This is a genomic window from uncultured Shimia sp. (assembly GCF_947498095.1).
In the GTDB taxonomy this organism is placed as follows: domain Bacteria; phylum Pseudomonadota; class Alphaproteobacteria; order Rhodobacterales; family Rhodobacteraceae; genus Shimia.
In genome coordinates, this window is the sequence record NZ_CANMJE010000004.1 from 112,851 (window position 1) to 168,792 (window position 55,942).

General features: G+C 59.0%; 59 protein-coding genes and 1 riboswitch (2 of these 60 only partly in view). Of the genes, 25 read left to right on the forward strand and 34 right to left on the reverse strand.

Annotated elements, in window-relative coordinates; genetic code table 11:
* Window positions 1-616, reverse strand: the 5' portion of a protein-coding gene (locus Q0932_RS09355) for a LysR family transcriptional regulator (protein WP_299351686.1). The gene continues 242 nt to the left of window position 1, outside the view; 616 of the gene's 858 nt are visible here — the first part of the coding sequence; its start codon is at window positions 614-616; its stop codon lies off the left edge, out of view.
* 98 nt (window positions 617-714) lie between these two features.
* Here Q0932_RS09355 and Q0932_RS09360 point away from each other — a divergent pair, with 98 nt between their 5' ends.
* The 4 genes from Q0932_RS09360 (at window position 715) to Q0932_RS09375 (ending at window position 5,131) form a co-directional block, all read left to right on the forward strand.
* On the forward strand, window positions 715-1,842 hold the full coding sequence (locus Q0932_RS09360; RefSeq protein WP_299351687.1) for a TauD/TfdA family dioxygenase: 1,128 nt from the start codon (window positions 715-717) through the stop codon (window positions 1,840-1,842).
* On the forward strand, window positions 1,839-2,429 hold the full coding sequence (locus tag Q0932_RS09365) for an HD domain-containing protein (RefSeq protein ID WP_299351689.1): 591 nt from the start codon (window positions 1,839-1,841) through the stop codon (window positions 2,427-2,429). Before Q0932_RS09360 ends, Q0932_RS09365 begins: the two co-directional genes overlap by 4 nt.
* A gap of 113 nt (window positions 2,430-2,542) precedes the next feature.
* A complete protein-coding gene (locus tag Q0932_RS09370) occupies window positions 2,543-3,895 on the forward strand; it encodes an amidohydrolase family protein (RefSeq protein WP_299351691.1) in 1,353 nt (450 codons plus the stop codon).
* 6 nt (window positions 3,896-3,901) lie between these two features.
* Complete coding sequence (locus Q0932_RS09375) at window positions 3,902-5,131, forward strand: carbohydrate porin (RefSeq protein WP_299351693.1); 1,230 nt, start codon at window positions 3,902-3,904, stop codon at window positions 5,129-5,131.
* 14 nt (window positions 5,132-5,145) lie between these two features.
* Here the strand turns inward: Q0932_RS09375 and Q0932_RS09380 are convergent, their stop codons facing one another.
* Window positions 5,146-6,585, reverse strand: a complete 1,440-nt coding sequence (locus Q0932_RS09380; RefSeq protein ID WP_299351695.1) for a M20 family peptidase — start codon at window positions 6,583-6,585, stop codon at window positions 5,146-5,148.
* 175 nt (window positions 6,586-6,760) lie between these two features.
* On the opposite strand from Q0932_RS09380, the gene Q0932_RS09385 reads away from it, so the two are divergent.
* The 5 genes from Q0932_RS09385 to pdeM all read left to right on the forward strand — a co-directional run bounded on the left by Q0932_RS09385 (window position 6,761) and on the right by pdeM (window position 12,172).
* Window positions 6,761-7,993: a mandelate racemase/muconate lactonizing enzyme family protein gene (locus Q0932_RS09385; RefSeq protein ID WP_299351696.1), complete on the forward strand. Its 1,233-nt coding sequence runs from the start codon at window positions 6,761-6,763 to the stop codon at window positions 7,991-7,993.
* Window positions 7,994-8,009: 16 nt separating this feature from the next.
* Window positions 8,010-8,561, forward strand: coding sequence for a sugar O-acetyltransferase (locus tag Q0932_RS09390; protein WP_299351698.1), 552 nt, complete (start codon window positions 8,010-8,012; stop codon window positions 8,559-8,561).
* Between the two features lie 123 nt (window positions 8,562-8,684).
* On the forward strand, window positions 8,685-9,005 hold the full coding sequence (locus Q0932_RS09395; RefSeq protein WP_299351700.1) for a metalloregulator ArsR/SmtB family transcription factor: 321 nt from the start codon (window positions 8,685-8,687) through the stop codon (window positions 9,003-9,005).
* Window positions 9,006-9,008: 3 nt separating this feature from the next.
* Entirely contained in the window at window positions 9,009-11,423 is a 2,415-nt protein-coding gene (locus Q0932_RS09400; RefSeq protein ID WP_299351702.1) for a ligase-associated DNA damage response DEXH box helicase, read from the forward strand.
* A gap of 86 nt (window positions 11,424-11,509) precedes the next feature.
* On the forward strand, window positions 11,510-12,172 hold the full coding sequence (gene pdeM, locus Q0932_RS09405; RefSeq protein ID WP_299351704.1) for a ligase-associated DNA damage response endonuclease PdeM: 663 nt from the start codon (window positions 11,510-11,512) through the stop codon (window positions 12,170-12,172).
* On the opposite strand, the gene Q0932_RS09410 is transcribed toward pdeM, so the two are convergent.
* Window positions 12,169-12,975, reverse strand: coding sequence for a LytTR family DNA-binding domain-containing protein (locus tag Q0932_RS09410; RefSeq protein WP_299351706.1), 807 nt, complete (start codon window positions 12,973-12,975; stop codon window positions 12,169-12,171). The genes pdeM and Q0932_RS09410 overlap by 4 nt on opposite strands.
* A gap of 82 nt (window positions 12,976-13,057) precedes the next feature.
* On the opposite strand from Q0932_RS09410, the gene Q0932_RS09415 reads away from it, so the two are divergent.
* The 3 genes from Q0932_RS09415 (at window position 13,058) to Q0932_RS09425 (ending at window position 14,365) form a co-directional block, all read left to right on the forward strand.
* Window positions 13,058-13,489 carry a PaaI family thioesterase gene (locus Q0932_RS09415; protein ID WP_299351708.1) on the forward strand — a complete coding sequence of 144 codons (432 nt, stop codon included), beginning with the start codon at window positions 13,058-13,060 and terminating at the stop codon, window positions 13,487-13,489.
* 74 nt (window positions 13,490-13,563) lie between these two features.
* On the forward strand, window positions 13,564-13,890 hold the full coding sequence (locus Q0932_RS09420) for a metalloregulator ArsR/SmtB family transcription factor (protein ID WP_299351710.1): 327 nt from the start codon (window positions 13,564-13,566) through the stop codon (window positions 13,888-13,890).
* A 7-nt stretch (window positions 13,891-13,897) separates the two neighbouring features.
* A complete protein-coding gene (locus tag Q0932_RS09425; protein ID WP_299351712.1) occupies window positions 13,898-14,365 on the forward strand; it encodes an SRPBCC domain-containing protein in 468 nt (155 codons plus the stop codon).
* An 87-nt stretch (window positions 14,366-14,452) separates the two neighbouring features.
* Here Q0932_RS09425 and folD read toward each other — a convergent pair whose 3' ends face one another.
* From folD to ruvC, 20 genes are all read right to left on the reverse strand, one after another.
* Window positions 14,453-15,355, reverse strand: coding sequence for a bifunctional methylenetetrahydrofolate dehydrogenase/methenyltetrahydrofolate cyclohydrolase FolD (gene folD, locus Q0932_RS09430; protein ID WP_299351714.1), 903 nt, complete (start codon window positions 15,353-15,355; stop codon window positions 14,453-14,455).
* 13 nt (window positions 15,356-15,368) lie between these two features.
* Window positions 15,369-16,262, reverse strand: a complete 894-nt coding sequence (locus tag Q0932_RS09435) for a bifunctional 5,10-methylenetetrahydrofolate dehydrogenase/5,10-methenyltetrahydrofolate cyclohydrolase (protein ID WP_299351716.1) — start codon at window positions 16,260-16,262, stop codon at window positions 15,369-15,371.
* 11 nt (window positions 16,263-16,273) lie between these two features.
* A complete protein-coding gene (locus tag Q0932_RS09440) occupies window positions 16,274-16,579 on the reverse strand; it encodes a chorismate mutase (RefSeq protein ID WP_299351718.1) in 306 nt (101 codons plus the stop codon).
* Window positions 16,580-16,636: 57 nt separating this feature from the next.
* Window positions 16,637-18,313 (reverse strand): formate--tetrahydrofolate ligase, encoded by a 1,677-nt coding sequence (locus Q0932_RS09445; RefSeq protein WP_299351720.1) that lies wholly within the window; start codon window positions 18,311-18,313, stop codon window positions 16,637-16,639.
* Between the two features lie 158 nt (window positions 18,314-18,471).
* Window positions 18,472-19,080 (reverse strand): sulfurase, encoded by a 609-nt coding sequence (locus tag Q0932_RS09450; protein WP_299351722.1) that lies wholly within the window; start codon window positions 19,078-19,080, stop codon window positions 18,472-18,474.
* Between the two features lie 20 nt (window positions 19,081-19,100).
* Window positions 19,101-19,883, reverse strand: a complete 783-nt coding sequence (locus tag Q0932_RS09455) for a methyltransferase domain-containing protein (RefSeq protein WP_299351724.1) — start codon at window positions 19,881-19,883, stop codon at window positions 19,101-19,103.
* Window positions 19,880-21,799, reverse strand: coding sequence for an ATP-dependent zinc metalloprotease FtsH (gene ftsH / locus Q0932_RS09460; RefSeq protein ID WP_299351726.1), 1,920 nt, complete (start codon window positions 21,797-21,799; stop codon window positions 19,880-19,882). Before ftsH ends, Q0932_RS09455 begins: the two co-directional genes overlap by 4 nt.
* 100 nt (window positions 21,800-21,899) lie before the next feature.
* On the reverse strand, window positions 21,900-23,117 hold the full coding sequence (tilS, locus tag Q0932_RS09465; RefSeq protein ID WP_366141407.1) for a tRNA lysidine(34) synthetase TilS: 1,218 nt from the start codon (window positions 23,115-23,117) through the stop codon (window positions 21,900-21,902).
* 14 nt (window positions 23,118-23,131) lie between these two features.
* The gene (locus tag Q0932_RS09470; protein WP_299351728.1) at window positions 23,132-23,971 is read right to left on the reverse strand and encodes a tetratricopeptide repeat protein; all 840 of its coding nucleotides are present in this window, start codon (window positions 23,969-23,971) and stop codon (window positions 23,132-23,134) included.
* A gap of 13 nt (window positions 23,972-23,984) precedes the next feature.
* Entirely contained in the window at window positions 23,985-24,497 is a 513-nt protein-coding gene (gene pal / locus Q0932_RS09475) for a peptidoglycan-associated lipoprotein Pal (RefSeq protein WP_299351730.1), read from the reverse strand.
* A gap of 74 nt (window positions 24,498-24,571) precedes the next feature.
* Window positions 24,572-25,888, reverse strand: a complete 1,317-nt coding sequence (gene tolB, locus Q0932_RS09480) for a Tol-Pal system beta propeller repeat protein TolB (protein WP_299351732.1) — start codon at window positions 25,886-25,888, stop codon at window positions 24,572-24,574.
* On the reverse strand, window positions 25,885-26,970 hold the full coding sequence (locus Q0932_RS09485; RefSeq protein ID WP_299351734.1) for an energy transducer TonB: 1,086 nt from the start codon (window positions 26,968-26,970) through the stop codon (window positions 25,885-25,887). Before Q0932_RS09485 ends, tolB begins: the two co-directional genes overlap by 4 nt.
* Window positions 26,971-26,977: 7 nt before the next feature.
* Window positions 26,978-27,448 (reverse strand): protein TolR, encoded by a 471-nt coding sequence (tolR, locus tag Q0932_RS09490; protein ID WP_299351736.1) that lies wholly within the window; start codon window positions 27,446-27,448, stop codon window positions 26,978-26,980.
* Between the two features lie 3 nt (window positions 27,449-27,451).
* Window positions 27,452-28,120: a protein TolQ gene (tolQ, locus tag Q0932_RS09495; protein ID WP_299351738.1), complete on the reverse strand. Its 669-nt coding sequence runs from the start codon at window positions 28,118-28,120 to the stop codon at window positions 27,452-27,454.
* A 126-nt stretch (window positions 28,121-28,246) separates the two neighbouring features.
* Entirely contained in the window at window positions 28,247-28,633 is a 387-nt protein-coding gene (gene ybgC / locus Q0932_RS09500; protein WP_299351740.1) for a tol-pal system-associated acyl-CoA thioesterase, read from the reverse strand.
* Window positions 28,634-28,699: 66 nt separating this feature from the next.
* Window positions 28,700-29,245, reverse strand: coding sequence for an RNA 2',3'-cyclic phosphodiesterase (gene thpR, locus Q0932_RS09505; RefSeq protein ID WP_299351742.1), 546 nt, complete (start codon window positions 29,243-29,245; stop codon window positions 28,700-28,702).
* A complete protein-coding gene (locus Q0932_RS09510; RefSeq protein WP_299351744.1) occupies window positions 29,245-29,880 on the reverse strand; it encodes a hypothetical protein in 636 nt (211 codons plus the stop codon). Before Q0932_RS09510 ends, thpR begins: the two co-directional genes overlap by 1 nt.
* A gap of 125 nt (window positions 29,881-30,005) precedes the next feature.
* Entirely contained in the window at window positions 30,006-31,031 is a 1,026-nt protein-coding gene (ruvB, locus tag Q0932_RS09515; protein ID WP_299351746.1) for a Holliday junction branch migration DNA helicase RuvB, read from the reverse strand.
* Window positions 31,032-31,034: 3 nt separating this feature from the next.
* Window positions 31,035-31,724, reverse strand: coding sequence for a Holliday junction branch migration protein RuvA (gene ruvA, locus Q0932_RS09520; protein ID WP_299351748.1), 690 nt, complete (start codon window positions 31,722-31,724; stop codon window positions 31,035-31,037).
* A complete protein-coding gene (ruvC, locus tag Q0932_RS09525; RefSeq protein ID WP_299351750.1) occupies window positions 31,721-32,227 on the reverse strand; it encodes a crossover junction endodeoxyribonuclease RuvC in 507 nt (168 codons plus the stop codon). The genes ruvA and ruvC overlap by 4 nt, the downstream gene beginning before the upstream one ends.
* Before the next feature lie 331 nt (window positions 32,228-32,558).
* Here ruvC and Q0932_RS09530 point away from each other — a divergent pair, with 331 nt between their 5' ends.
* Window positions 32,559-32,759 (forward strand): DUF1127 domain-containing protein, encoded by a 201-nt coding sequence (locus tag Q0932_RS09530; protein ID WP_299351752.1) that lies wholly within the window; start codon window positions 32,559-32,561, stop codon window positions 32,757-32,759.
* A gap of 158 nt (window positions 32,760-32,917) precedes the next feature.
* Here Q0932_RS09530 and Q0932_RS09535 read toward each other — a convergent pair whose 3' ends face one another.
* The 5 genes from Q0932_RS09535 to Q0932_RS09555 all read right to left on the reverse strand — a co-directional run bounded on the left by Q0932_RS09535 (window position 32,918) and on the right by Q0932_RS09555 (window position 37,660).
* A complete protein-coding gene (locus Q0932_RS09535) occupies window positions 32,918-33,274 on the reverse strand; it encodes a hypothetical protein (protein WP_299351754.1) in 357 nt (118 codons plus the stop codon).
* Window positions 33,275-33,381: 107 nt separating this feature from the next.
* The gene (locus Q0932_RS09540) at window positions 33,382-34,251 is read right to left on the reverse strand and encodes a 50S ribosomal protein L11 methyltransferase (RefSeq protein WP_299351756.1); all 870 of its coding nucleotides are present in this window, start codon (window positions 34,249-34,251) and stop codon (window positions 33,382-33,384) included.
* 68 nt (window positions 34,252-34,319) lie between these two features.
* Window positions 34,320-35,087, reverse strand: a complete 768-nt coding sequence (locus Q0932_RS09545; RefSeq protein ID WP_299351757.1) for a sulfite exporter TauE/SafE family protein — start codon at window positions 35,085-35,087, stop codon at window positions 34,320-34,322.
* Window positions 35,084-36,427 (reverse strand): MATE family efflux transporter, encoded by a 1,344-nt coding sequence (locus Q0932_RS09550; protein ID WP_299351759.1) that lies wholly within the window; start codon window positions 36,425-36,427, stop codon window positions 35,084-35,086. The genes Q0932_RS09545 and Q0932_RS09550 overlap by 4 nt, the downstream gene beginning before the upstream one ends.
* Window positions 36,428-37,660, reverse strand: a complete 1,233-nt coding sequence (locus tag Q0932_RS09555) for an MFS transporter (RefSeq protein ID WP_299351762.1) — start codon at window positions 37,658-37,660, stop codon at window positions 36,428-36,430. It lies immediately after the preceding gene.
* A 126-nt stretch (window positions 37,661-37,786) separates the two neighbouring features.
* Between Q0932_RS09555 and Q0932_RS09560 the strand changes: the two genes are divergently transcribed.
* Window positions 37,787-38,851 carry a YeeE/YedE family protein gene (locus tag Q0932_RS09560; RefSeq protein ID WP_299351764.1) on the forward strand — a complete coding sequence of 355 codons (1,065 nt, stop codon included), beginning with the start codon at window positions 37,787-37,789 and terminating at the stop codon, window positions 38,849-38,851.
* A gap of 94 nt (window positions 38,852-38,945) precedes the next feature.
* On the opposite strand, the gene Q0932_RS09565 is transcribed toward Q0932_RS09560, so the two are convergent.
* Window positions 38,946-41,141, reverse strand: a complete 2,196-nt coding sequence (locus tag Q0932_RS09565) for a primosomal protein N' (protein WP_299351985.1) — start codon at window positions 41,139-41,141, stop codon at window positions 38,946-38,948.
* A 156-nt stretch (window positions 41,142-41,297) separates the two neighbouring features.
* Between Q0932_RS09565 and fsa the strand changes: the two genes are divergently transcribed.
* Window positions 41,298-41,951, forward strand: coding sequence for a fructose-6-phosphate aldolase (gene fsa / locus Q0932_RS09570; protein ID WP_299351766.1), 654 nt, complete (start codon window positions 41,298-41,300; stop codon window positions 41,949-41,951).
* 26 nt (window positions 41,952-41,977) lie between these two features.
* Here the strand turns inward: fsa and Q0932_RS09575 are convergent, their stop codons facing one another.
* Window positions 41,978-42,340 (reverse strand): response regulator, encoded by a 363-nt coding sequence (locus Q0932_RS09575; RefSeq protein WP_299351768.1) that lies wholly within the window; start codon window positions 42,338-42,340, stop codon window positions 41,978-41,980.
* A gap of 171 nt (window positions 42,341-42,511) precedes the next feature.
* Between Q0932_RS09575 and cobD the strand changes: the two genes are divergently transcribed.
* Genes cobD through Q0932_RS09590 form a run of 3 tightly spaced genes read left to right on the forward strand, consistent with a single transcriptional unit; the run spans window position 42,512 to window position 45,596 of the window.
* The gene (gene cobD / locus Q0932_RS09580; protein WP_299351770.1) at window positions 42,512-43,462 is read left to right on the forward strand and encodes a threonine-phosphate decarboxylase CobD; all 951 of its coding nucleotides are present in this window, start codon (window positions 42,512-42,514) and stop codon (window positions 43,460-43,462) included.
* Window positions 43,459-44,367 carry an adenosylcobinamide-phosphate synthase CbiB gene (gene cbiB / locus Q0932_RS09585; RefSeq protein WP_299351772.1) on the forward strand — a complete coding sequence of 303 codons (909 nt, stop codon included), beginning with the start codon at window positions 43,459-43,461 and terminating at the stop codon, window positions 44,365-44,367. The genes cobD and cbiB overlap by 4 nt, the downstream gene beginning before the upstream one ends.
* Before the next feature lie 59 nt (window positions 44,368-44,426).
* Window positions 44,427-45,596, forward strand: a complete 1,170-nt coding sequence (locus Q0932_RS09590) for a lytic murein transglycosylase (protein WP_299351774.1) — start codon at window positions 44,427-44,429, stop codon at window positions 45,594-45,596.
* Here Q0932_RS09590 and Q0932_RS09595 read toward each other — a convergent pair.
* Both Q0932_RS09595 and smc read right to left on the reverse strand, forming a co-directional pair.
* Window positions 45,593-45,940 carry a hypothetical protein gene (locus Q0932_RS09595; RefSeq protein ID WP_299351776.1) on the reverse strand — a complete coding sequence of 116 codons (348 nt, stop codon included), beginning with the start codon at window positions 45,938-45,940 and terminating at the stop codon, window positions 45,593-45,595. The genes Q0932_RS09590 and Q0932_RS09595 overlap by 4 nt on opposite strands.
* A 144-nt stretch (window positions 45,941-46,084) precedes the next feature.
* Complete coding sequence (gene smc / locus Q0932_RS09600) at window positions 46,085-49,540, reverse strand: chromosome segregation protein SMC (RefSeq protein WP_299351778.1); 3,456 nt, start codon at window positions 49,538-49,540, stop codon at window positions 46,085-46,087.
* Between the two features lie 204 nt (window positions 49,541-49,744).
* A riboswitch (cobalamin riboswitch) is annotated at window positions 49,745-49,948 on the forward strand.
* Window positions 49,949-49,986: 38 nt separating this feature from the next.
* Here smc and Q0932_RS09605 point away from each other — a divergent pair.
* A complete protein-coding gene (locus Q0932_RS09605; protein ID WP_299351780.1) occupies window positions 49,987-50,157 on the forward strand; it encodes a CbtB domain-containing protein in 171 nt (56 codons plus the stop codon).
* Between the two features lie 19 nt (window positions 50,158-50,176).
* Window positions 50,177-50,866: a CbtA family protein gene (locus Q0932_RS09610; RefSeq protein WP_299351782.1), complete on the forward strand. Its 690-nt coding sequence runs from the start codon at window positions 50,177-50,179 to the stop codon at window positions 50,864-50,866.
* Between the two features lie 103 nt (window positions 50,867-50,969).
* On the opposite strand, the gene Q0932_RS09615 is transcribed toward Q0932_RS09610, so the two are convergent.
* On the reverse strand, window positions 50,970-51,317 hold the full coding sequence (locus Q0932_RS09615; protein ID WP_299351784.1) for a DUF1636 family protein: 348 nt from the start codon (window positions 51,315-51,317) through the stop codon (window positions 50,970-50,972).
* Window positions 51,318-51,379: 62 nt separating this feature from the next.
* On the opposite strand from Q0932_RS09615, the gene Q0932_RS09620 reads away from it, so the two are divergent.
* The 3 genes from Q0932_RS09620 (at window position 51,380) to Q0932_RS09630 (ending at window position 53,559) form a co-directional block, all read left to right on the forward strand.
* Complete coding sequence (locus Q0932_RS09620) at window positions 51,380-51,847, forward strand: GNAT family N-acetyltransferase (protein WP_299351786.1); 468 nt, start codon at window positions 51,380-51,382, stop codon at window positions 51,845-51,847.
* Between the two features lie 93 nt (window positions 51,848-51,940).
* Window positions 51,941-52,648, forward strand: coding sequence for a DUF484 family protein (locus tag Q0932_RS09625; protein WP_299351788.1), 708 nt, complete (start codon window positions 51,941-51,943; stop codon window positions 52,646-52,648).
* Complete coding sequence (locus Q0932_RS09630; protein ID WP_299351790.1) at window positions 52,645-53,559, forward strand: tyrosine recombinase XerC; 915 nt, start codon at window positions 52,645-52,647, stop codon at window positions 53,557-53,559. Before Q0932_RS09625 ends, Q0932_RS09630 begins: the two co-directional genes overlap by 4 nt.
* 2 nt (window positions 53,560-53,561) lie before the next feature.
* Here the strand turns inward: Q0932_RS09630 and Q0932_RS09635 are convergent, their stop codons facing one another.
* Window positions 53,562-54,155, reverse strand: coding sequence for a hypothetical protein (locus tag Q0932_RS09635; RefSeq protein WP_299351792.1), 594 nt, complete (start codon window positions 54,153-54,155; stop codon window positions 53,562-53,564).
* A gap of 637 nt (window positions 54,156-54,792) precedes the next feature.
* On the opposite strand from Q0932_RS09635, the gene Q0932_RS09640 reads away from it, so the two are divergent.
* Window positions 54,793-55,917 (forward strand): AI-2E family transporter, encoded by a 1,125-nt coding sequence (locus Q0932_RS09640; RefSeq protein WP_299351794.1) that lies wholly within the window; start codon window positions 54,793-54,795, stop codon window positions 55,915-55,917.
* Window positions 55,889-55,942: the start of a hypothetical protein gene (locus tag Q0932_RS09645; RefSeq protein ID WP_299351796.1), read on the forward strand. The gene runs 288 nt beyond the window's last position; the window shows 54 of its 342 coding nt (coding positions 1-54); the start codon lies at window positions 55,889-55,891; the stop codon falls past the right edge of the window. The genes Q0932_RS09640 and Q0932_RS09645 overlap by 29 nt, the downstream gene beginning before the upstream one ends.

A 55,942-nucleotide genomic window follows, 5' to 3' on the forward strand; every position in this document is an offset into this window, starting at 1 on the left:
TGGGGGTTCCGAACCGTTCCGACCAGTGCCGCCACTCCGGGCGCGGTCCGGAAACAGAGATGCGCGGCAGGTCGGACCAGTGGCCTTGCTCGAGCAGTGCCGGGGTCGCAACGGGCGTGAGGCGTTCTTCGTACAGCGGCGCGCGGTAGGCAACGGGCCAGTCCCCTGCCCCGTAACGAATGCGGATGGCGTCATCCTCGCGCGCCTCGCCGGTGGTCACCACCATGGTACGCAACCGAATTTCGGCCCCGGTTTCTGTCGCCAGCCTTGCCAGACGCGGCACCAGCCAAAGCTCGGTGATTGAACTGGAGGCTGAGATCGTCAATCGGTTACGCGCGACACCAAACAGCGCCTCGGTACTGTCACGCAATCCTTCTAGCGCCAGTTGCACATGCGGCAACCACGCCTCACCCTCGGGTGTCAGACTGATCTGGCGCGCCTGCCGGAGAAAGAGCCGCGCGCCAAGGCGGGTTTCCAAATGCCCGATGCGCTGGCTGATGGCCGATTGCGTGAGGCCGGTTTCTGTGGCCGCCGCGGTAAAACTACCAAGACGTGCGGCGGTTTCATAAGCGCGGATCCACTCCAAGGGAAGTTGGTCAAAACTTGGCGTTTGCATTATGGAATCGACCTCTCAGGATCAGAAAGGATAATTTGCCATAATGAATTAACATGGGCAATTTGTGTGAGAAAACAGTTTTAAAAGGCGTTTCTATGATGACCGAGGTTTCTTTGTCCCAGGACGGTGATGTTTTGACGCTGCAGACCGCAAAGGGTCCGCTGCGATTTCACGCGATCTGGCTGCGCGACAATGCCATCGATGGCGCCACGCGGGATGCGTCGAACGGGCAACGACTGATCACGCTGGCGGACCTGTCGCCCGAGACAACACTCAGCGCCGCCGAGGTCACAGGAGATCAGCTGACCCTGACCTTTCAGCCCGACGGACACTGCGTGACGTATGATGTGCGGTGGCTTGCCGAGAACGCCTATGACCGACCGCAACCGCGCGATGCCGGACAGTTGGCGGATGGGGTTGAAGCCTGGGATGGCGCCCTGAACGCGGCGGTTCCGACCGGGCAGTATCCGGCCCTTGTGGCGGATGGGACTGCGCGTCGCGACTGGCTGAGCGCACTCCGGCGCTATGGCTTTGCCAAGTTGACGGACCTGCCAGTGGAAGAAGGCAATCTCTACAAGATCGTCGATCTGTTTGGGTATGTCCGCGAGACCAATTATGGGCGGCATTTTGAAGTGCGCACCGAGGTGAACCCAGTCAATCTCGCCTTTACCGGGCTGGGGTTGCAGGCACATACCGACAATCCCTACCGCGATCCGGTGCCATCTATTCAGGTGCTCTCGTGCCTCGATAACTCTGCTGCGGGTGGGGAAAACATGGTGGTTGATGGCTTTGCCTGTGCCTTGCGGCTAAAGGCCGAAAACCCCGAGGGTTTTGATCTGTTGGCAAAGTACACCGCGCGATTTTCTTACACAGGCAGCGCAGGCGTTAAACTGCAATCGCGCCGCCCCATGATCGAACTCGACCCGGATGGCACGCTGCGCGGGGTGCGCTTCAATTCGCGCTCGATTGCACCGCTGACGGATATCCCATTTGACGACATGCAAGCCTATTACGCCGCCTATCGCCAGCTCTCGGACATCATAGATGACACCGCGATGGAGGTCATTTTCAAGCTGGAACCGGGCGAGGCTTTTGTCGTGGATAACACGCGCGTTCTGCACGCCCGCAAAGGCTATTCAGGCGAAGGCAGCCGCTGGTTGCAAGGCTGTTACGCGGACAAAGATGGTGTCTTGTCGACACTGGCAGCCTTGGAGGAAACCGCATGACCAATCCGGAGTTCAGCCCCCTGACCAAAGACAATATCGTGGCCTTTCTTGGCGACATTTTCGATCGACGTGGCGGAGAGGAATACCTTGGCGAAGCGGTGACAATGGCCGAACACATGCTGCAGGGGGCCACGATTGCCGAACAGAATGGCATGCCCGAGGATGTGATCGTCGGTGCATTGCTGCATGACATCGGGCATTTCACATCCGAGTTCGGTACTTACGCACCAACCGATACCGAAGATCGCCACCACGAGGATGCAGGCGCCGAGGTTCTGGCGCCGTTCTTTCCGTCAGTCATCACCGATTGCGTTTTGTACCACGTCGCCGCGAAACGCTACCTCTGTGCGACGAAACCGGAGTACTTCAAGCGTCTGTCGCCCGCCTCGGTACACACGCTGGATCTGCAAGGTGGGCCAATGAATGCCGAAGAAGTGGCCGCTTTTGAGAAGAACCCGAACCTCGAAAAGATCATCCAGGTGCGGTACTTGGACGAAGCTGGCAAACGCGCGGATATGGAGACGCCCGATTTTCAGCACTTTGCCCCGATGGTGCAAAGATTGGTGGACGCACATCTCGCAGATTAACACCCAAATGCAAAAACGCGAGTGCCAGCTAAGATGAGTTGACCTTTACCTGGATCGAACTACCCTTTCAAAAAAATTTGGAGGGAAAGACGGTTCGGCTTTGGACAGTAATTTTGTGGGCGCTTGTTGCGACTGGAACAGCCTACGCACAAGAAGACGTAGAGCGCACACTTATCACCAACGTGCACATCTTTGACGGTGTGAATGAAGCTCGGATAGAAAACGCAAACGTCCTGATCGAAGGGAACTTGATCGCGGAGGTGTCGACCGATCCGATTGAGGCTGCTGGCGCAACGGTTATTGATGCTGGCGGGCGAACCATGACTCCCGGGTTCATCGACAACCACGTGCACTTGGCTCTACCCGGACCAACGATTCCTTTGATGGAGACCGACAAGACCTGGATGGATCTTGGAATTCACGCTGCAGCACAGGCGGAAATGTACCTGATGCAGGGCTTTACGACTGTCCGGGACGCAGGTGGCGCAGATGCAGGTATTCGCCGTGCGATCGACAGCGGCGTAATTGACGGGCCGCGCGTTTACATCTCGGCCGCCTTTATCGGAGGACGGGGCGGACACGCAGATTTCGCATCCTTCACCAGCCCGCCCAATGCAGAATCCAACATGAACCGGTTGAACATTGGCGTGGACGCGGATGGCGTGGATGCGGTTCTGAAGGCCGCGCGAAACAATTTTCGCATGGGCGCCAACCAGCTCAAGGTGATGCAATCTGGCGGCGTCGTATCGTCGTTCGACCCTTGGCAGATGGAAGGCCGTACCGTATCCGAAATCGAAGCGGCGGTGGAAATCGCTGAACAGTATGGCAGCTATGCCATGGCCCATTCCTATCGCAAAGACTCGATTATTCGCGCGTTGAATGCCGGAGTGAGGTCGATTGAACACGGGTTCATGTATGACTGCGAAATCGGTGCACTGATGGAGGAAAAGGGCGCCTTTATCACGACCAATTTGACAGCGTTTGATCCCGGCCTGACCACGATCCCGGCGATTGCCAGCAATCCGTCGAGCCTGTCCAAGGCGATGTCTGCTTCGGCTGCCTTTACGAACTATCTGGATAATATGCGGGAATGCCCGGCCAAGCGTGGGCATCACACAGACTGCGTTGGCACGGTTGATGCCTGTAACATCCAGGTTGCTTACGAAAAGCACCTCGCGCATGAGTTTTTTGGAGCTTACACATCCTTGGTAGCCTTGACCTCGGTTGGCGGGGAGATCGCGGCGATGAGCGGTGAGTTCATGAACCCCTACCCGGCTGGAAAACTGGGAGTGATTGAGCCTGGCGCCTATGCGGATCTGTTGATCCTTGACGGCAACCCACTGGAAGATTTCAGCGTGGTGGGCACCGGCGACAAATGGTTTGATGCGGAACCGCGCTCTGATAGCCCGGAAACCATTCGCATCATCATGAAGGACGGTGTGATCTATAAGAACACGCTTCAGTAAGCAAAAATGAGTTTGAAAACACAGCCAATTCCCGGACCGTCAAAGGTCTGGGGTTTTGCACGCGGGATTTGTTTGGGCGCGGTGCTTGCTTGTACAGCCACCGCATCAGCCGCGCAGGGCCTTTCTGGCCCGTCTTCGGTCGAGGCAGATCTTGCACCGGGTGACGGGCTGACGGACCCGATGTTCCGGTCGGATTTTCCGCGCAATATCGCGCCCGAATGGTTTCAATGGAAGGACGCGCTGGCAAAGAGCGGGTTTCGGTTCAACCTCGATTACCTGTCGTTGGGCCAATGGTCGAACGCCACGTTTGGCGAAGGTGAGGCCGGGGGCGGCATAGCGCGGTTTTATGGCAGTTGGCAGGCGACAGATCTCGGGTCGCTGACCTTCAAGCTGGAAAACAGGCACGCATATGGGGCAGTGGCGCCGCAGTTCCTGGGACTGGACGGCGGTGCATTGTCGATCACCGGCACGGCGTTCAATGACAATGGGACTATGCTGACCAATCTGTTCTGGACGCAACGGGCAGAAAACGGATCCTGGACACTGCAATTCGGTCAGCTTGACGTCACCGATTTCCTCGACCTTTACGGCGCTGTAAGTCCCTATAGCGGCTTTCAAAACCTGGCGTTCAACACCAACCCAACCATCAATGCCCCCAATCCGGGGTTAGGGATCGCCGGCGGCTTGAAGTTAAACGATAATTTCTATCTTGTCGGCAGTATTGCTGACGCCAATGCGGACCCGACAAGCCCCGATCTGGATGTTTTCAGCGAAGGCGATCTCTTCAAGAGTCTGGAGATCGGCTATACCAGCGGCTTTGACCGTATCTATTTTGACAATGTTCACCTGACGCTCTGGCACGCAGATGCTGCGGACAATGGCACGCGGCCCGAAGATTATGGCGCTGCAGTCTCGGCGGCATGGTTCGTGGACAACAAATGGATGCCCTTTTTTCGCGCGGGCCGCTCCAAGGCCACAGCTGCTTTGTACGAGACCTCGGTGTCCGCAGGTGTGGCCTATTACGGGCGCAACACTGATGCGGCGGGGCTTGGCCTGAACTGGGCCGAGGCGCGCGGTTTGCCGGGCAGCCAGTTCACGGCAGAGGCCTTCTATCGGTTCTCGATCTCTCCAGGCCTCTACATCACCCCTTCGATTCAATACATCAACAACCCGCTCTTGGACCCGTCACAGGACGACATGGTGATCTTTGGGTTAAGAACGCGGATTGTTTTCTGACAGCAGGTTGCACCTTACTGCCGCCCAATCAGCGCTGCGTAGAAGTTGATGCCCGCCTGCAGGTTCTCGATCGACAGGCGCTCGTCGATGCCGTGAAACCGGGTGAGGTCGTCACCGGTGATCTGGAACGGGTTGATGCGATAGGCGGCATCCGCGGCCTTGGCGTAATGGCGCGCGTCTGTGGCGGCGATGGTCAGGCCCGGCACGGTGGTGATCGGTCCAAAGGCGGCGCGGATCGAGGCTTCGATATCGAGGTAGCCGGGGCCGGATGAATCCGACACGGGCGAGGCCGGCGAAGTAAAGTCACGGTTCACCACAATCTCGATGCTGTCATCGTCGATGGCAGAGCGTACATGTTCGATGATGCTGTCCACTGTGTCACGCGGGTGGATACGAAAGTTGATGGTGGCCACGGCGCGGGTCGGCAGGACGTTTTCCTTGGGCGAGCCTTCGAGCATGGTGGGCGCCGTGGTGGTGCGCAGCATGGCGTCGGTCGAAGCGGACCCGGAGAGGATGCTCTCCAGAACCGGATCAAACAGCCAGCGGTTGGCAAAAATTGCCCGTTTGTCGAGGCTAAAGTGGCGGCCCAGAGCGTCGAAGAACTCGGCCGAGACTCCGGTCAATCCACCCGGCACAGGGTTTTGTTGCAGCCGGTGCACGGCCCCTGCCAGTTTGCCCACGGCGGTGTCACGCGGTGGCATAGAGGAATGGCCACCCCCGGATGTGGCAACCAGTTGCAGCGTCACATAACCCTTTTCAGAGAGGTTGATGCTGGCCACAGGCACATCAAGACCCGGGATGATGTCATCCAGCACAAAAGAGCCTTCGTCCAGCGCCCATGCGAGTTGTACGCCTGCGTCATTCAGGTGTTTGGCCACGGCCACCGCTCCGCGCCCGCCGGTTTCTTCGTCTCCGCCAAAGCTGAGATAGATGGTGCGTTCGGGTGTGAAGCCATTTTCAAGCAGTTGTTCGACCACAGTCAGGATGGTGATCATCGCGCCCTTGTTATCCAGTGTGCCGCGCCCCCAGACAAAGGTGTCGTCCACTGTGCCGCCATAGGGGTCGGTGGTCCACTGATCGGGCGAGGCAATCGGCACCACGTCATAATGCGCGGCCAACAGTACAGGTTGCAGATCAGGGTTTTTGCCTTGCCATTTGAACAGCGGCGTGACGGGCCGCAGCTCAGTCATGTCCAGTTCGGCATGTGTGCGGGGATAGGCCTCGGACAACCAATCGAGGTAAGCGCGAAAGTCGGGGCGGAACATGTCGGTCGAATCCGTTTCGAACTGAACCGCGCGTGACAGGTTGGTCACGGCCTTGGTGAGGTCAGTCTCAAAGATAAATGGCTCGGTCTCGGCCACCGGGGCGGGCTTGTAGCGCAGGGTGTTGACCCCGATCACCGCAACCAGCGCCACGATCACCAGCAAAACCCCAAACAGAATACGCTTTAACATCTGAAAATCCTCCCGTTACCGGGAAACTTGCCCAAGGCGCCCGGCCGAGTCACGATTTACTTCGCGTCAAAAAAGGCGCCTTATTCGTCAAATCCGACACTTGACCGCCGCAAACAACCTTGCAAGCAGAGAGGACGCACCGCAGGTTGTTGGAAACCCTGCAAGGAACCCTGACATGCGCCTGCAAGACTTAGACGTCATCATCACCGCCCCTCCGGCCCCCGGCTGGGGTGGACGCTATTGGATCTTTGTGAAAGTCACCAGCGACACCGGGATCACAGGTTGGGGCGAATGCTATGCCTCCTCGGTTGCGCCCGAGGCAATGGTGCCGGTGATCCGCGACGTGTTTGAGCGCTATTTCTTTGGGGAAAACCCGGAAAACATCGAACGCATCTTCCGGCGCACTTATTCCTCGGGGTTCACGCAACGCCCCGACCTCACCGTCATGGGTGCCTATTCCGGGCTTGAGATGGCCTGTTGGGACATTGTTGGCAAGGATCGCGACCGCCCGGTTTATCAACTGATCGGCGGCAAGGTGAACGACCGTCTGCGCGCCTATACTTATCTTTACCCGCTGGCCCATCAGAACATTAACGAGTTCTGGTCTTCGCCTGAGATGGCGGCGGAAAGTGCCGCGGCGGCGGTCGATAAGGGCTATACGGCTGTGAAATTTGACCCGGCAGGCCCTTACACCATGCGCGGCGGACATATGCCTGCGATGAATGACATCACCAAGTCTGTCGCCTTTTGCAAAGCCATCCGCGAGGCGGTGGGCGACAAGGCCGATTTGCTGTTTGGCACGCATGGGCAATTCTCGACCGCAGGTGCCATTCGATTGGGCACGGCGTTGGAACCCTATTCGCCCTTGTGGTTCGAGGAACCGATCCCGCCAGACAACTACGCCGAGATGGCCAAGGTGGCCCGCGCAGTCACAACCCCTGTGGCCACCGGTGAGCGGCTGACCACCAAGGCTGAGTTTGCCGAAGTGTTGCGTCAGGGTGCCGCGACGATCCTGCAACCCGCACTGGGGCGCGCGGGCGGTATCTGGGAAATGAAAAAGGTCGCGGCGATTGCCGAGGTCTACAACGCGCAGATGGCGCCGCATCTTTATGCCGGGCCGATTGAGTGGGCAGCCAACATTCAACTGGGCGTGTCGATCCCGAACTGCCTGTTGGCGGAAAGCATCGAAACCGATTTCCATTATAATTTGGTCAAGCACAGCTTCCGGGTTGAGGATGGCTTTATCGAAGCCCCAGAGGCACCGGGACTGGGTATTGAGGTCGACGAAGACCTCGCCCGCGCACATCCCTGGACCGGTACTGGCCTGCATCTGGAAATGCAGGACGCGCCCTGCGACTATGCAGGCGGCAACAATTTCGTCGGCGGGGCTCCTCCGATTGAGGAGTGACGGCTAAGAGGGTGACATGAAAACCGAGCGCGAGAAGATGGAGGCCGGTGCGTGGTACACTTGTCTTGACGACGAGTTGGAAGCGATGCGCCAAACGGCTCGGTCTGCGGTTCATCAGCACAATTCGCTGGCACCAGACCAGCGTGGTGCGATGGGACCAGCACTCGCACAGTTACTGACAGTCGGCGATGCCTATATCGAGGCGCCTTTTCACTGTGCCTATGGCGTAAACACTACGCTTGGACATCAGGTCTACCTGAACGCGGGCTGCACAATCCTTGATTGTGCCCTTGTGACGGTTGGAAACCAGTGCCAATTCGGACCGAACGTGCAGATTTACTGTGCTGAACACCACAAAGATCCCGTTAAGCGCAACGAAGAAGGTCTGGAAAAGGCCCTGCCCGTTCGGATCGGCAACCGTGTCTGGATTGGCGGCGGGGCGATCATTCTGGCCGGGGTCACGATTGGCGATGGCGCGGTGGTCGGGGCTGGCAGCGTCATCACCAAGGATGTGGCCGCGGGCGCGGTCGTGGTGGGCAACCCCGCGCGGATCGTCGAGCAACACTAAGAGCGCGCAGTTCCCAAGCTGTAACAAGTGGACTTTCCGCCAACACTGACATCCCGATCTCGCCACATCCAAAATCCCGTGTTATATCTTGGTAAAGACCACGAGAAAGACGCGCACGTGAACATGCAGACACCCCCGGCCCCGCCATCAGAAATGGCGCGCAGTGCAGCTGCCGCCGCTGCCTATTTGAAAACGCTGGCCCATGAAGGACGGCTGATGATCCTGTGTCATCTCGGTTCGGGCGAGAAATCGGTGGGCGAGCTGGAGAGCCTTTTGGAGATCCGTCAGGCCGCGGTCAGCCAGATGCTGGCGCGCCTGCGCGAAGAGGGTCTGGTGGCAACTCGGCGCGACGGCAAGACGATCTATTACAGCCTTGCGGACAACAATACCTCTGAGGTGATCGGTATGCTCTATCGGTTGTTCTGCGGACCGGCCGAGGACTAGGTCTTGGCCCCGCGCGGCCTGCCCCCACTTTTTGAGAATTGGTTTGCCAGCCGTGGCTGGCAGGCGCACCCGCATCAATTGGACATGCTGGCGCGCGCCGATGCCCCATGCCAATTGCTGATCGCGCCCACGGGCGGCGGCAAGACCATGGCGGGGTTCCTGCCCTCGTTGGTCGATCTGGCAGAAAACGGCCATGAGGGCCTGCACACGCTCTATATCTCGCCGTTAAAGGCGCTGGCGGCGGACATCAAACGCAACCTGCGCACCCCCGTCGATGAGATGGGTCTATCGATCCGCATTGAGGACCGCACCGGGGACACCTCGCAAACCCGCAAGAAAGCACAGCGGGTGGACCCGCCACATATCTTGCTGACCACACCCGAAAGCCTTGCGCTGCTTACGTCTTACGAAGACGCGCCGCGCATGTTCAAGGGGCTGAAACGAGTCATTGTCGACGAGATTCACGCGTTGGCAGAAAGCAAACGTGGGGATCAGCTGATGCTGGCACTGGCGCGGCTGCAGACCCTTTGCCCGAACCTGCGCCGGGTTGGCCTCTCGGCGACGGTCGACAAGCCCGATCAGATCGCAGGTCTTCTGGCACGCCACCCAGACCCTTGCGACGTTCTGGTGGCCGATCCGGGGCCGGACCCCGACATCGCGATGCTGAAGACCGAAGAACACCCGCCGTGGTCTGGGGGTGGCGCGGCCTATGCGATCCCTGCGGTGATGCAGGAAATCCGCAAACACAACACCACGCTGATCTTTCACAACACCCGCGCGCAGGCCGAGATATTCTTTCACAATCTCTGGCTGGCCAATGACGAGAGCCTGCCCATTGGCATTCACCACGGCAGCCTGGACCGCCAACAGCGCGAACGGGTCGAGGCCGCGATGGTGCGCGGCGACCTGCGGGCGATTGTCTGTACCGGCAGTCTGGATCTCGGCATCGACTGGGGTGATGTGGAACTGGTGATCCAAGTAGGCGCGCCAAAGAACGTCAAGCGGCTGGTGCAACGGATCGGGCGCGCCAATCACCGCTATAACGCGCCGTCCAAGGCGTTGTTGGTGCCCGCCAACCGGTTTGAAGTCATTGAGTGCGTTGCCGCGCTGCAAGCAGTTCGCGACCACGATCTGGATGGCGAAACACGCGGCGACGGGCCGCGAGATGTTCTGTGTCAGCATATCATGCTGCGCGCGGCCTCGGGACCTTTTGAGGCCGACGCCCTGTACACCGAATTGACCAGCGTTGGGGCTTATGTTGGGCTGGCGCGTGAAGCCTTTGATGACTGTCTCGATTTCTGCGCCACCGGAGGCTATGCCCTGCGCGCCTATGATCGCTGGCAACGGTTGGTTCAGCGCGCCGATGGGCAGTGGCAGTTGCGCGACCCGCGCGCGGCGGCGCGCATCCGCATGAACGCAGGCACCATTCAGGACACCGACACGCTGAAAGTTCGGCTGAAACGGTCGCGCGGCGGCAGGCCATTGGGAGAGATCGAAGAAGGCTTTGCCGCCTCGCTCGGTCCCGGTGATACCTTCCTGATCGGCGGCCGTATCGTGCGCTATGAAGGTCTGCGAGAGATGACGGTTGAGGTCAGTCGCAATGCCAGCAAAAAGCCCAAGATCGCCACCTTTATGGGCACGAAATTCGCCACCTCGACGCAGCTGTCACAACGTATCCTGCGGCTGTTTCAACAAGACGACTGGCCCGAGTTGCCAGACCACACTGCTGACTGGCTGCGGCTGCAACGCGATCTGTCGCGCCTGCCAGAGCCGGACCGGCTGTTGGTTGAAAGCTTTCCAAGAGATGGAAGGGAAAATCTGTGTGTTTACGGGTTTGCGGGTCGAAACGCGCAACAGACACTGGGGCTATTGCTAACCAAGCGCATGGAAGAATTGGGCCTTGCGCCGATGGGGTTTGTCGCCACCGATTACGCCACGCTGATCTGGGGCCTGGACGCGCCGGGCGATCCCACGCCGCTGTTTGACCCAATTGCCCTGCGCGAGGGGATGGATGGCTGGCTGGCCGGTAACTCTCTGATGAAGCGCACTTTTCGCGGCGCTGCCACAATCGCTGGGCTGATAGAGCGCAACACGCCATCGGCCCGCAAATCCGGACGACAAGCGACTTTTTCCAGCGACATCCTTTATGACACGTTGCTGAAGTATGACCCAGGGCATTTGCTGATGCAGATCACGCGGGAAGAGGCGATGCGCGGGCTGGTGGATTTTGCGCGGATCGAAGAAATGCTCGCCCGGATTGATGGGCGGATCGACCTGGTGCGCGTCGACCATGTGACGCCCCTGTCTGCGCCGCTGTTTCTGGAGGTCGGCAAAGAGCGCATTGATGGCGAGGCCGAAGAGCGGCTGTTGGCGGAAGAAAGCGAGGCCCTGATGCGGGATGCTGGGCTGACACCCTGATCCTGGCCTGAATTTCTGCCTGAAGTTCATGGGGCACAGGCGCCTTTCTCTTGCCCAGAACGCCAATATGCGTCACCAATTGGACCATGACAGGTCTTCCTTTTACCCTTGCCGGCGCGCAGCTCATTGCAATGGGCAGTGGTGCGCTTTGGTGGGAAGATCGAAGCATTCTTTGTGTGTCCGACCTGCATCTGGGCAAGTCAGAGCGCATGGCGCGCAAAGGTGGCGCACCCTTGCCGCCCTATGAAACTCAAGACACGTTGCTGCGGTTGGAACATGACCTGCAACACACCAACGCGGGCACAGTCATTTGTCTGGGTGACAGTTTTGACGACATGGCCGCCGCTGGCGCATTGCCGGAAGAGGATCGGTTGTGGATTTCACGGCTGCAAGCTGGTCGGCGTTGGGTCTGGATCGAGGGCAACCATGACCCCGGCCCGATTGGGTTGGGCGGCAGTCATCTGGCCGAGCTCCCCCTGCCTCCGCTGACCTTTCGCCATATCGCGCAGCCGGGGAAAAGTGGCGAAATTTCAGGCCATTACCACCCAAAAGTCAAAGTGCAGACCCGTCTGCGCACGGTTTCGCGTCCGGCTTTTTTGTTTGATACAGATCGCGTAATCCTGCCAGCCTATGGCACTTATACCGGGGGTCTGCGCAGTTCCGACGAGGCCTTGGCCCAACTGATGCGCCCGGAATCGCGGGCCATCATGACCGGGCAAACACCCCGGCTTGTGGCGATGCCGCGCTAAAGAATACCGGCTTGTTCCAGGGCTGGTTTGTAATTGCGGCTCACCGGGATGCGCATCCCATTTCTCAGCAAAAGAAAATGGCGTGACTGATCCCGTTCAATTCCCGCGATAGACTCTTTTGCAACCCAGTGAGAGCGGTGGACCCGGAAACCCGCAACATTGTCCAATTCCTCCAGAGCTTCCTTGAACCGCATCCGCAGGGAATGGGTTCCCGAAGATGTCGTGATTTCAACAAAGTGATCCTGAACAGACAGATGCAGGATGACGTCATCCTGTGCCTCTGGCACACGCCGTAACAGGCGAGGTTTGCTGCCAAGGTCCGCTGTCTGTGGCGGCGTTGAAGCCCAGCCTGGCAAGGCACTCACCGCGAGATACTTGGTCAGGGTCGCGGCGATCGTGACAAGCGTCACATAGCCCAGCATTTCAAAATAGCCGACCGCGTTTCCCGGCCCCCAAAGGGTAGAGTTCGAGATGAGCCAGACGTCTGCCGTGATCACGAAGACCGCCAGAACCGTACCGCCAAGTTCACGCTGGCGGCTGGGTTTGTTTTGCCAAAGAACATTAACGAAGGCCACGCAACTATAGCCCAACGCAATGGACGTGATCGAAATGGACCCCCAATAGGCCACGCGCGCGCCACTTCCGAGGGCTGTAAAAGTTCCGAATGGACCTGCAACTATGGCCACGATGGTGGCCACGGCCCAGATCGTCAGGCAGATCGGAGACAGCAGCGTCCGAAAGCTGTCACGAATAATATCTGCCTTGCGATCTACCACGCGATGTCCGATCTTTCTCCTGCACATGTGGGGCCTGCCTGCGGCGCTGTGCCGGCTCGGGCTGCCCCAATTGTGAAGCGGACGCCAGTTAAGGCAAAGGGGAATTCCTATGGCTTTGTCACCTGTTATCAAGAACAAGATTAGCGCCAGCTTCTCTGCGCAGTCGATGATGAAGACAATTTCTAGCGAAATCGTGAAGATCGAGACGGGTCAGGTGACCCTGGCTGCTCCGATCCTGCCAGAGTGCCGTCAACAACAGGGTTTTGGCCACGCCGCCCTGACATTTGCTTTGGGAGACACCGCGGCGGGCTTTGCTGCGTTGACGGTCATGCCCGAAGACATGGAAGTGCTGACGGCAGAGATTAAGATCAACCTTCTGGCCCCTGCGGCGGGTGACCGGCTGCGGGCCGAAGGTCGTGTGATCAAGCCGGGTCGGCGTCTGGTTGTTGTACAAGCCGACGTTTATGCAGAACAGGATGGCAGCGACAAACACATCGCGGTGCTGACAGGAACAATGGTGCCGGTCCCCACAAACACCTGAATGCGGCATCCCCATCTGCGGGTTTGCATTTGGAGACTTGTAATTTAAGTAAATCATTATATAAGTGATTCACTATGAAAGAAATTGACCAGAAATTTGCAGCCCTGTCGGATCACACACGCCGGGCCATTCTTGCCCGGCTGACGGCTGGAGAGGCCAATGCCGGGGAGTTGGCGGCACCGCTGCCGATCAGCCAGCCTGCCGTATCACAGCACCTTAAGGTGTTGATCGAGGCTGGCATGGTGGAACGCGAGGCACGCGGACAACAGCGCATATACCGTCTTGCACCGGGCGCGTTAGATGGCATCGACGGCTACCTTGGCGGTCTACGTCAGGCGCTTGAGGCCAATTACGCACGGCTGGATGCGCTTCTGGACGACATGCAAAACAAACAGAACTGAGGATCACATGGCATTAAAGATGGAGCTTTTGGGCGAGACCCAGATCTTGGTCACGCGATTTTTCGCGGCACCCCCTGCAACCGTCTACACGGCGCATACAGATCCTGACCTGGTGGCGAAATGGATGCTGGGGCCGCCGGGTTGGGCCCTGTCGGTCAAATCCTATGACGCGCGGCCAAATGGCAAAATCCATCTGGTCTGGACCCATCCCGACGAAGGCGAACTCGCGCTGACGGGGTCCTTCCTGGAGTTGGAGCCACCGCATAAGACCGTGCACACGGAGCAATTCCAGATTGGCGCGCCTTCGCCAATTAACACCGTGACCACGCATTTTGAGGCCGAAGGAGACGGATGCTTGCTTCGGGTGGTTATCGATATGCCCGATGCCCAGGCCCGCGAGGAAACGATTGCGATGGGCATGGAAGAAGGCATGGAAGCGAGCTACGGCCAGCTCGACGCCTTGCTGTCTGCCTGACGACAAAGGGCCGGACGCAATTGCCCGGCCCCTATCAATAGGCACTGGTAGGTCGGACAAACTGTCCGACCTACGAGGTGGTTTTATTTAAGCGGTCAGCCCTTCCGGCTCGGCCAGACCGTTGGCGCGGCAGCAGGCGGTTACGGTGTTGGCGAGTAGGCAGGCAATGGTCATCGGACCAACACCACCGGGAACAGGTGTGATGGCACCGGCCACAGCAGCAGCGCTTTCATAATGCACATCCCCAACAAGGCGGGTTTTGCCCTCGCCTTTTTCAGGCGCGTCGATGCGGTTGATGCCGACGTCGATCACTGTGGCCCCTTCGCGGATCCAGTCGCCGGGCACCATTTCTGGGCGGCCTACGGCAGCCACGACGATGTCGGCACCGCGCACCACGTCTGGCAGGTCCTTGGTGCGGGAATGCGCGATGGTCACGGTGCAGCTGTCGCCCAGCAACAATTGCGCCATCGGTTTGCCCACGATGTTTGACCGGCCGATGACCACAGCATTCAGGCCCGAAAGCGAGCCGTGGTGATCACGCAGCATCATCAGACATCCAAGCGGCGTGCAGGGCACCATGGATTTCTGGCCGGTGCCCAAAAGGCCGACGTTCGAGATGTGAAAGCCATCGACGTCTTTTTCGGGTGAGATCGAGTTGATGATCAGGTCTTCGTTCAGATGCCCTGGCAACGGCAGCTGTACCAGAATGCCATGCACTGAAGCGTCATTGTTCAGCTGGTCGATGACCGCCAGAAGGTCTTCTTCCGACGTATCGGCGTCCATTTTGTGCTCGTAAGAATTCATGCCGACTTCAACGGTCTGCTTGCCCTTAGAGCGCACATAGACCTGGCTTGCCGGGTCTTCGCCCACCAGAACCACGGCCAGACCGGGGGTGATGCCGTTTTCTTCTTTCAGACGGGCGACATGCCCCGCCACTTTTTCGCGTACAGTGGCCGCAAAGGCCTTACCGTCAATAATTGTCGCCGCCATATCTTTGTTCCTCTTACATATCCGTCCGGGCATAGGCGTCCCGGTAGTGATCCATTTGCAGGCGCGTGGCCAGCACAGCGTTTTTCATCAGTGTCGCAACCGTGACCGGGCCAACGCCGCCCGGCACAGGGGTGATCCAACCTGCGACTTCGGCGCAGCTGTCAAAATCCGCGTCCCCAACGGTCTTGGGACCATCGGGGGTTTCAACACGGTTGATGCCAATATCAATCAGCGCTGCGCCGGGTTTCAACATCTCGCCCGTCACCAACCCGGGCTTGCCCACCGCCACAAAGACCGCGTCCGCAGCACGGCTGTGCATCGCTACCGAGCGGGTCATATGGTGACATACCGTGACCGTCGCGCCCAGACCCATCAACAAAAAGGCGATGGGTTTGCCGACAATCTCAGAGTGGCCGATCACCGTGACGTTCAGCCCTTCGGTCTGAAGTGGCAGGGTCTTGAGAATTTCCACCGCCGCAACGGCCGTACAGGGGCCAAGGGCGAGATCATTATAGACGATGTTGCCGATGGAGGCGGGGTGCATGCCCTCGACGTCCTTCAGCGGATGCACTGCCTTCTGCAGGACTTTTACCGGAATTTGGTCGGGCAGCGGACGCTGGATAATAATGCCGTTGACGCGCGGATCACCGTTCAGGCCCTGCAGGATGCCAATCAGTTGCTCAAGCGAGGTCTCGGTTGGATAGTTGCGTGCCTCGAACGACACCCCGGCACTTTCAGCCTGGCGCTGTTGGTTGCGCACGTAGATCTCTGAGGCTGCCGCATCGCCAACACTGATCGAGATCAGCTTGGGTTGCCACCCTGCCCCGGCCAGCTCTGCGGCCTCGATTTTCACCTCAGCCCGCATTTCGGCCCCGATGGCCTTGCCGTCGATCACTGCAGCCCGCATGGACGCCCCTCTTAGTCGGCCTGGATCACTTTCGCTTCGCGGGTGATGGACCAGTCTATCAATTCGCGCCACAGGGTCTCTGTCAGATCGGGATCAAGCCCGCGTTCCGAGGCCGTCTGGCGCACTTTTCTGACGACATCTTCGACCCGGTTTGGAATACGCGCGGGCCATCCGTTGATTTGCTTGAGCTCAATTGCGCGGTCGATATAGCCCGCACGCGTGGCCAGCATCTCGACAAGGTCCCGATCCAGAGCATCAATCTCGGCGCGCAGCGCCTGCATGCTCTCGCATTGTTTCGGAGGTGTCAGCGTGGTCATGAGATGTCCTTCTGCGGCCCGGGGTTCCCCAAGGCCGCAGAAAGCGCATTTTTTGGCTTAGAACAAGCCCTCGATCTCGCCTGCGTCATTGAGGCAGATGGTTTCCGCCGCAGGTTTGCGTGGCAGACCCGGCATGGTCATGATTTCACCGCAAACAACCACGATGAAACCGGCACCCGCAGACAAGCGCACTTCGCGAACCGGAACCGAGTGGCCGGTTGGCGCGCCGCGCAATGTCGGATCGGTTGAGAAGGAGTACTGAGTCTTGGCCATACAGACCGGCAGATTGCCATAACCCTGTTCTTCCCAGAGGCGCAGTTGATCGCGGATCTTCTTGTCAGCAATCACTTCATCGGCGCGGTAGATGCCTTTGGCGATGCGCTCGATCTTTTCAAACAGCGACAGGTCGTCGGCGTAGAGAGGCGCAAATTGGCTGACGCCGCTGTCGGCAATCTCGGCCACGCGGGTGGCGAGTGCTTCAGAGCCTTTCGAGCCGAATTCCCAGTGTTGCGACACGATGGCCTCAGAGCCTTGGGTCTCAACATAGTCTTTAACGGCCTGAACTTCGGCGTCGGTGTCGGTAACAAAGTGGTTGATCGCAACCACAACCGGCACGCCAAACGACTTGAGGTTGCCAATGTGGCGGCCAAGGTTGGCACAACCATCGTTCACGGCATCAACGTTTTCTGCGCCAAGGTCTGCTTTGGCGACGCCGCCGTTCATCTTCATCGCGCGCACGGTGGCCACCAGCACAACGCAATCGGGTGCGAGGCCAGCTTTGCGGCATTTGATGTTCATGAACTTTTCAGCACCAAGATCAGCGCCAAAGCCGGCTTCGGTCACAACGTAGTCGGCGACTTTCAGAGCCGTCTGCGTGGCGATGACCGAGTTGCAGCCGTGAGCGATGTTGGCAAACGGGCCGCCGTGCACAAACGCAGGGTTGTTTTCCAGCGTTTGCACGAGGTTTGGCTGCATCGCGTCTTTCAAAAGAACGGTCATGGCGCCTTCGGCCTTGATGTCGCGGCAGAAAACCGGCGAGCGGTCGCGGCGGTAGGCCACGATCATGTCGCCGAGGCGTTGCTCGAGATCTTTCAGGTCTTTGGCAAGGCACAGGATCGCCATAACTTCCGAGGCCACGGTGATGTCAAAGCCACCTTCGCGAGGGAAGCCGTTGGCCACACCGCCAAGTGAGACATTGACCTGACGCAGGGCGCGGTCGTTCATGTCGACAACGCGTTTCCACTGAACGCGGCGGATGTCGATCTCGGCCTCATTGCCCCAGTAGATGTGGTTGTCGATCATTGCCGACAACAGCGAGTGCGCCGAGGTGATCGCATGGAAGTCGCCGGTGAAGTGGAGGTTCATGTCCTCCATCGGCACGACCTGAGCATAACCGCCACCTGCGGCGCCGCCCTTCATACCAAAGTTCGGTCCCAAGGACGCTTCGCGGATACAGACCATGGCATTCTTGCCAATGCGGTTCAGACCGTCGCCCAGACCCACGGTGGTGGTGGTCTTGCCTTCACCTGCCGGGGTGGGGTTGATGGCGGTCACGAGGATCAGCTTGCCGTTGTCTTTAGACTGAACCGAGTTGATAAACTCTTGGCTGACCTTGGCCTTGTCGTGGCCGTAGGGCAGCAGATCATCCGACCCAATGCCGATCTTTTGGCCGATTTCCTGAATCGGACGTTTCTTTGCCTCGCGGGCGATTTCGATGTCAGTTTTGTAGCTCATGATAATCCCTAATCCAGCAGCTGCGCGGAAAACTCTGGGCCTAGGCATAGCGACAACGCCCCCCGAGTCGGGTAGCATTTCCGACATTTTCCAAGCCTATAGCGTCGGGAACGGCGGCGAGGTTTCTTTTTGGAAACCTTTACCCCTTATTTTTCAGGCTATTGTGCAGTTGCAGCACGCGCTGCATCAAACGCTGCCCAGGGCCGTTGATCAGGGATGTGCAGACGAAGAATGTCGCCAACGGACAGACGCCCAGGGCGCTCGACCCAAGCCGTGACACCACGCTTGTCCTTGGACGCCGATTTGAACGCCTTGCCGTGCCCCGGAGCCTCTCGGTCAATCACGCGACCGGGCAGCACGCAGGGGCGGTTTTCCATGTCCACCACAAGGCAGGTGCCATTGTCGCTTTGCAAGCGCGATGAGGGCGGCAGGTGAGTGAGATCGGGAATGCCGCGCAAAATAATCGACGCCCCGACCCATGCGGGGTCAAATTCTTCGATCCCCATCGTGTCGGCGATTTCTTCCAGCTCTTCGGCAGAGAGGATCGACAGTTGACGGGTGTTGGCGATGGTCGTGCCGCGCGGATGCTGCGCCTTGACCCGGCTACAGGACGCCCGGGTCAGACCGTTGTGGCAGTCGTCGGGGATACCTTCAAAGCTCAGGTCCATCGCATCAAGCGGCTCGGCGCTCAGATCATCCACACTGTCCTCAACACGTCCCAACCACAGGATTTCAGCAAAAAACTCGGTCGGCATCAGGGCTGGCATGTCAGATCTCCGAATGGCGTCTAGGCAACGCGTAACGTAAAGAACAGGCGGCGGAAGGGCATCAAACAGGTCCCATCCGACCGCAGTGGATAGGCCTGAGCGATATCGCTTTCATAGGCCGCGATCAAGCGCTGCTGGTCGTCTTGATCGAGCGACAACAAATAGGGTCGCGCATAGGTGCTCTGAGTGAAGTGGCGCACCGGATGACCCTCGGGTGATGCCGCAAGATGCTGAACATACTCGGTCTGCCAGAGGTTCAGCTCGCCCAAGTCCGAAAGCAGGTCGAAATAGTTTTCGGCGGGCAGGATACCGGGGCTGTCCTGCGGGACTTTGTTGGGGAACAGGCGTTGAAAGGCTGTGCCCCAGCCGATGTGCGATGCTGCCGGGTTTTGATGTGGCATCTGAACCGCCAGAACACCGCCCGGCGCCAGCATCGCCGCCAATCGGGGCATCAGTGCGGTGTGATCGCCCAACCACTGCAAGGCGGCGTTGGAATAGATCATCGCCGGGGGTGATCCGGGCTGCCAATCCGAAACATCTGCAGCTTGCAGCTCTGCGTACTCCCCTGTCGGGGCGGCCTTTTCCAACATAGTTTGCGAGTTGTCGATGCCAATGAGCGGGCGGTCGGGATACCGCTGTCTCAGCGCCCCTGCCATCACACCGGCCCCACACCCAAGGTCTACGATACTGCCGTCTGGCACCGGGCCTACGCGAGCCAAGAGATCCAGCGCGGGTTGCAAACGCAAACCCCGAAACCGTTCATAGGCTTCGGGGTTCCAATCTTGTGTCTGTCCGGGTGTCATGCCGAGGGTTCAGGTTCCATTCCACCGTCACCGCCCGAAGGCTTGCTGCGGGGCTTGGTTTTAGGGATAGCGGTCACGCTGGGCGCGCTGCCCTCATCGGCGTCATCGTCGCCGTCTTCGGCGTGGGGCGGTTCGCCCCGCATGACACGTTTGATCTCATCGCCAGTCAGCGTTTCGTATTCCAACAGGCCTTCGGCCAAGCGCTCCCACTCTTCCTTGCGTTCGACAAGGATTTCCATGGCACGGTCATAACCGGTCTGGATAAAGCGCTTCACTTCTTCTTCGATCAGCTCTTTGGTGTGGGCCGAGACCGAGAAACCGGCGGTGTTGCCGCTGTAACCCTCGTGCGCCTCAGCATAGTCGATGTTGCCAACCTTGTCGGACATGCCCCAGCGCATCACCATGGCACGGGCCAGCTGGCTGGCCTGCATGATGTCACCGGCAGGGCCGTTCGACACGTGGTCTTCACCGTATTTGATGACCTCGGCGGCCTTACCCGCCATGGTCATGGCCAGACGCTGTTCGCATTCATCGCGGTGATAGTTCAGGCGATCCATTTCCGGCAGGGACACAACCATACCCAGCGCACCACCGCGCGGAATAATCGTTGCCTTATACACCGGATCACATTCCGGCAGGGCCAGACCCACGACGGCGTGGCCAGCTTCGTGATAAGCGGTTTTCTCTTTTTGGTCCTGTGTCAGCACCATCGAGCGGCGCTCGGCGCCCATCATGACCTTGTCTTTGGCCTGCTCAAAATCTTCCATCGTGACAAACCGCCGGCCAACGCGCGCGGCCATCAGTGCGGCCTCGTTGACGAGGTTGGCCAGATCAGCACCCGAGAAGCCAGGTGTCCCACGTGCGATGATGCGGAGATCGACGTCAGGGCCAAGCGGAGTCTTGCGGGCGTGCACGCCAAGAATTTTCTCGCGACCTTTGATATCGGGGTTACCGACGGTCACGTTACGGTCAAAGCGGCCCGGACGCAGCAATGCGGGGTCCAACACGTCTTTGCGGTTGGTCGCGGCGAGGATGATCACACCTTCGTTCGATTCAAAACCGTCCATCTCGACCAGCAGTTGGTTGAGCGTTTGTTCGCGTTCGTCGTTGCCGCCGCCATAACCGGCACCACGATGGCGACCCACGGCGTCGATCTCATCGATGAAAACGATGCAAGGCGCGTTTTTCTTGGCCTGCTCGAACATGTCGCGGACACGGCTTGCACCCACACCCACGAACATTTCGACAAAATCAGAACCCGAAATGGTGAAGAACGGCACACCGGCCTCGCCTGCAATGGCGCGCGCCAAAAGGGTTTTACCGGTACCTGGAGGGCCAACAAGCAATGCGCCTTTGGGGATTTTGCCGCCAAGACGCGAGAATTTCTGCGGGTTGCGCAGGAATTCGACAATCTCTTCCAGCTCTTCCTTGGCTTCATCAATACCAGCCACATCGTCAAAGGTGACCCGGCCTTGCTTTTCGGTCAGCATCTTGGCTTTGGATTTGCCAAAGCCCATCGCGCCGCCTTTGCCACCGCCCTGCATGCGGTTCATGAAGTAGATCCACACACCGATCAGCAACAGGAAGGGCAAGAGAGAGAGAATAAACGACTGGAAGCCAGATTGCTGCTGGCTTTCCGCTTGGATCGGAACACCTTCGGCCAGCAAAAGCTCGGTCACGGCAGCATCCTGCGGCATGATCGAGACGTAATCGCTGCCATCTGCGGTCCTGTAGCGAATTTGTTCGCCATCCAGCGTGACAGAGGCAACTTGCCCGGCCTCAACCGAGGCAACAAAGTCAGAATAGCCAACCGCGCGGCTTTGCATGGTGCTGTTGCCACCGCTGAACAGGTTGAACAAGGCCAGTATCAGCAGAAACAGAACCACCCAGAATGCGATATTTCGTGCGTTGCCCAAGGCAAATTCTCCCTGTCGTCGGTCAGTGCTGTCACTATCACAGCAGTCTGTCTTGTTAAATAGACATCACGACAACATGTTCAATGCGATATTTCGCATGTCATTCATAAAGAAGCGGGAAAAACGCGTGTTCGGGCAAAAGATCAGCAGTCCACCCATTTGAGAGCCCCGCCAGAGGTGCTGCGACCAAGTTCTCCTGATGCCAGACGGCGGGGCTGGCCAACAGGCTTTGGCGCGGCATTCCACAGTCGCGCCAATCGGCAATCGACGCCAGCGTCGTGCCATCCAGAACCCGGATTTCCATGCCGTCTCGCCACGGGCCGTTCAACTGCCAACGATCCCAGCTTGGTCGGTCAGAGATCACGCCCTCCACGGCCTTGGCTTCGCGTGTCAGCCTGAACCTATGATCACCGCAGGTCATGACGCATCCCGCCAGTGTCATCGTCCGTCGCTCGGAAATGGCCAAGTGCAGCGCAGTCAGTGCCTCCTGGCGGGGGGCATAGTCTGCGGGTGAAATCCACAGCAACGCTTCTTTCAGCAGGCGACGGTAGGTTTCCATCGGCAGGTCCAGAAACGCCTTGCGGGTCACGATCAGATCACCGCGATCCTGTACCGAGACGTCCTGGGCAGCATGAACAGCAAAAGCCTGGAGCGCCTTGCGGGCCGAAGCAAGGTTCTGGCTGACTGACGCCAGAGACGCGACATCAATGCCAAGCGGCGCGAGATGTTCCAGCGCCTTGCGGGAGCGCACACGGTCGAATTTTAGGTCCTCATTCGAGGGGTCGTCGCACCATGTAACATCGCTGGCTTTTAGAAAGCTGCGCAGGTCGTCGCGGCTGACCCCGAGCAAGGGGCGCACAAAGCGTTGTCCGTGGCGGTCAAAAGCAGGTTGCATCGCTGCCAGCCCATCGACCCCGGACTTGCGGGACAGGCGTAGCAAAAACGTCTCGGCGACGTCGTCCATCGTGTGGCCGATAGCAACCCCGTCGATGTCTCGCGTTTGCGCCCATTCCGCCAACAATCGATAGCGGGCAATGCGTGCGGCGGCTTGCAGGTTCCCCTGCCCGTCCCAGCCCTGCCAAGCGAGAATGTCGTGCTGGATGCCGTGGTCGCGACAGATATCGGCAACGTGTTGCGCCTCGGCCTTGGCCTCGGGACGCAGCCCGTGATCTACGGTTGCCGCAAAGACCGAAACATCCCGCGCGCGGGCCCAGTCCAAGGCCAACATCAGTAACGCCAGAGAATCGCTGCCGCCTGAGACAGCAATGCCCAGACTTTGGGGCGGATGGGACTCAAAAAAACCTGTCAGAACGGCGATGGGAGATGTCTCGTTTACGGACATCCAAGATTGCGCATCTCACTTTGCGCCTGCATGACCATGTCTGAGTCGGGATGGCGAACGCTCACCTCGCCTAGTGTCACACAAGCTTCGTTGGTCTTGCCCAGCGCAGCCAGCGATTTGCCCAAGTGAAACAGGGCCTGATCAGCCACCGCGCTGTTCATGTCGCTGGAATAGCTTTCAAGAAAGGCGCGGGCGATTGCGGCGCGAGCGTCATTCGTTGTGGGGTTCTGGCCCTCCAACGAAAGCCCCAGCCCCAGATTGGCCTCGGGCGCCAGAGGGCTGCCGGGATAGGTGTCAATAAAGGTTGCGAACTGGGTTTCGGCACTGACGAAATCTCCGCCATCAAGGGCGGCGACGGCACGCTGATAATCTGCAGCTTCCCCGACCGCCAGTTCTGTATCTTGCGTCGGTGCGTCTGTGAGACTGCCATCTGATAGAGACGGAACCTCAATATCGCCCCCTAGCGTCGTGGTTTCACCAAGAGAGCTGACGTCTCCGCCTTCTAGCTCGACGAGGCGAAACTCGAGATCGCCAATTCGGTTGGTGCCGTCATCGACAACGCTTTGCACGCGATTTTCCAACTGCTCGGTACGCCCCGTCAGGCGACGCAACTGGTCTTCGATCGCGTTGACCCGGTCCAGTGTTGTGCCGCTGGTCGACACCCCCGAAGGCGCGCCCGTCGTTGACAACTCGCGTTTGAGGTTTTGGATCTCAACATAGAGCACGGTCAGTTGCTGGCGGATATCGGCCAGAGTATCCGCATCCTGCGCTACGGCGGCGCGCGGCAGCATCAGGGTCAGGGTCAACAAGCAAATCGCAGTAAAACGCATCACAGTGTTCCTATCAGCCGCTCAGGTCAGCCTGAAGCACGGTCACAGCACGGCGGTTCTGGGCGTAACACGCCTCTGCCGAGCACACCTCAAGCGGACGTTCCTTGCCGTAGCTCACCGTGCGCAACCGGCTACCGGCAACGCCGCGTGACACGATAAACTCTTTCACCGCACTGGCACGGCGCGCGCCAAGGGCGAGGTTGTATTCGCGCGTGCCTTGTTCGTCGGCATGCCCTTCGATCACGGCAGTAAATGCCGTGTTCGCCAAGAGCCAGTTGGCCTGACTAAGCAGGATTTGCTTGCCCTCTTCGGTCAGGTCCGACTGATCAACGGTAAACAGAACACGATCCCCAACAACAGATTGGAAATGGGCAACCGAGTTTGGATCGTCGACGCTGCCCAGTTCATAGTTGGCTTCGGTTGTGCTTCCGCCCAGGGTATCGTCGCCCCCGAATACACCGGTGTTCGAACAGGCCGACAGGGCCAGGCTGGCCAACAACAGGGCCACTTTGGTAAAACCACTCATCTCAATGCCTCGCTTTCGCGTTTTCATTTTTTTCTATTTGTATCACGGGCCACGCCACAGAGCAAAACCCGTCCTTACTGCAGAGGTGACCAGGCCGGGTCCGACGCCCCGCCCTGCACTGGAACTTTCTTGAGGTTACGCCCTGATACGTCCACGGAATAGAGCGAGGCCGACCCATCAGACCCTTGGGTTTCGCGGGTGAACATGATGACGCGGCCATTGGGCGCCCAGGTTGGGCCTTCATCCAGAAACGAGGCCGTCAGCAGGCGTTCTTCACTGCCATCCGTGCGCATCACGCCGATGTGGAAGCGGCCTTTGTTCTGCTTGGTAAAGGCGATCAGGTCCCCGCGTGGCGACCAGACCGGTGTGCCATAACGGCCCTGACCAAAGCTGATGCGCTTGGGCTCTCCACCGCTCGCAGGCATGACGTACAGCTGTTGGTTCCCAGAGCGGTCACTTTCAAACACGATTTGCTTTCCGTCCGGGCTGTAGCTGGGGGCGGTGTCAATTGACGGAGACGAGGTCAACCGGCGGGGTTGGCCTCCGTTGATGGGCATGGAATAGATGTCGGTGTTGCCGTTCTGGGTGATCGACATCAGTACGCTGTTTCCATCGGGAGAAAAGCGCGGGGCAAAGCTCATCGTGCCCTCCTGATCCTGCAGGACCTTGCGCTTGACGCTGCCCACATCCAGCACAAAGACGCGCGGGAAGCCGGTTTCATAAGATGTATAGAGCACCCGGTCGCCACTGGGCGAAAAACGGGGGGCCAGAACAATGGCATTGCTGTCGGTCAGATATTGCAGGTTGGCGCCATCATAATCCATCACGGCCAGACGTTTGCGGCGATCGTTCTTGGGGCCAGTTTCGGATACGAACACGACGCGGCTGTCGAAATAGCCTCCTTCGCCGGTGATCCGGCTGTAAACCGCGTCGGCCACCTTGTGCGCCATGCGACGCCATCCATCGGTTGTGCCCTTGAAGCGCAGCCCATTGCCCAGTTCCTGTCCGGCAAACACATCATAGACGCGGAACTTGACCTCAAGACTGTCGCCCGAGACCGTCACGGCCCCGGTGATCAGTGCCTGCGCGTTGATCGCCTTCCAGTCGGAATACTGAACCGGCGAAGCGAAATTGGTGATCTGGCTGATATGCGCCTTGGCGGGAATTTCCCGGAACAGGCCGGTGCCGCTCAGATCCGCGGCAATAACGCGTGACAGGTCGGCGGCCAGTTTGTCCGCCCCGGCGCTTTCGGCGACAAAGTCAGGCACCGCATAGGGAAGTGGTTCGACCACGCCATCTGTGATTTCAATCCTGAGTGGGCCGCTTTGCGCGTAACTCATCTGGCCCAACACCGTAAGTCCCATCAAGAGGATCGCCAGTAGTCGCATCATTTCAGCCTCATTTTCTCAGGATTAAACGTGATTTCGACCTCACGCCAATGGTCATATTTCTCGATCGGCAATTTATAGCCGCCTTTTTGGCAGCGCAGGATCGCCCGCCGGGCAGATTGGAACGCCGTATCCACCGCCTTGGCGTCGCCGCCTTCGGAGTCGATCATCTCAATAGCGCTGGCCACTTTGCCCTCGCGGTCCAGTTCAAACTTGACCGTAACGGTGACATTCGAGGACTGCCCGCCAACATCCACCACCCAGCAATTCTGCACCGAAATGCGCATGCTGTCCTTTTCGCCTTGGGTCAACGGCGGGCCAGAGGGCGCAGCGGGTTCTTCACTCAGCACCGAAGCCACGGCGGCATCCGTTGAGCTGGCGGCAGACGACGCGCTGCCACTATTGGTTTGGGGGCGCTGTGCCGAACGCGAGCCCGGTCGCAGAACTGGACGTATCGATGTCTTGGGCGCCAGGGCCACCTGTTCCTTGGCTTCGGTCACGATCTCGGTCGAGGCGGCTTCGGGTGCGGTGGCTTCTTTGGGGTCTTCGGCGGTTTCACCGGCGCTGTCATCCGGCGTTGTCGCCTCTTGGGTCACATCGTCAATCACAGTGTCGGGATCTGGCTGGGCCACAGGCTCGGGCGCCACGCGCTCAGAGGGGCGCACCATCGGCCGCGTGGTCTCGCGCGGGATCAGCACGGCCATTTCCTCGCCCGGTGGCGTCAGGGTGGGCGCAGTATCTGTAACGTCGGCGGGTTCCGGCGTGGTCAGGTCGCTGACGTCGGGCTGTTCGTCCGGCGTGACAGCGTCGGTTGTTCGCGGCGTTTCAAGCTCTGGTGCAGCATCTGTTTCTGACGACAGGTTCGGGACATCATCCGAGACGGTTGGCGCCACGGGAACCTCAACGTCTGTCGCGGTTGAGGGCGCACGTTCAGCCGCAAGTGCTGCCTCATACTCAGCCGTGCTGATCACCGACACGCCTGCCACCTCAAAAGGTGGCGGATCAGAGTGAAACCCCACGCCAAAGAGCGCCAAGCCGATTACACTGGCATGGGCCACCCCCGAGATATAATGCCCGATATGCACCCGGCCCTCAGTTCTCTTCCGCGTCCAACGCCGGACCGCCAATGTCCGTCACAAGGCCAATATCTGTGAACCCGCCCGCGTTAAGCGCGCCCATGATCTGGACAACCATCTCATAGGGCAATGCCCCGTCAGCGCGCAGATAGACCCGGTCGGAAGACCGCTCAGCCGCAATGGCCCGCAGTTTCGGCACCAGCTGATCCGGCGCGGTGGGTGTGGTCTGAATGGCGACCGAGCCATCCGCCATGATTGTGACTGTCAACGGCGCCTCTTGTTCGGCAGGCAACGGGTTGGCCGAGGTCTTGGGCAATTCCACCGGAACACCCACGGTCAGCAATGGGGCCGCGACCATGAAGATGATCAGCAAGACCAACATCACGTCAACAAAGGGCGTGACGTTGATCTCGGCCATGGGCTGCGCCCGGCTGCGGCGGCGCCTACGCGACCCCCCACCTTGTTTCTTGACGACACCGCCCCCCATCGATCAGGCGTCCAACTGGCGGCTGAGGATCGTGGCAAATTCGTCCGCAAACGCCTCATAGCCCGAAATGATCCGGTCACTGTCGGCATTAAGCTTGTTGTAGAAGATCACCGCAGGGATCGCCGCCAAAAGACCCAGGGCCGTCGCCAAGAGCGCCTCGGCAATACCCGGCGCCACGACGGCAAGGTTGGTGTTTTGCTCACCCGCGATGGCGATAAATGCGTTCATGATGCCCCAGACGGTGCCGAACAACCCCACAAAGGGCGCGGTCGACCCGATGGTGGCCAAGATTTGCAGACCCTTTTGCAGGTCTTCAGATTCCTTGGCGATCGCGACATCCATCGACCGGTCTATCCGGCTGGTGGCATTGGCAATCAGCCCGCCGTCCTGACGGTGGCTGCGTCGCCACTCCATCATACCAGCGGCAAAGATACGCTCGGACCGACCTGACGGCGTGGTGCCAATCTCATCGAACAGCGCATCCAGCGGCTCGCCCGACCAGAACGACCGGTCAAACCGTGCAGCTTCGACCCGTGCGGTCCGATAAGAGATGATTTTCTGAATGATGACCGACCACGACCAAAAGGACGCGCCCACCAGCATCACCATGACAAGTTGTACGACTAGGGACGCTTCGGCAATCTGCCTCCACATCGAAAATTCGACTTCCATGTAATCTGCCTGCTCTGTTTGGGCCCATTTTCAGGCCATGTTTTGCAGCAAACCTACAGGAAAGGCAGGGGGAACGCTATCAATTTGGCGTCATATGCGCGAATTCGCGCGCGTCTGAGCCGGATTTTAGTGCAGCATTTGGCGAACTTTGGCCGGTAACCGCGTCGGCAGCCCATTTTCGCCGATACAAACAACCGTGACGATGGCGTGAAACAAGACCTCTTCACCGCGCTTTACGTGCTGTTCCATAACCATGCGTGCCGCGGTCACGCTGAGCACGTCGGTTTCAACCATCAGCTCATCATCCAGCTTGGCCGGTATCAGGTAATCCGCCTCGACCCGGCGCACGGCAAAGACCACGCCTTCGGCCTTCATCGCATTCTGGTCCATACCGTTGTCACGCACCCATTCGCTGCGCCCCCGCTCGATATAGCGCAGGTAGTTGGCATAATAGACAATGCCCGCCATATCGGTGTCTTCGTAATAGACGCGGATCGGGAGTTTGTGGGTCATGTCGGGCCTCGAAAACTGATCTGGCGCCACAAGATCAAGAAGGCCGCGCCGGCGCAACCCCGGACGTCACGTCTGAGACGGATAGCAGGCCAGTTCTTCGTGAACCGCCCCATCGGGATGCAGGGTCGACGCAAACAAAGAAAACCCAGTCACCGTGAACGGAGCTAGCGCGATAGAATGGTACGCTTCGAGAAAACTGCCGATCTGCGCCACTTGCCCAGGCTCAAGGTCACGGCGAAACCGGGCCAGCGTCACATGTGGTCGAAACCTCTCGCGTGGCAGGTCGATCCCGGCAACCCGCGCCACGCCTCGCAATGCCTTGTGAAGGCCCGTCAATGCCGCGCCACCATCTGCCTTGAGGTAGATCAGTCGCGGGCGCTTGCCGCCAAAGAGATCAAGCCCGGATAGCGTAAGGTCAAAAGGCGCAAAGGTGAGGTCACCAAGTGCGCCATGCAGATGTTCAAGCACCGATTGTGGCTGATCGTCCAGAAAGGCCAGCGTCAAATGCAGGTTCTCTTCCGGCACCTTGCGCCCCGGTTTCAGATCATCCTGCAGCCTCGAGATCGCTTCCCGCGCCGTATCCGGCAAATCTATCGCGAGAAAGGCGCGCATCAGCCTTCAGAGGATGGCGTGAGACGGGCAAACAGCCGCAACGCGTGGCTGGAATCCTCTGCGGCAACTGGCATCATCCGATCATAGGCCGCGGCGATCACGGCGGCGATTTCGGGCCGCAACACGGTCGCACCACTGTCGGGTAGCACAGCAAGTGGCGATGTCTCGGCAAAAGCCGTATCGGACCACAGGAGGATCGTTTGCACCGCTTGCGACAACGCCAAGGTTTCCGCTGGCAGCTCTTGCATGGCCTCATTCATCCGCAAAAACACAAAGGCCGCCTGAATGGCGCCGGACTCGTCAAATCGAAAGGCGCGGTACTGCGTGGCGTCCGCCCCGGACAACCGCCCCACCAAAGGCGCCAGCCCCGGAATCAGCCGGTCCAGATCGGGAACCGTCAGCAATTCGTCCCAGTCACGAAAGAAGAACACCATCAGATTGGCCCCTAACTCTGGGTCGGTTTCGGCCATCTGGTGCCCGGCTAGCACCGCGACGGCTTCGATCGCGCCTTTCACTGTCGCTAAAGTGTGCTCTTCGACACCAAACACGATCGGCACAATGGGGCGACCCCAACGGGCAAAGACATACGACCCGTCTTTGCGGGTAAACAGCTGTTCAACGGCCTCAGGCGTCATGGCACTCTCCTCATCAGGCGCGCCCTATTTCCCCCGTTGGATGCCCAAGCGCAAGCCCGCCCCTTCTTTTGGCCAAAAATATCCCGGGGTGAATTGGCCGCCTTCGGCCAAGAGGGGCCGCGCCCCTATTTGAACAGGTCGTTTTGGTCGGGCCTCTTCGGCGCCTGCAATCCCAGATGCGCCCAAGCCTTTTGCGCCAGCATTCGGCCACGCGGTGTGCGCTGTACCAAACCCTGTTGCAACAAAAACGGCTCAATCACCTCTTCAATCGCATCCCGCGCTTCGCTCAGCGCCGCCGAGATCGTATCGATGCCAACCGGGCCACCGCCGTAGTTCTCAGCAATAAACGTCAGGTAGCGCCGGTCCGCCCCGTCCAGCCCCAGATTGTCAACTCCCAGTCGGGTCAGCGCTCCATCCGCCAGAGATTGCGTCACACGTCCATCACCCTCGACCAGCGCAAAGTCCACAACACGGCGCAACAGGCGCCCGGCAATACGCGGCGTTCCACGCGAGCGGCGGGCAATTTCGCGCGCGCCACCATCGTCGGCCGGCACCCCGAGCTTTTGCGCATTGCGCGAGACAATCTCGTGCAACTCGTCTTCGGTATAAAACTGCAATCGGGTGGGAATGCCAAAACGGTCACGCAAGGGCGTGGTCAACAATCCCAACCGCGTGGTCGCGCCCACCAGCGTAAAGGGCTGCAACTCAATCCGCACGGTGCGCGCTGCAGGGCCTTCCCCGATCACAAGGTCCAGCTCAAAATCCTCCATCGCAGGATAGAGCACCTCTTCGACCGTAGGGTTCAGGCGGTGAATTTCATCGATGAACAACACATCACGTGACTCAAGATTGGTCAGGATCGCCGCCAAATCGCCCGCCTTGGCCAGAACCGGCCCCGAGGTCATGCGGAAATTCACCCCCAACTCGCGCGCCATGATCTGCGCCAGCGTGGTCTTGCCCAGCCCCGGCGGGCCGTGAAACAGCGTGTGATCCATCGCCTCACCCCGACGGCGGGCCGACTCAATGAAAACGCGCAGGTTGGCACGGGCTTCGGCCTGGCCAATGAATTCTTCCAGCGCCTGCGGGCGCAATGCACGATCCGCATCTTCGGGGCGCGGCTGTGGGCGCAGGGTTGGGTCAGGCTGGTCCATGTCTTAGCCTTTCGGTGCGAGCAGTTTCAGCGCCGCACGGATCAATGTGGCAGTCGTGGCATCCGGATCATCAACCGCAGCCTGCGCAACTGCCTGAGCTGCCTCGCTCGGACCATAGCCAAGGTTTGAAAGCGCCGAAAGCGCCTCGGCCTGCACCGAGGCCGCCGAAGCGCCACCCGCCCCGCGCGCTGAGGGTGCCGCCGCCGGCGAGGGCTCTGGCGCCTCCAGAACCTCCTCAGACGCCGGCGCCTCCCCGGTGGCTTCGGCCAGGGTGCCGCCCAGCGCCATAACGCCCGGGGCCTTGTCCTTCAATTCGATCACCACGCGCTGCGCGGTCTTGGGGCCGACGCCCTTGGCAGCCTTGATCGCGGTGACATCGCCCAATGTGATGGCGCGGCCAACCCCGTCTGCACCAAGCGCGCCCAGGATCGACAACGACGCCTTGGCACCAATCCCCTGCACACTCATCAACAGACGGTGCCACTCTTTTTCCAGCAGCGAGGTAAAGCCAAAAAGCTGCAACAGGTCTTCGCGCACCAAAAGATCGGTATAAAGCGCCACGGCCTCGCCATTTGCGGGCAGCGCTGCCATCGTGCGGTCCGAACAATAGACGACATAGCCCACACCCCGGACATCAATCAGCACATGGTCGTGGCTGCGGTAATCAATCCGGCCTGAGATTTTTCCGATCATACGCTTGCCCTCTTGAGTGCGGCTTCCAGTCCTGTACCGGGCCGCGTGTAATGTGCGTGGCAGATGGCAATGGCCAAGGCGTCCGCCGCGTCTGGTCCGTTGATCTCGACGCCCGGCAATTGCAACTTGACCATATGTTCAACCTGTCGCTTGTCTGCGTGCCCCACACCCACAACCGTCTTCTTGACCTTGTTGGGGGCATATTCGCCAACCGAAAGCCCCGCCTGCGCCGGCACCAAGAGCGCGATACCGCGGGCCTGCCCCAGTTTCAGCGTCCCGACCGCATCTTTGTTGACAAAGGTATTTTCAACCGCTGCCTGTTCAGGGTGAAACTGGCTCATCACGTCGCTCAGCTGCTGATGCAGCGACAACAAACGAGTCGCCAGATCATCGCCGACCGAGTGACAAACCCCGTTGCCGACGTGCCGAATCCGGCTGCCATCCGCATCAATCACGCCCCAGCCCATGTTGCGAAGCCCTGGATCAATTCCCAGAATGCGCATTTTTCTGCCCGCCTGCTTCAAATTGTTGCTTTTTAGACCCACTAGCACAAACCCAGAACAAACACCAAGAGCTTTGCGCACTGAGCATATGTTTTGACCGGGTATGCAATGGCAGCAAGGCACGACCTGAAAACGACACCGAAACTGTCGAATTGCGACACTTACACACCCGGAATTAACCCTTAAGTAACGGGCGGTTACAGCGCATTTCACCTATGCAGAAATTGCATATCACCTATGCGATTATTGCTCCTTGCGCGGCCCAATAACTGGCCCTAAATGCCGAAATACGAAAACGCAGACCATCAACCAAAACAGAAGGAAGATTGATATGGCCGCTTTTGACACCACCCGCGTGCAGTTTGAAACTGCTGGTTTTGCTGGCCGTATTGGCCACGCCTTCGCAGCCCTCGCCGGCGCAGTGACCGACTGGAACGACAAGCGCGTAACCCGCGTTGCTCTCTCGGCGCTCAGCAACCGCGAGCTGGAAGACATCGGTCTGTCGCGCGCAGACATCGAAAACATCGGCTGACGAAGACCTCGTTACCGCCCATTGTTTTCGGATCGTAAGATCAAAGAAAACCGCAGCTTCCTCCCGGCTGCGGTTTTTTTGTGCCCTGCTCATCGGCGGACAAAAGAAAACGGCCCCGGGAGAGAAGTCCGGAGCCGCTTTGCGCTGAATTGGAGGGATCAGCTAAGTGATTTGATGGTCTTTGCGACCCAGGACGAGAGCGGATCGGGGCTCATCGTCCAGAAACGGAAGCGTTCAAGAACCGTCGCTGTGCTCAGTTCTGATACCTTCTCGTTGTAAACTTCGGGGCCCATATTGGCCATAATCGCGCCTTTGACACTGAAAAAGGCGAAAAACACAAGAACCACACCTGACCATGGAAAAGAGCCGCGCGACGCACGCGCGCGAATAACCGTGTACCCATCTTGTCCTTGGACATAAACGGCACGTGTTTTCCTACGAAATAGGGATTTCTTGCCCTGCTTCTTATAGATGCGGGCAACGCGGTCTTGGAATTCGTAATACGAATCGCTCATAGCAACACACTCAGGCTCGGCCCCCACCGAACGTGACTTTGTTGCCGTAAAATTGTGGCAAAAATAAGGCAGACCGCTCCAATTTAGGCAGAATTGCCCTATTTGGCTCAGCGTTTTTGTAGGGTCAGCGTCGTCCACTCACCAATTTCTTCGCGTGTGTGAACGCCAAACCCGGCTGTGTCATAGGCGGCAACCACGTCATCCGCTTGCTCATTCAGGATGCCCGATAGAATGGCGTACCCCTGCGGCGCGATGTTCTGCCCCATCTCGGGCGCCAGCACGACTAGCGGCGCTTTGAGGATGTTGGCAAAGACCAGATCAAACGGCGCCTTTGCCGCAAGATCCGGGTGCCCAAACCCAGCAGCTTCCACGCAGTGCACCTGGCCTTCCAGATTGTTGGCTTTGACATTGGCCTCGGCCACGTCGACCGCAACCTGATCAATGTCACTGGCCAGAACCGTATCAGGCCAGATACGCGCAGCCCCCATCGCAAGAACCGCGGTGCCACAGCCTATATCGGCAACGCTCTTGCCGACAAAGCCCGCGTTGGCCAGACGGTCCAGTGCTTTGAGACATCCCAGCGTGGTGCCGTGATGCCCGGTGCCAAAGGCCATTGCCGCCTCGATCAACAACGGCTCACTGCCATCAGGCACCTGATCCGCGTCGTGGCTGCCATAAACAAAAAAGCGCCCGGCCTCGACCGGTGACAATTCGCGTTTGACCTTGGCGACCCAATCAACATCCGGCAATTCGGACACCGCAAACGGTTTGGCGCCAAAAGCCGCGGCCAGAACGGCCAAAGCTGTATCATCCGGCGCTTCGGTGAAATAGCCGCCAATTTCCCACAGGCCCGACCCGTCCTCGATCTCGAACACGCCAACGCCAGTCGGCTCTGGGTTCAGATGCTCCATCGCTGCACCGAGTTTGTCAGCGTTGTCTTTCCCGGCAAGGGTCGTCAGTGCGGTGAATGTGGGCATATTGGCTCTCCTGAACGGTATCGGTGCGGCCTAAGCGGTCGGGCGCGGGGCGTCAAGCCTGCGGCGAATTATGCAAAGGCGGAAACCACAAAGGGCGCAAGGAGCCGGATCGCCAGAAGGGTCAAAACAACGAGGATCACTTTGTTAAAGGTGTCCGCAGACAGTCTGCGCCCAAGAAAGGCGCCGACGGGCATGAACGCAAAGATCACAACTACGGCGGCACAGCCCAGCAGGAACAGGGGCCAGGTCATGATGCCAAAGGCAGCGAGTAGCGGAATTTGCAGCACGCCAACCGCGACAAAGAACCCCGAAATCGTCGCGATAAAGGTTCGCCGTTCCAGATGCATCACGTTCAGGAAGGTCAATGACACAGGGGCCGAAATGCCCGCGAGCGTCTGTAAGAAACCCGCCGTAAGCCCAACCGGCGCGGCAATCCGCTCGGCTACCGAGTAGTCCAGCTTGAGCCCCGGTCGCGCCATTTTGAAAATGACATAGGCAAAGATGATCAGGGCCAGAAGGATCATCAGGTTGTCTGACTTGACCGAGGCCAGTGCAAAGGTCCCCACCACCGTTCCAATCGTGCCAGCCAGAAAGAACCGCCAGCGGAACGCTTTGGGCAGGTTGTCGTCGCGGTACTGCCAGATTTGCCAGAGGTTCGGCACGATGTTGGGCACCGCAAACAGAGCGATCGACGTCGGTACATCGTAGAGCAAGGCCAACAACGGCACCGCCAGCAATGGAGCCCCTGCCCCGACCGCCCCTTTCAAGATGCCGCCCAGCGCAAACGCCATTCCCACCAACACCAGGTTTTGCAGGGAGACGACCTCTGCGATCATCGATTCTGGCCGATGCTTTTCAGGAAATGCCAACTCCACATCGCGGCCAGCGCCCCCGCGATCCCACCAGCGACGGCTTGGGCATAGACGACGCCCGGCGCCGCAAACCATGCGGCCCCCAACCAAGCCGCTGGTAACATGAACACCCCGTCCCGCGCCCAGTTTGACAGGGTTGAACGGGTCGGCTTACCGAGGCTGTTAAAGGTGGCGTTGGACACGAACAACGCGCCCACAAGAACAAACGCCCCGGACCCGATATAGGCAAAGGCTTTGTAAACGGCGGCCCCTTCGGTGCTCAGCCCGAAGACGCCGATCATCCAATTGGCCGAGAGGCTGAGCAAGATCCAGGCCACCGTGGTATAGGCGGCGCAAAAGATCAGGGAATCCTTAAAGGTCTGTCGCAACCGGTCATATTGCTGTGCGCCAAAGTTTTGCCCGTAGATGCCGCCAATCGCCCCGGAGAGCGAAAAGATACCGCCAAATGCCACCACCGTCAGGCGGCTGACCACGGCCCAGGCGGCCACAGCGTCGTCGCCGAACCCGGCAATCACACCGGTCAAGAGATAGTTGCCAAAGGGCGTGGAAATTTGCGTCAGCATGGCCGGGAAGGCAATGAAAAAGAACGGTTTCCATACACGTTTGAAGGTGCGTAGCCGCGGCAAGGCCAACAGGTTGTGCGTGCCGATCACAAACCGCAACGCCATCCCTGCCAAGACAAAACGCGACAGGATCAGCGCATAGGCCGCCCCGTCCAGTCCCAGTCCGAGATAGATAATCAGGAATGGGTCTACCGCCATTGAGATAGTGCCCGAAGTGAGCGTCACGTACATCGCCCGTTTGCCGTCGCCTTCGGCACGCAGCACGGCTGAGCCAATCAACCCAATGGCCATGACAATCAGCGATGGCACCGTAAAGGCGAGGTAACGCGCCGCAAGTTCTGCCGTTTTTCCCTCGGCCCCGACCAAGGCCAGCAAATCATGCCGGAACCCTACAATCAGCGCCGCAACCAAAGTCTGAAAACCGATGGTCATGATCATGGCGCTGGTGGCTTCGCGCCGCGCCCCTTCGCGTTGGCCCTTGCCGATGCGCGTCGACACCATGACGGTGGCCGCGATCATCAGGCCAATGCCGGTGCTGACCGAAAAGAACTGCACCGCGAAAGCATAACCAATCGCGGCGACCAGCGCCGGGTCGCCCAATTGCGATAACCAGAACAGGTTGGCGAGGTCCACAAGAAAAACAAAGGTAATGCCTGTCGCCCCGGTCAGCGTCATGCGCACGACATGACCCATGATAGACCCGGTCAGAAAGCGCCCGCGTTGCTGCATCCCGCGCGCCACCTATTCCGCCGGGGTCGCGATGTAACGCGCCAGACGGGTTTCATTACCTTTCTCAGGATGGCGTGGCACCAGCAGCGATAGTCCCAAAGATACCGTCGCCATTGCCGCCGCAGAGGCAAACACCAAGGCAGGCGAATAGAGCCACAACAGACCAAGTGGCAGCGGCAGCATCACCGCCGCGATGTGATTGATGGTAAAGGCAACGGCAGCTGTCGGGGCAATGTCCTCGGGGTCGGCAATTTTCTGAAAATAGGTTTTCAGCGCAAGCGCCAAGCCAAACAGAATATGGTCGATCACATAGAGGATTGAGGCCATCAGAATGCCCCAGCCAAACCAGTAAATCCCGCTATAGGCCAAGAAAACCAGCACAAGGCCGCCATATTCAAAGATCAGCGTGGCACGCTCGCCAAACCGGGCCACCGCCTTGCCGACAAAAGGCGCGGCGATGGTATTGACCAAGAGGTTAATCAGGTAGAGGCCGGTGACTTCATGCACGGCAAGACCGAACTTGGCCACCATCATATAGCCTGCAAAAATCGTGATGATCTGGCGCCGTGCACCGGACATGAACTGCAAGGCATAGTACAGCCAGTACCGTTTGCGCAGAACGATCTTTTTGGTCTGCGGCGTGGGAGAGTCAAACTGAGGGTAGGCCACAAAGCAAAACACCGCGATGGCGGCGGTCACAAGCCCCCCGACCATATAGACGATGTTGTAACTCAGGTTCAGGCTGTCCCACATCAGGACGATCAGCACATAGACCAGCATCATGCTCGCCGAACCAGCGCCCATCAGCCATCCCAAGACATGTGGCGCGCGTTCTTTGCTCAGCCATTGCAACTGCAGCGACTGGTTGACGGTCTCGTAATAATGAAACCCAAGCGAGCTGATGAACGTCAGGATCAGCAGGCCATAAAGACTGGGAAACCACGCGGTAAAGGCGGTGGCCACGCCGAGGATAACCAGCGAAATGAGCCCCAGCACCTGCTCGCGCACAAAGATGATGATGAACACCACCAGAAAGGCCAGAAATCCAGGGATCTCACGCACGAAATGCAGTGCGCTGATGTCAAACCCGTCAAAGCCCGCCACTTCCTTGACGAAGTTGTTCAAGAGCGCCGACCAGACATAAAACGCGATCGGCATGGCGATCGCCATGACAAACAACAAGCCAACCGGACGCCGCCAAAGCGGCAGGCTTTCGGCCTCGGCAAGGGTCATTTTACTTAACATGCTTCGGACTTAGGCCTTTTTAAGGGGATTGGCGAGCCGAAACGCGACAAACTGTGATCTGAGTCAAAGTCGTTTACGACATTCCCATTCATACATCGACCCATTCATATTTTTGAAGGGGTTCTCATGGACATCCTCACCCTTGTTGAAAGCATTGGAGAAGCGCCGACGGCGGCGGTTCTGGGCCTGATCACCGGCATCATCTTTGGCGTCGCGGCACAGCGCTCTCGGTTCTGCCTGCGCGCGGCCACGGTCGAATTTGCGCGCGGCCAGATGGGCGACAAGGTTGCAGTGTGGCTGTTGACGATTTCAACGGCGATTGTCTGGGTGCAGGGCGCGCAGGCATTGGGGCTGATGCACACGGCGGACGCACGTATGATGGCCGTGCCGGGGTCATGGTCTGGCGCTATACTTGGAGGGTTGATTTTTGGCGTCGGCATGGTGCTGGCGCGCGGCTGTTCCGGTCGACTGTTGGTTCTGGCAGCCAATGGCAACCTGCGCTCGGTTGTTTCGGGCCTGATCTTTGCTGTTGTCGCCCAGATGAGCCTGTCTGGCATCCTCTCGGCCCCCCGTGACAAGCTGGCAAGCCTTTGGATCACCGAGGGCGGACGGAACATGGACCTGATCGCAGCGCTGCGCCTGCCGGACCTCTCAGGGCTGATTTTTGGCGCTGTCATGGCGTGTCTCGCGCTGGTGATTGCACGTAAGAACCGCATCGGTGCATCGCGATTGATCTTTGCCTCGGGCGTGGGGTTTGCAGTCGCCGTGGGCTGGGTGCTCACTTACGGGCTGGCACAGGTGGCCTTTGACCCGGTGCAGATCGAAAGCGCCACATTCTCCGGTCCCTCGGCTCATACGCTGATGTTCTTCCTGGATCGCAATGCGGTTCTGGAATTCGACATTGGCCTTGTGCCTGGCGTGGTCATCGGCTCATTTCTCGCGGCCATACTGACGGGCGAATTCAAGTTTCAGGGCTTTGACGGTGAGAGCAACATGCGCCGCTCGATGACCGGCGCCGTATTGATGGGCTTCGGCGCGATGCTGGCGGGCGGCTGCGCGATTGGCGCGGGCGTCACCGGTGGATCGATCTTTGCCGGAACCGCATGGGCAGCGCTGTTGGCCATGTGGATCGGCGCCATGGCGACCGACTTCCTTGTCGACCAACGTGGCGGTGCCACCGCCACCGCCTGACCCCCCCTGCACCCTGGCTTCTTTTGGCCAGAAATATCCCGGGGGGAGCGCCGTCCTTGTCAAAAGACGGCGTTGGGGGGCTGGCCCCCTTTGTTCAATAGAAACTCTGCGGGTCGATATCGACGCTGAGGCGGATGTCGCCTTTCAGACGAAACTGCCCAATCCATTTGGCCACCGCCGCCTGAATCGGCACGCCCTTGTCTGCTTTGACCAACAGGCGCACCCTATGGCGACCGCGGATACGCGCAATCGGCGCGGGCGCGGGCCCAAAAACCTGCGCGCCGACCTCGCGCAACGCGCCGTCATTACGCGCCAAGGCATTACCCAGATCAAACACCTGCTGCACATCCGGCGAGGACAGGATAATCCCCGCCATGCGCCCAAAAGGCGGCACGCCAGCGTGGCGGCGTTCATTGGCTTCGGCTTTCCAGAAATTGATCTCGTCCCCGGCCAGGATCGCCCGGATCACCGGGTGCTCTGGCTGAAAAGTTTGCAGCATCGCTTCACCGCGTTTTTCGGCCCGCCCCGCGCGCCCTGCCACCTGACGCATCAGCTGAAACGTCCGCTCGGCGGCGCGCAGGTCAGAGCCTTGCAGGCCAAGATCAGCATCAATCACCCCCACCAGCGTCAGAAGAGGAAAATTGTGCCCCTTGGCCACCAGTTGTGTGCCAATGATGATGTCTGCCCCGCCCTCAGCGATGGAATTGATCCCCTCTTTCAACGCACGGGCCGATCCAAAAAGATCGGAACTCAGCACCGCCAGCCGCGCGTCGGGAAACAGCGCCTGCGCCTCTTCGGCCAGCCGTTCGACACCGGGTCCGACCGGAGCCAGCTTGCCCTCGACTTTGCACGAGGGGCATTCTTCGGGCATCGGCTTGGTCTCACCGCACTGGTGGCACACCAACCGCTTGAGGAACCGGTGCTCGACCATGCGGGCATCACAATCATCACACCCCACCTGATGACCGCAGGCCCGGCAAATCGTCACCGGGGCATAGCCGCGCCGATTGATGAACAACAAGGCCTGCTCGCCGCGCTCTACCCGCGCCTCAACCGCCTTTTGCAACGTCGGCGAAATCCAGCGACTGCCGGGCAGGTCTTCGACGCGCATATCAATGGCGCGCATGTCGGGTAGCACGGCCTCACCAAATCGCGCGGTCAGCTCCAATTTCTCATATTTTCCAGCCTCGGCATTGGCCCAGCTTTCCAGGCTCGGCGTGGCTGAGGCCAGCACCACCCGCGCAGAACACAGGCTGGCCCGCAAAACCGCCATGTCACGGGCATTGTAAAGAACGCCATCTTCTTGCTTGTAAGACGTATCATGTTCCTCATCGACCACGATCAGGCCAAGGTTCTGGTAGGGAAGGAATAAGGCAGATCGCGCGCCGATCACCAGCTGCGCACCGCCCTGCCCGACCATTTTCCAGATGCGACGGCGTTCGGTCATGGTGACGCCGGAATGCCATTCGGCAGGCTTGGCGCCAAAACGTTCTTCGACCCGGGACAGAAACTCGGCGGTCAACGCGATTTCGGGCAATAGAACCAGCGCCTGTCGCCCCTTGCGCAGAGTCTCGGCCACAGCTTCCAGATAGACCTCGGTCTTGCCCGAACCGGTGACACCGCGCAGCAATGTCGTGCCATAGGCTTCGGAGCGCACACCGGCGCAAAGGGCTTCGGCCCCGGCGGCCTGTTCGTCGGTCAGGTCTTTGCCCGCATATTCTGGGTCTAGTCGAAAGAACGGAAGATCGCGCGGCGTGTCCTCTTCGCGCACGACGCCCTGTTTCACCAACCCTTTGACGACGGACGAGGTCACGCCGGCCATTTCGCTGAGCTCTTTCAGAGTAAAGGCAAGGTCGCCATAGTCGTTCAATGCCTCAAGCACGCGGCGGCGCGCATCGGTTTGGCGATCCGGTTCCCCGTCACCACGGCGATAGACTTTGCGCATCGAGGGTGGATCCGACAGACCCGGCGCCCGTGTCGCCAGCCGCAACATCGCATGCAGCGGTGTCAACGTATAGTCGGCGGCGCGTTCGAGAAAGGCACGCATTTCGTCCCGCATCGGGGCGACGTCCAACACGCGGTTCACGGGTCGAATCTTGGCGATGTCGAAATCGCCACGCCCCGGCCCCCAGACCACGCCCAATACCTTGCGCGGTCCCAAAGGCACTTCGACAAAGCTCCCGCGGAAACAGCCGCCTTCAGGCGCCTTATAGTCAAGGAATCGGTCCAGCGGCTGCGTGGTCAGCACAGCCACCAACTGTCCTTGTTCAAAGAATTCCGGGTCCTGCACCCGCGCCCCCAAAGCCAAAGTGCTGCAAAATAGACAGTGCAGCCATGTTTCCGCTAACATTTCCCCGGCATCATTTAGAGTTCGGGCTTTCCGCAAGGCTAGCAATCAGGTAAAGCCAAGCCAACCCATGTTCAGACCTTCAAAGGACGCGCTCTCATGAAATTCTTCGTAGATACCGCCGAAATCGATGCCATAGCCGAGTTGAATGACCTTGGCATGGTGGATGGCGTCACCACTAACCCCTCGCTGATTAAGAAATCTGGCCGTGACATTATCGAAGTCACCAAGGAAATCTGTGAGCTGGTCGACGGTCCGGTTTCGGCCGAAGTCACCGCCACGGACGCAGAGGAAATGATCGCCGAAGGCCGCAAGCTGGTCGAGATCGCCGGAAACATCGCCGTCAAAGTCCCGCTGACCTGGGATGGCCTGAAAGCCTGTAAAGCCCTGAGCGATGATGGCCACATGGTCAACGTCACCTTGTGTTTCTCGGCCAACCAGGCGCTTTTGGCCGCCAAGGCCGGTGCGACGTTCATCTCGCCGTTTATCGGGCGTCTGGACGACATCAACCTGGATGGTTTGGATCTGATTGCCGACATCCGTGCAATCTATGACAACTATGGCTATGAGACACAGATTCTCGCCGCGTCGATCCGCACCGTGAACCACGTGACGCAATGTGCCCTCTTGGGCGCCGACGTGATGACCGCACCACCCAATGTCATCAAAGCGATGGTGAACCACCCGTTGACCGACAAAGGTCTGGATGCCTTCCTTGCCGACATCAAAGCCGCTGGCATCAAGATTCTCTAAGATTGCGCGGGCGCGTTGAACTGGTTTCAGCGCGCCTCGGCGTAGTGCTCGACCATCGCGGCCAGATCTTCGGGCGGCGTGCCCGACTGGACAAATGCGCATGCATTTGCGCTGATGTTGAAGATGGATCCATCTGAAAAGAAAGACGTATTGGTGACAAAGATCACCCGGGCGTCAGGCCGACGATAGCTGGCGAAATCCGCAATCGCCAGCGCTGCGCCTTCGGACAAAACCAAATCCAGAACAATAATGTCAAAACTCTGCATGCGGAGCGCGTGAATGGCGCTGGCCTGATCCTCGGCCAACTCAACCACAGCGCCCAGACGCTGCATATGGCGACTCCAGATCCTTCCAAGACCCGGATCGCTTTCAACGATCAATACCTGCATGACTCCCCTCGTCATCCCACTCGTAAACAATTTGACTCGATATTTTGGTGATCTGCCCAAAATCCTAACAAATGGTTAATGTTTGCTTAACGTCGGCGTAAAGCAGCCCGATCCTTGCCAAAACGGTGGAATTCCGCTTGAAGGTGAAACACCTTATCCGGAGACCTAGATTTGCCTTTGCTGCCCTCTCAAACACCCCGCGACCACGGCGGCGGATTAGACGCTGCGCGGGCGCAGTTCGGAGGTGCGCGCGCAGATTGGCTGGACCTGTCGACGGGGATCAACCCGGTGCCTTATCCAGTGGGAGAGATTTCTGCGGGCGCCTGGACGGCACTCCCGGATCGGACAGCGCAAGATGCCTTGATCCATGCCGCGCGCCAGTTCTGGAACGTGCCTGAGGGGGCCGCTATTCTTGCGACGCACGGCGCTTCGGCCCCGATTGCGCGCATCCCGGCACTGTTGCCAGCCGGAACCGTGGACATCCCGGCACCCACCTACAACGAACATGCCGCCGCTTTTGAGGCGCAAGGCTGGAACCAGTCCGAAACCGCGCCTGACGCTCGTGTATTGGTGAATCCAAACAACCCGGATGGGCGCCTTTGGGCCAAGGCCGACCTGACCGCCCCGTTCACCGTGATTGACGAGAGCTTTTGTGACGTGACACCCAACGCCAGTCTGATCGACGTCGCAGATCAGCCGGGGCGCGTGGTCTTGAAGAGTTTTGGTAAATTCTGGGGCCTCGCCGGATTGCGGTTGGGGTTCGTGATCGCCGCGCCCGAAACCATCTCGCGGCTTGCGGATATGACCGGACCTTGGTCAGTCTCGGGTCCTGCGTTGGAAATTGGTGCCCGTGCGCTCAGCGACGTAACATGGGCCAATACCACCCGTGCCCGGCTGAAAGACGACACCACGCGATTGGACGCGTTGATGACCACAAAGGGCGCCAAGTTGATCGGTGGCACAACGCTGTTTCGGCTTTATGAGGTCGCGGATGCCGGCGACTGGCAAGACAGACTGGCCCGCCAACATGTCTGGTCGCGTATCTTTCCCTATTCACGAAGCTACCTGCGCTTGGGCTTGCCCGCACCCGACAGATGGGCCCAGCTTGAGGAGGCCCTGTGAATACCGCTGAGATCCTCGTTCTGGCGCTGCTGTTGGATGCCGCCTTGGGAGAACCTCGCTGGCTCTGGCAAAACCTGCCGCATCCCGCTGTCTTGATGGGGCGGGCCATTGGCTGGGCAGACGCCCGTTTCAATGCCGCGCCTTCTCAAAAGCTCAAAGGTCTTGTGCTGGTTGTCACGCTGGTGCTGGCCATGGCGCTGTTGGGTAAGCTTATCGCGCTGTTTGGATGGCTGCCGCAATTGGTGATTGTGGCCATCCTTTTGGCGCAGCGTTCGCTTGTCGATCACGTGCGCGCCGTGGGCAATGCCTTGCGCTTGTCTCTGGGGGGTGGGCGGCGCAGCGTGGCCATGATCGTGGGCCGCGACACGGCTGAGATGGATCAAAGCGCGGTTGCCCGGGGCGCTATCGAAAGTGCAGCAGAGAACCTCTCAGATGGTGTGATCGCGCCTGCCTTTTGGTTCCTGATCGCGGGTCTGCCGGGTCTGCTGGCCTACAAGATCGTCAACACAGCCGACAGCATGATTGGCTATCGCACGCCGCGCCATGAGCAGTTCGGCTGGGCAGCCGCACGACTAGACGATGTGTTGAACTGGATCCCCGCCCGCCTGACCGCTGTGCTGATCGCGGCCACCCATCGCGGCCTTGAGGATTTGCGGGCCATCCGCAGAGATGCCTCAAAGCACCGTTCGCCCAATGCTGGCTGGCCAGAGTCGGCCATAGCGCGGGCCTTGGATGCGGCAATCGCAGGTCCGCGCGCCTATGACGGTGAAATGCGCGACTTTCCTTATGTAAACGCTGATGGCCGCAAAAACCTGGGCCCGGACGACATTGACGCAGCTTGCACGGCTCTTTGGCAAACATGGGCCGCATTCCTGGCGATCACGCTGGTGTGCACGCTGTTCTGACCGCTTGCCCCCTGCCGCGGACCTGTTAACCTCTGGCGAAATTGTATTTCGAGGTTTCCATGCGTCTGCCCCTTTTCCTTGCTGCCCTGTCCCTGTCTGCAACCACCGCTCTGGCCAACGTGCCCTGTGGCGGATCTTTTTCTGGTTTTATCAACGACATGAAGAAAGAGGCCATCGCCAAAGGTCACAAAAAATCCAACGTGGATGACTTTTTTGCCAACGCCCGGCAAGACCCCAAAACGCTCAAGGCGGACCGCTCGCAAGGCGTGTTCCAGATGCCCTTTCTCGACTTTTCCCAGCGCCTGATCAGCAAGAACCGCATTGATGTTGGCCGGTCCAAGGCCAAGACATACAAATCAACTTTCGACCGGATCGAACGCGACTACGGCGTGTCGCGCGGCGTGCTGTTGGCCTTTTGGGCGTTTGAAACCGACTACGGTGCATTTCAAGGGGATTTCAACACGCTGAATTCGCTTGTCACCCTGTCGCATGATTGTCGCCGCCCCGGGCTTTTCCGACCACAGGTCTTTGCCGCATTGGAGCTTTATGAACGGGGCGATTTCAGCCCTACCAAGACCACGGGGGCATGGGCCGGCGAAATTGGCATGGTCCAGATGCTGCCCGCGGATATCATCGAAAACGGCACTGATGGCGACGGTGACGGCAAGGTAAGCCTCAAGACGTCACCACAGGATGCGCTGATGTCTGGCGGTAAAATGCTTAGCCATCTTGGCTGGCGCAAGGGCGAGCCGTGGTTGCAAGAAGTGACAGTGCCCAAAAACCTCGATTGGTCGAAATCGGGTCTGGATCACAGCATGAAGGCCTCACAATGGGCCAAGATGGGTGTCAAACCGCGCCAGGGGCAATTGGCCAACCTTGAGGCTTCTTTGCTTCTGCCACAGGGCCGCAAAGGCCCGGCCTTTCTGGCTTACCCAAATTATCGCGTCCATTTTGAGTGGAACAAAAGCTTTGTCTACGTGACCACGGCGGCCTATTTCGCCACCCGTCTGGAAGGGGCCAAACCCTACAATGCGGGCAACCCCGATCCGGGATTGTCCAGAAATCAGATGAAACAGCTGCAAAAGAAACTCAAAGCGCGCGGCCACGATGTTGGCAAGGTCGACGGCATCTTGGGTAAGAAAACCCGTGCCGCGGTTCAGGCAGAACAAGTGCGCCTTGGCCTGCCCGCAGATGCCTGGCCGACGCCAAGCCTATTGGGCAAGCTTTAGGGTTTCACCGGGAACCGCTGACCGTCTTCGGTCAGCACCACCAACCGCCCGGCGTTTTCAACAATCCGGTCACAGCGCGTCACCTCTGTAACGTAGGTAACACAAACCACGCTGTCTGCGGCGACGCGCCACTGACCTTCCCAAGTGCCGCCCCCGCCATAGGTGTAGCTATAGCTGCCGTCGTCGCCATAGACCGATTGCCCGTCATCATAGAACACCAGCGTTTGACCGGTCAGTGCCGCTTGCAGCCCTGCTTCGTCAAACAGGTTATCACCGCCGCGCATTTTCCAGTCCTCGGCCAAAGCCGGTGTCGCCATCAGTGCTAAAACCAAACCCAAGCGCATATCGGTGCCTCCCTCATGTCTCACCCTAACGCGGGAACCGAACACGCGGTCTCACGTTGGCGCGAGGCCACCCCTTGCTTCGTATTGCCGGAAATACTCCGGGGGAGACGCCACAGGCGGCGGGGGCAGCGCCCCCGAAATCCGTCAGGCCACCAGTGACTCGGCGGCTTTCAGATCAACCGATACCAGTTGTGACACGCCCTGCTCGGCCATCGTGACCCCGAACAAACGATCCATACGCGCCATCGTGACCGCGTGGTGCGTGATGATCAGGAAACGCGTGTTGGTCTGGCGACACATTTCGTCCAACAGATCGCAGAACCGCGTGACGTTGGCGTCGTCCAAGGGGGCGTCGACCTCGTCCAGAACACAGATCGGCGCAGGATTGGCCAGGAACACTGCAAAGATCAGCGCCATCGCAGTCAGGGTTTGCTCACCGCCCGACAAAAGGCTGAGGGTCGAAAGCTTCTTGCCCGGAGGCTGGCACATGATCTCTAGTCCCGCCTCAAGCGGGTCATCGCTTTCGACCAGAACAAGGTTCGCCTCTCCACCGCCAAAGAGATGTTTAAAGAGCATCGAGAAGTTAGAGTTCACCTGCTCAAAGGCGGTCAGCAAGCGCTCGCGCCCTTCGCGGTTCAGGCTGGCGATGCCATTGCGCAGGGTTTTGATCGCCTCTTCCAGATCCGCTTTTTCGGTGACCAAAAGGTCATGTTCTTCCTGAACTTCTTTGGCGTCTTCTTCGGCGCGCAGGTTCACGGCCCCCAGCGCATCGCGCTGACGTTTTAGACGGTTTACATCCGCCTCGATCGCGTGGCTGTCGGGCATCTGGTCCGGCACCACGTCCAGCCGTTCCAACAGAGCCGCCGGCGACACCTGTTGTTCTTCGTAAATCCGCTCTGCCGCATAAGACACGGTCTCGCGCGCTGCATCTGCCCGTGCCTCGGACCGTGCGCGCGCCTCACGCGCCTCGCTAGCAGCGCGTTCAGCGTCCCGTTCGCCGGTCTCAGCTGCCCGCAATGCCGTTTCAGCCTCCGCCAACACATCAGCCGCTGTGCGGCGACGCGCTTCGGCCTCTTCTATGGCCCCGGTCAGTTCTTCGCGCTTGGCAGCAATCTCTTCCGGCGCGCTGGCGGCGTCTTTCAACTCGGCCTCGGACGTCGCCTTGCGCTCGGCCAGCTCGCCGATCCGCTTTTCTGCGGTTTCAAGCCGGTGGCGCCAACCGCTGATTTCCTTGGTGACTTCCTGAGCGCGGCGCAGACGTGCTTCACCCTCGCGCCGCAACTCATCATGAGACGAGCGCTTGGTCATCATGGTGATCCGCGCCGCCTCAACCGTCATCTTGACGTCTTCGACACCTGACCGCGCGGCATCCAGGTCACCAAGATCAGCCACGGCCCGTTCGGCTTCGAGCACTTGCGAGCGCGCCGACATTGCCTCTTCTTCATGGCGTGCCACGGCAAGACCAAGGGATTCCAAACGCCCTTCGGCCAGATTGCGATCTGCTTCGGCCCGGCTCAGCGCCCGGTTGGCATCTGCTACAGCACGATCCGCGTCCCGGCGCGCCAAACGTGCGGCCTTGTCCAGCTCAGACAATTCACGCAGCCGCGCCTGAAGGGTTTCATGGGCCTGTACGGCCCCATCCGCCCGCGCGGTGGCCTGTGCCATCTGCTGTTTCAATTCTTCCAGACGGTTGAGCTGCTGCAATCGGAGCGCCGCCGCACTTGGGGCGTCTTCGGCCCAGGCCCGATAACCGTCCCAGCGCCACAGATCGCCCTCAAGCGATACCAACCGCTGGCCTGGTTTCAGAAAAGGCTGCAACCGCATGGCATCTTCGGTGGCAATCAGACCAATCTGACTCATCCGGCGCTGCAGCACTTCTGGCACCGAGACATGTGACACAAGCGATGTCACGCCATCTGGCAAAGGCTGGTCAGCATCATAGGGGGGCAACACATGCCATCCCGACGGGCCATCTTCATCTACTTCGGGCGCGCGCAGGTCATCGGCCATCGCCGCGCCCAGCGCCTTTTCAAAGCCTTGCTGAACCTGCAGGCGATCCAGAATTTGCCCGCCTTCGGCCGTGTCGCGTTCGACAAGTTTCGCAAGCGCGGTTACCTCGGCGCGCAAGGCATTCAACTCACCCTCGGCCTCGGAACGTTCCGCCCGCGCATCCGCCTCACGTGATTGCGTCTCAGCCCGATCGGTTTCAGCCTGTGCCAGTGTTTCTTCTGCCGTCTGAGCCGCCTGAACAGCGCCAGATTCTGCGTTTTTTGCAGTTTCAAAGTCTTCAGACGCCTTGACCAGCGCGGCTTTGGATGTCTCGACAGCGTCGCGGGCTTTGCCGGCCTCGGACTCGCTCTTTTCTTGTGTCTTGCGGCTGTCTTCCAGCAGGCGATGGGCGGATTGGTGACGTGCGGCAAGTCGCGCGACGTCCTCGGTCAGTTGCGACAGATCGCTTTCGCGCTCTTGCAGCACGCTGGCTGCGCTACGGGCATCCTCTGACGCACCTTCAAGCCGCATGTCGTGGCCTTCGCCCGCCTTGGCCAACTCTTTGGCTTCCCACTCAAGCCGCTCGATGGTCTCACCCGCATCCCGATTCAGTCCGGATTCGCGTTCGATGTCCTTGGACAGTTGTTCAATCCGGCTTTGCAGCGTCTCGATGATCTGTAGCGCATGGGCTTCCTGATCGTTCAGGGTGTCGCGTTGCACTTGCAACCGCTGCAACACAGCCGCCGCAATCGCCTCTTCCTCACGCAGGGGCGGCAAGGCATCATCTCGCGCCACCCGTTCCTTGGCCGCGGCACGTGCCGCACCTTCAGCCTGCGCTGCCAGCGTGGTGCGTTCCCGCAGCGTGTCATCCGCCGAGGCCCGCGCCTCGTCGGCTTCTTTCCAGCGGCGATAGAGCAGCAGACCTTCGGACTGGCGCAGTTCTTCTCCAATACTGCGATAGCGCGCCGCCTGACGCGCCTGACGTGCCAGTTGCGCCAATTGCGAGGCCAGCTGTTCGATCACATCATCAACCCGCGCGAGGTTGGTTTCAGCACCCTTCAGTTTCAGCTCGGCCTCGTGGCGACGCTGATAAAGCCCTGAAATCCCGGCCGCCTCTTCCAGAATGCGGCGGCGTGCTTTCGGTTTGGCGTTGATCAGCTCGGCAATTTGGCCCTGACGGACCAAGGCTGGCGAATGCGCCCCAGTTGACGCATCCGCGAACAACATCTGCACGTCGCGCGCCCGCACATCCTTGGTGTTGACCTTATAGGCGCTGCCAACATCGCGGGTGATGCGCCGGACGATCTCAAGATTGTCGTCTTCGTTGAAGCCCGCCGGAGCAAGCCGCTCACCATTGTCGATTTGCAGCGCAACCTCGGCAAAATTGCGGGCGGGCCGCGTGGCGGCACCTGCAAAGATCACGTCCTCCATGCCGCCGCCGCGCATCGCAGTGGGGCGGTTCTCGCCCATCACCCAACGCAGCGCTTCCAGAAGGTTGGACTTGCCACAGCCATTTGGCCCGACGACGCCTGTCAGCCCATCGGCAATGATCAGGTCGGTCGGATCTACAAAGCTCTTAAAGCCTGTCAGTCTGAGTTTCGAAAAACGCAAAAGCTGCCTGTTGTCCCGTGATTCTCGTTGTCCAGTCAGGTTGCCCAAGCCCAGCCCTTCAAGTCAACGACGATCCACAGAATATGGCCAAATCGGCAGAGTTATCCACAAGATATTGATCTCCGTGCCTTGAATTTTCAAATCAAACGGGGCGCTGGATGACGTTCAGGGGTCGCAATCCGTCTTGACCTGCTGAGTCTGCGCGTTAAACAGGAGCTGTGTGGTATCCATCGGGTCAACCGGCGGATAAACGGGAATGTGGAAGAGGCCTGCGCCTTGAGCCACAGCCGCCCCCGCGACTGTAAGTGGCGAGCGCGCGTTCACAACCACTGGAGGGCAACCTCTGGGAAGGGAATGCACCGCGTCGACCCACGAGCCAGGAGACCGGCCGCGCAGATAACGTAACCCCCACCCGTCGGGTGTGACGGGACAAGGAGACAGTGACTATGACGACCAAAACTGCACAAATCACCGCAGTCCGCACGAACACCGCCGCGTTCATCCTCGTGACCCTCGTGGGTCTCGGTCTGTTGACCGTGTCAGGCATGGCGCAAGCTACTGTGCTGCATGACGCCGCGCACGATCAGCGTCACGCAATGGCATTCCCCTGCCACTAAGCGTGCGCCTAACGGCACAATGACCAAAAATTTGTTGTCCAGCGCTGCGTTCGCTGGCCTGATAGCAGGGCTGATTGCCGCCCTGCTTCAGTTCGTTTTCGTCATCCCGCTTTTGCTGGAGGGCGAATTGTATGAAACCGGTGCCCGGCTTCATTTTGTTGTTGATGGCACCGCACAGTCCGACAAGGGCGCGCCAGATCTCGGCGGCGAATGGGGCCGCCATCTGATGACCGTTGGCTTCAATATTGTCACGTACGTGGGCTATGGCCTGCTGATCATCGTGGCGATGGGCCTTGCCCGCGACCGTACGGGCACGACGATCTCTGCTAAGAATGGCTTGATCTGGGGTATCTGTGGCTTTATCGCCGTTCAGCTTGCCCCCGCTGCAGGCCTGCCCCCGGAACTGCCTGGCACGCCAGCTGCAGAACTGGCGCCGCGCCAGATCTGGTGGATCTCAACGATCGTTGTTACGGCCCTTGGACTGGCGATCATCGCCTTTACAGATGCCGTGTGGAAACAGGCCATCGGCCTCGTGCTGATCTTGGTTCCGCACCTGATCGGCGCCCCCCATCTTGATACCTATTATGGTGTCGCACCGCCTGAGTTGTCGGCCGAATTTGCGACCCTCAGCATGGGTGTCGCCATGGTCGGATGGGCCACTTTGGGCTACTTCTGCGGCCACTTCTTTGCCAGCGGCGAAGAGGCCTGACCCCTTTTGCGCCTCCCTCTCAAGGGGGGCGGCGACCACACTTCGTATTGCCGGAAATACTCTCGGGTGAATTGGCCGCTAGAGGCCAAGAGGGGCAAGGTCCCTACTCTGCCGGCACGCGACCCTTCAGACAGAACCGCAACCGCCCGGCAGGCCGCGCATCTTCGATGATGCCGTCCTTGGTGTTTTCATACAGCTGCGACAGGGCGACGATGTCGTCAACATCCCCCGCCTCGACCCCTGAAAACAGATAGGCCATCTTGCCCGGCGCGCGAAGCGCCAGTGACACCGGCGCGTCACAGAGGTTCATACAGGGCGTCAGAATCACCTCGACCTGAGGCGTCACTTTGGTCCGCACAGCCTCAGCCAGCGCCGGTCCCGGCACGTCGCCGCTCTGGTCAGCGCAGGTTTCGCAAATGAACAGCTTGTGGCCCATGTCGTGCCCTTTCATGAGGCTGGACTATCCCGCCTCTGACTGCCACACAAGCACCCGCACGCATAAGGAGCAAGCCCATGCCCAGTATTCAGGTGATCCCCGGCGACCCGCGCGACCCGCAGGCCACGCAGCTCCTGCGGCAAAGCCACGCCCTCATGCAAACCCTGTTTGAACCGGAAGAGAACCACTTACTGGACATCGACGAGTTGTGCGTTCCCTCGATCCGATTCTTTGTGGCCCGCGAGGGGCTGACCGCGCTTGGCTGCGTGGCGCTGGCCAACAAGGGCGACTATGGCGAGGTCAAATCGATGTTTGTCGACCCAAAGGCCCGCGGCAAAGGCATTGCCCACCACCTGATGCGACAGGTCGAGACCGAAGCGCGTGCGCAAGGGTTGGCCACCATCAAGCTGGAGACAGGCGACAAGCTGACCCAGGCCCACAGTCTCTACAAGGCGCATGGGTTTGTTGATTGTGGCCCCTTTGGCGATTACGCAGCCAACAAGACCTCGATCTTTATGACCAAGGACTTACCGCCACAGCCCTGAGTGGCCTTGGCAAGCCCCCTCATTCGACAAAAAAACAGAAGAAATCTGCGCACGGCTCTGATAAGGTCGCGCCAAAGACAAAAAGAGGCCCGCATGAGCAGCCAGCCCAAAATTGACGACGCCCTGCGCGAAAAGATCATTTCCGAGCCGGACGTGATCCTTGAAGATCAGGACCTGATGCAGGCCCTGATTGCCGCCAATGAAAAGACTATGGGTGGCAATATTGTCGACCTGCGCGGCATCGCAATGGAACGGCTCGAAGCCCGCCTCGACCGGCTGGAAGACACGCACCGCAGCGTGATCGCCGCCGCTTATGAAAACCTTGCGGGCACCAATCAGGTTCACCGGGCCATCCTGCGGATGCTGGACCCGGTTGAATTTGAATCCTTCCTGCATGACCTTGGCGGTGAAGTGGCCGAAATCCTGCGAGTCGACGAAGTGCGGTTGGTTCTGGAATCCGTGCAATCCGAAGACGATCCGGCCATTCAGCGTTTGGGCGACGTGCTGTCGGTCGCTGAGCCGGGCTTTATCGACACCTATCTCACTGGTGGACGGAATATCCCGCTGCGTCAGGTCACGCTGCGCCAAATCCAGTCTGGAGACGACCGCATTTTTGGCGAAAAGGCCGAGTTCATCCGCTCCGAAGCCTGCCTGAAGCTCGACTTTGGCGAGGGCCGCCTGCCCGGCCTGTTGGTCATGGGCGCCGAAGACCCGCACCAGTTCACACCGCAAAAAGGCACTGACCTTTTGGCCTTTTTTGCGGGCGTCTTTGAACGCGCCATGCGGCGCTGGCTGTCTTGATTACCCCGGCTGCTGCCGAAACTCTTCAACTCTGGCTGGCCAGCCGCTCTGCTCTTGGGGGCGCCTCTGAGAACACGATCCGCGCCTATCAGGCCGACCTGATCGACTTTCTGTCTTTCATGACCGAACACAAAGGCGAGGCGCAGGGCCTGAACGCGCTGAAAACCATCCGTGTTCCTGACATGCGCGCGTGGATGGCCCGCACGCGATCAACCGAGGTCGGCGCGAGGTCGCTTGCGCGCAAACTCTCTGCCGTCAAAAGTTTTTTTCGCTGGCTATCGGAACGCGAAGGCTTTGATGCGACCGCTGTTTTGTCCACTCGATCCCCGAAGTTTCAACGCAAACTGCCACGCCCACTGGCTGCTGACGCGGCCAAGGCGGTGATCGACACGATCGAGCTGCAGCACGAAAACCCGTGGATCAGCGCGCGGGATGTGGCCGTTGTGACTCTGCTATACGGGTGCGGCTTGCGGATTTCCGAGGCTCTGTGTCTTAATGGGTCCGACGCCCCTCTGCCCTCCGTTCTGCGCATCCTTGGCAAGGGCGACAAAGAACGCGTTGTGCCAGTGATCGATGCCGCACGTGAAGCGGTAGACGTCTATCTCAGTCTCTGCCCCTACCCAATGAATGCGGACGCCCCCCTGTTTCGCGGCGCTCGTGGTGGGCGTTTGTCACCACGCGTTGTCTCTGGCGCGATGCAGGCAACACGGATGCAACTGGGTCTGCCCGCAACGGCAACACCCCACGCAATGCGCCACAGCTTTGCCACGCATCTGCTGGAAGCCGGTGGCGATCTTCGCGCCATTCAGGAATTGTTAGGCCACGCCTCGCTTTCGACAACACAAGCCTATACAGCCGTCGACACGGCGCGTTTGATGGAAGTCTACAACAAGACTCACCCCAAAGCCTGAACCTATCCCTGGGCGGCCTTGGCAATTGCCTCGTGCACTTTGGACATCTTACGCCCATGTGATTGCAAAATACCCATGACCTGATGCGCCGGTAGATCGATTGTCGTCACCCGATCAGCACTAAACAGGAAAATCTCTCCGGCAAGCATGCTTGGAATGTCCGGGCGAAACACCGTGACTTTGTCACCCGTGCGCTCAACCTCGAACGCGAGTGCCTCGTGATCATCGAACCGCACTAAGATCGGGTTCAAGTGGTCGACCACATATTCGGATTTGGTCGCGCTACCAAAGACACCTTTGACCATCGAATAGCCAGGGACATTTTCAGCAAGAATTCGATCCAGCGCCATGACTTTGTCATTGATAACAGACAGATACGAAACCAACCCGGCAGCGAAACAGAGCAGTACCGCCAACAGGATGACCAAAATATTGACCACCGCTACACCAGCGACGCGCTCAATCGGGATAAACTGCTCGGCTATTTCTGCCACCGCTGAGGTGACATTGAGCACCTGAACCAGCACGAAGCCCAAAATGACTACCGGGACCAGGAACAACACGCCCCGGATCATGATGTGTTTCAATGCTTGCACGCTAACCTCCGCGAAAGTGCTCGTGCATTGTGACCCAGACTGACAACTGCGCCAAGTCTATTCAGACAAATCTGCTGCCAACGGGGCATAAGCGTGCACGGCTCACTAAATTGTTTCAAATATACACCAAATAATCCATATGAAATCAAGATGTTAAGCATTTGTAAGAATTTCCGCACACCATAAGCATGCACGCCAGGAACATAAGTGTGCACAAGTGGAAAAAGAAAAAGGCCCACCGAATGGCGAGCCCGTTTCTTCTTGATACGATTAATGCAACCGACACAGTTATTCGTACAGCTCAAAGATTTTTTCAAGTCAAATGCTGTTATAAAATCGGGGGCTGTGAAAGGGGCTGTCTATCGAAAGCCTTCGAAAGATAAAGGTGATTGCCGGTTTTTGGATATTGAAGTGACGAAATTGGGCCAGAGTGTCCTCAACCGTGTCGATAGGAATTTCATACTCTCCGCTTTAAGCCAGTAACTACTTAATTAATGATTTATCTTAAACTTCACTTTGCTTTTTGTCGTATTTTGATGACTATTGGTCCCGATGGGAAACAACTCAAGAATACACTTGGTGCGCGAATTTTTTATTGATTTTAACCCTTCAGTAAAACAGCTAAGGGCGTGTTGAAGTGGATTTGAAAAACGAACCTCAAAAAACCGATCAACTCTCCGGCAGCAGTCGTTTTGGGCTAACCTTCTGGACTCAGATTATCGTGATCACTTTCCTTTTGATTGCCGGCCTCGCGTATGCTGCCAGCATTTTGATACCGCTTGCACTGGCGCTTCTCCTTTTCGTCCTCATTACTGCAATTGTCGACAGAGTGAGCCTTCTGAAGATCGGCTCGATCAGAATGCCCAGCTGGCTTGCCCACATCATTTCCTTGGGTATCGTCAGCCTAGGCCTTCTTGGAGTGCTCTCCATTCTTTCAAATCAAGCCGGTGACGTCGCTGAAGCATTTCCCAGATACGAGCAGCGTTTCTCTCAAATTCTGAGCCGTGTTGTTGCCTTGGTCGGGGACAAAAATTACGCGGCTGCCGAAAGCGCCCTGTCCGACCTTGATATTTCTGCCTTGGCTAGCGGCGCTATTTCTTCAGCAGGAGCCTTTCTAAGCGCGCTGTTTCTGGTGTTGCTCTACCTTCCCTTCATGATGGTCGAGCGTGCCCCAATGAACAAAAAGCTGGAGCTTGTGGCACGAGATGCCGAGTTTCGGGAAAAGTTGCGCAAAATTCTGAGCAGCATGTCAGTCAGCCTCCAGCGCTACGTCGGTATTAAATCGCTCGTGAGCCTGATTACGGGCCTTGGCAGCTATGCCTTTATGAAACCGGTTGGATTGGATTTTGCAGAAACCTGGGCTGTTTTGGCCTTTATGTTGAATTTCATACCGACAATTGGCTCCATTCTCGGTGTTGCAGTGCCGGCTTTGGTCGCTTTGGTACAGTTCGATACAGTCACACCGTTTTTGATTATTCTTTGTGGATGTGGCGGGGTTCAATTTGTGGTCGGCAACATTCTTGAACCTGCCTTGACTGGGCGCTCTTTGAATTTATCGCCCCTGATGGTCATCCTGGCTTTGACGTTTTGGACGGCCATTTGGGGCATGGCAGGAGCGCTCTTGAGTGTGCCTATAACAGTTTGTTTTTTAATAGTGATGTCTCATATCCCGGCAACACGAACCATTGCCATTCTCATGTCAGGCGACGGTAATTTGTTGGATGATGTGCCGAATGACACAGACCGCGAAGCAAGCAGATAAGAATGCCGGACTTTATGCATTAAGG

Bases quoted from the DNA above. Each gene is read 5' to 3' on its own strand.
- Q0932_RS09360 (WP_299351687.1), top strand. From the start codon at position 715: ATGACCGAGGTTTCTTTGTCCCAGGACGGTGATGTTTTGACGCTGCAG.
- Q0932_RS09365 (WP_299351689.1), top strand. From the start codon at position 1,839: ATGACCAATCCGGAGTTCAGCCCCCTGACCAAAGACAATATCGTGGCC.
- Q0932_RS09375 (WP_299351693.1), top strand. From the start codon at position 3,902: ATGAGTTTGAAAACACAGCCAATTCCCGGACCGTCAAAGGTCTGGGGT.
- Q0932_RS09380 (WP_299351695.1), bottom strand. From the start codon at position 6,585: ATGTTAAAGCGTATTCTGTTTGGGGTTTTGCTGGTGATCGTGGCGCTG.
- Q0932_RS09385 (WP_299351696.1), top strand. From the start codon at position 6,761: ATGCGCCTGCAAGACTTAGACGTCATCATCACCGCCCCTCCGGCCCCC.
- Q0932_RS09390 (WP_299351698.1), top strand. From the start codon at position 8,010: ATGAAAACCGAGCGCGAGAAGATGGAGGCCGGTGCGTGGTACACTTGT.
- Q0932_RS09395 (WP_299351700.1), top strand. From the start codon at position 8,685: ATGCAGACACCCCCGGCCCCGCCATCAGAAATGGCGCGCAGTGCAGCT.
- pdeM (WP_299351704.1), top strand. From the start codon at position 11,510: ATGACAGGTCTTCCTTTTACCCTTGCCGGCGCGCAGCTCATTGCAATG.
- Q0932_RS09410 (WP_299351706.1), bottom strand. From the start codon at position 12,975: ATGTGCAGGAGAAAGATCGGACATCGCGTGGTAGATCGCAAGGCAGAT.
- Q0932_RS09415 (WP_299351708.1), top strand. From the start codon at position 13,058: ATGGCTTTGTCACCTGTTATCAAGAACAAGATTAGCGCCAGCTTCTCT.
- Q0932_RS09420 (WP_299351710.1), top strand. From the start codon at position 13,564: ATGAAAGAAATTGACCAGAAATTTGCAGCCCTGTCGGATCACACACGC.
- Q0932_RS09425 (WP_299351712.1), top strand. From the start codon at position 13,898: ATGGCATTAAAGATGGAGCTTTTGGGCGAGACCCAGATCTTGGTCACG.
- folD (WP_299351714.1), bottom strand. From the start codon at position 15,355: ATGGCGGCGACAATTATTGACGGTAAGGCCTTTGCGGCCACTGTACGC.
- Q0932_RS09435 (WP_299351716.1), bottom strand. From the start codon at position 16,262: ATGCGGGCTGCAGTGATCGACGGCAAGGCCATCGGGGCCGAAATGCGG.
- Q0932_RS09440 (WP_299351718.1), bottom strand. From the start codon at position 16,579: ATGACCACGCTGACACCTCCGAAACAATGCGAGAGCATGCAGGCGCTG.
- Q0932_RS09445 (WP_299351720.1), bottom strand. From the start codon at position 18,313: ATGAGCTACAAAACTGACATCGAAATCGCCCGCGAGGCAAAGAAACGT.
- Q0932_RS09450 (WP_299351722.1), bottom strand. From the start codon at position 19,080: ATGCCAGCCCTGATGCCGACCGAGTTTTTTGCTGAAATCCTGTGGTTG.
- Q0932_RS09455 (WP_299351724.1), bottom strand. From the start codon at position 19,883: ATGACACCCGGACAGACACAAGATTGGAACCCCGAAGCCTATGAACGG.
- Q0932_RS09470 (WP_299351728.1), bottom strand. From the start codon at position 23,971: ATGCGTTTTACTGCGATTTGCTTGTTGACCCTGACCCTGATGCTGCCG.
- pal (WP_299351730.1), bottom strand. From the start codon at position 24,497: ATGAGTGGTTTTACCAAAGTGGCCCTGTTGTTGGCCAGCCTGGCCCTG.
- tolB (WP_299351732.1), bottom strand. From the start codon at position 25,888: ATGATGCGACTACTGGCGATCCTCTTGATGGGACTTACGGTGTTGGGC.
- tolR (WP_299351736.1), bottom strand. From the start codon at position 27,448: ATGGGGGGCGGTGTCGTCAAGAAACAAGGTGGGGGGTCGCGTAGGCGC.
- tolQ (WP_299351738.1), bottom strand. From the start codon at position 28,120: ATGGAAGTCGAATTTTCGATGTGGAGGCAGATTGCCGAAGCGTCCCTA.
- ybgC (WP_299351740.1), bottom strand. From the start codon at position 28,633: ATGACCCACAAACTCCCGATCCGCGTCTATTACGAAGACACCGATATG.
- thpR (WP_299351742.1), bottom strand. From the start codon at position 29,245: ATGCGCGCCTTTCTCGCGATAGATTTGCCGGATACGGCGCGGGAAGCG.
- Q0932_RS09510 (WP_299351744.1), bottom strand. From the start codon at position 29,880: ATGACGCCTGAGGCCGTTGAACAGCTGTTTACCCGCAAAGACGGGTCG.
- ruvB (WP_299351746.1), bottom strand. From the start codon at position 31,031: ATGGACCAGCCTGACCCAACCCTGCGCCCACAGCCGCGCCCCGAAGAT.
- ruvA (WP_299351748.1), bottom strand. From the start codon at position 31,724: ATGATCGGAAAAATCTCAGGCCGGATTGATTACCGCAGCCACGACCAT.
- ruvC (WP_299351750.1), bottom strand. From the start codon at position 32,227: ATGCGCATTCTGGGAATTGATCCAGGGCTTCGCAACATGGGCTGGGGC.
- Q0932_RS09530 (WP_299351752.1), top strand. From the start codon at position 32,559: ATGGCCGCTTTTGACACCACCCGCGTGCAGTTTGAAACTGCTGGTTTT.
- Q0932_RS09535 (WP_299351754.1), bottom strand. From the start codon at position 33,274: ATGAGCGATTCGTATTACGAATTCCAAGACCGCGTTGCCCGCATCTAT.
- Q0932_RS09540 (WP_299351756.1), bottom strand. From the start codon at position 34,251: ATGCCCACATTCACCGCACTGACGACCCTTGCCGGGAAAGACAACGCT.
- Q0932_RS09545 (WP_299351757.1), bottom strand. From the start codon at position 35,087: ATGATCGCAGAGGTCGTCTCCCTGCAAAACCTGGTGTTGGTGGGAATG.
- Q0932_RS09555 (WP_299351762.1), bottom strand. From the start codon at position 37,660: ATGTTAAGTAAAATGACCCTTGCCGAGGCCGAAAGCCTGCCGCTTTGG.
- Q0932_RS09560 (WP_299351764.1), top strand. From the start codon at position 37,787: ATGGACATCCTCACCCTTGTTGAAAGCATTGGAGAAGCGCCGACGGCG.
- fsa (WP_299351766.1), top strand. From the start codon at position 41,298: ATGAAATTCTTCGTAGATACCGCCGAAATCGATGCCATAGCCGAGTTG.
- Q0932_RS09575 (WP_299351768.1), bottom strand. From the start codon at position 42,340: ATGCAGGTATTGATCGTTGAAAGCGATCCGGGTCTTGGAAGGATCTGG.
- Q0932_RS09590 (WP_299351774.1), top strand. From the start codon at position 44,427: ATGCGTCTGCCCCTTTTCCTTGCTGCCCTGTCCCTGTCTGCAACCACC.
- Q0932_RS09595 (WP_299351776.1), bottom strand. From the start codon at position 45,940: ATGCGCTTGGGTTTGGTTTTAGCACTGATGGCGACACCGGCTTTGGCC.
- Q0932_RS09605 (WP_299351780.1), top strand. From the start codon at position 49,987: ATGACGACCAAAACTGCACAAATCACCGCAGTCCGCACGAACACCGCC.
- Q0932_RS09610 (WP_299351782.1), top strand. From the start codon at position 50,177: ATGACCAAAAATTTGTTGTCCAGCGCTGCGTTCGCTGGCCTGATAGCA.
- Q0932_RS09615 (WP_299351784.1), bottom strand. From the start codon at position 51,317: ATGAAAGGGCACGACATGGGCCACAAGCTGTTCATTTGCGAAACCTGC.
- Q0932_RS09620 (WP_299351786.1), top strand. From the start codon at position 51,380: ATGCCCAGTATTCAGGTGATCCCCGGCGACCCGCGCGACCCGCAGGCC.
- Q0932_RS09625 (WP_299351788.1), top strand. From the start codon at position 51,941: ATGAGCAGCCAGCCCAAAATTGACGACGCCCTGCGCGAAAAGATCATT.